This window comes from Variovorax rhizosphaerae, assembly GCF_037889975.1.
Lineage (GTDB): Bacteria > Pseudomonadota > Gammaproteobacteria > Burkholderiales > Burkholderiaceae_C > Variovorax > Variovorax rhizosphaerae.
In genome coordinates this window covers 55,764-111,619 of sequence record NZ_JBBKZT010000009.1, presented here as the reverse complement: position 1 = coordinate 111,619, position 55,856 = coordinate 55,764, and the positions used below count along the sequence as shown (strand labels likewise).

Below are 55,856 nucleotides of genomic sequence, written 5' to 3'. Positions count from 1 at the left end.
GCTGTCGGGCGACCTCAAATGGGGCGCCTTCTACGCCAGCGAAATGTTCTGCCTGCCGTCGCATCAAGAGAACTTTGGTGTCGCCGTGGCGGAGGCGTTGGCCTGCGGACGGCCGGCATTCATCTCGGACAAGGTCAATATCTGGCGCGAGATCGTTGCCGATGGCGCTGGCATGGTCGAGTCCGATACGCCAGAGGGGACCGAGCGTCTGCTGGCGCGATGGCTCGCGGCGTCGCCTACCGAAATCCAGCAGATGCGCGTACATGCGCGTCGTTGCTTCGAGCAACGTTTTCGCATCGAAACCGTGGCTGCCAATCTCGTGCGCATCGTCAGTTCCGGCGAAATTTCGTCGACGACGGAGAGCGGCGTCACTCAGACCCGACACGCTTGAAAATTCTTCTTTACGGCATCAATTTCGCACCTGAGCTGACGGGCATCGGCAAGTACACCGGCGAGATGGCAGCCTGGCTTGCCGCAGCCGGTCACGATGTGCGCGTCGTCACTGCACCGCCCTACTATCCCGACTGGGCCGTCTGGCAGGGCTACAGCGCGATGCGCTTTCAACGCGAGACCTGGCGCGGCGTGACAGTGTTCCGCACGCCGGTCTGGGTTCCCCGAAAGGTATCGGGCGTGACGCGGCTACTGCATCTGGGCAGCTTTGCATTAGCCAGCCTTCCCAGCCTTTTCGCACAATGGCGCTGGCGTCCCGATGTTGTATGGATGACCGAGCCGCCGCTGGTTTGCGCACCTGCCGCATTGCTGTTCGCTCGCCTGCGCGGCGCACGTGCGTGGCTTCACATCCAGGATTTTGAAATCGATGCTGCGTTTGACCTCGGCCTCTTGCGCGGCGACCGCCTGCGAGATTGGGTAACAGGCGTCGAGCGCTGGCTGCTGCGTCGATTTGACCGAATATCCACCATTTCGCAGCGCATGCTGCAACGTGCGGCAAGCAAAGGTGTGGATCCCGAACGACTGGTGTCGTTGCCCAATTGGGCTGACGTTTCGTCGATCCGACCGCTCGCGTCAGCCAGCCCGTATCGCAGTGAGCTTGGCATTCCGGCCGATGCCGTGGTGGCGCTCTATTCAGGAAACATGGGCGGCAAGCAAGGTCTCGAAATCCTCGCGGACGTGGCGCTGATGCTAAAGAGCAACACGGCAATCCAGTTCGTGTTCTGCGGTTTCGGCCCAGGCCGGGCTGTGCTCGAAGAGCGTTGCAAGGACTTGCCCAATGTGCGTTTTCTGGACTTGCAACCGGTGGAGCGCTTGGGCGACCTGCTTGGCCTTGCCGACATTCACCTGTTGCCACAACGCGCGGATGCGGCCGATCTGGTCATGCCATCCAAGTTGACGGGCATGCTCAGCAGCGGTCGCCCTGTGGTAGCGACTGCGCACAAGGACACCGAACTCGGTCGAGTAGTGCTCAACTGCGGGCTGGTGGTTGAGCCCGAGAAGCCGGAACCATTGGCCGCAGCCATCGAATCGCTTGCCAGCAATCCACGCTTGCGCTTTGAATTCGGCGCCAACGCCCGCGCTTTCGCTGAGCGTCACATCGCGCAAGATGCCGTACTCAAGCAGTTCGAACGTGACGTTGTGGGCTGCCTCCGGCCGTCCTGAGCCCCGATGGCCACCCCAAACGGCTCCACTTATGGCCAGTCAATCGGCTCCAGGCAAGACGGGTCGAATGATGACGATTCGGGCGTGATGACGATGCGCGCTGCACCCGCCTTGAGCAGGTAGCTCTTGCCCACGACCTCCAGCATCGCGCAGCGATGCTGGAGCCGATCCAGGATGGTGGTGGCCATGGCGGCGTCTGCCAGGTATTTGCCCCAGTCCTGCAGCATCCGAGGCGATGAAAGTAAAGCCGCTAAGCTTTTAGCGCTGGTGCACGATGGCCCGATGGTCTGCAGCAACGCGGCACTGACATCGCCAATCTACCAATCTTCTGGGGGCCAAGTAGAGGTCATCGAGGACCAACAGATCCGACTCTGATCAGAGGCCAAGAGGTTGTCGCTTGCCGGCAAGAGTGTCTTTGCGGCTGATGGGTGGACCTTCGTATGCCCGGCTTCGGCCTTCGAGTTCACGCGCTCGCGTCCCAACGGCTACGTGCAGGCGACGGCCAGCGCGATGGCGCTCCGGGAGATGGGCTTGCTGCTGGCTTCCAGGCCCTGTGTCGAGCGCGACCGGGTGCTGGCGATGATCGCCCGCGCGCATCGTCGAGCCGCATGCCATTGGCGACGTCGCGCTGGTGGCACTTGACCAGATTGCCGAGGACTTCGGCGTCCCTTATGCCACCGAGGATGGCCTGTACGCCGCGATGGCCTGGCTGCCCGTGCGCCGGGACGCGGTGCAGAAGAAGCTTCCTTCGCGCCCTCTGCCAAGGGCGGCCTGGGCTTGCAACACCCGTCCTCCCAGCTACTTCGCGGCAGCTCCAGTCCGCTGGCCCGGCGCGGCTACAACCGCGATGGCAAGAGCAGCAAGCTGCAAGTGAGCTACGGGCTGTTCACCAATCCACGGGGCGCCGTGGCGACAAAAAAGAAAAGGGTTGGCACGCGTTAACGTGCCAACCCTTACAAGAGTGGTGCGGCTGGCAGGAATTGAACCCACGACCCCTTGGTTCGTAGCCAAGTACTCTATCCAACTGAGCTACAGCCGCACAGCTTGCGATTATAGCATGTACTTTTCATGACGCTCCCGAGAGGGTGAAATGATTTCGTAAATGCCATCCTGCGCAGCCCCCGCAAGGTAGGACTGGTAGGCCGTGTTGGACTTGAACCAACGACCAAAGGATTATGAGTCCTCTGCTCTAACCAACTGAGCTAACGGCCCGCGCGGCCGGATTCTAGTCGGCGCCCTCATGCACCCTTGTTTAGCGCATCTCTTACTTGCGCCCACTCAGCGCATTGCTCACCAACCGCGAGGTGATGTCGACAATCTGGATCATGCGTTCATAGGGCATGCGCGTCGGCCCGATCACGCCGAGCGTGCCGACCACTTGCCCATCGACTTCATAGTTGGCACTGACCACGGAAAGCTCTTCGACAGGCACGAGCTGGCTCTCGCCGCCAATGAAGATGCGCACCCCTTCGGCCTTGCTCGACACATCCAGCAGTCGCATCAGTTGCGCCTTCTGCTCGAACATGTCGAACGCGCGGCGCAACTGCCCCATGTCGCTGGAGAAGTCACTGACCGACAGCAGGTTGCGCTCGCCCGCCACCACGACCTCATCTTGCGCCTCGGTCAGCACCTCGCTGCTCACGACCACGGCCGCCTGCATCAGCGCTGCGATCTCGCCGCGAAGCTTTTCCATCTCAGATTGAAGGCGGTCGCGCACCTGCTCGATCGACAAGCCGGCGAAGTGGGTGTTGATGTAGTTGGACGCCTCGACCAGTTGCGATGGCGTGTAGTCGGTCTCCGGAAAGATCACTCGGTTCTGCACGTCACCATCGGGCGACACGATGATCACCAGCAGGCGCCGGTCCGAAAGTCGCATGAATTCAAGATGCCTGAACACCGATGGCCGCCGTGGGGCCATCACAACGCCCACGAAATGCGAGAGGTTCGACAGCATGTGCGCCGCGTTTGCAATCACCTTCTGCGGCTGGTCCGGCGACAGCGGGGGTGTCGTGAAAGGTTCACGCCGGCTGGTCAACATGGTGTCGACGAAGAGGCGATAGCCGCGCGCCGTCGGGATGCGTCCTGCCGAGGTGTGCGGGCTGGCGATAAGGCCCAGTTCCTCGAGGTCGGACATCACGTTGCGGATGGTCGCCGGCGAGAGTTCCAGGCCCGCCGTTCGCGACAACGTGCGCGAGCCCACGGGTTGACCGTCCGCGATATAGCGTTCAACCAGAGTCTTCAGCAGTAGCCTGGCGCGGTCATCCAACATCTGGCAATTTTAATGTTGTAATTTGGACATGACCCCTCGCTTCCGGCACGTCGCCCTCATTGGCAAATACCAGGCGTCCGGCGCACGCGCGCAGGCCGATGCGGCCGACAGCGTAACGTGCGAGATCGCCACCTTCCTTGAGAGCCAAGGCTGCGAAGTGATCGTCGAGCAGTCGGCCGACGCAGTACCCGGCTCGGGGCGCTACCGTGCCCTCACGCTGGACCAGATCGGCGAGCAATGCGACCTGGGCCTCGTGGTGGGTGGAGACGGCACGATGCTGGGCGTCGGGCGCCAACTGGCCCGCCACGGCCTGCCGCTGATCGGCATCAACCGCGGCCGGCTCGGCTTCATCACCGACATCCCGTTTGACAGCTACCAGGCCACGCTCATCCCGATGCTTGCGGGCGAATTCGAGGAAGACCATCGCAGCCTGATGCATGCCCAGGTGATCCGCAACGAGAAAGTCGTCTTCACCGCGTACGCGATGAACGACGTGGTGCTGAATCGCGGTGCCACCTCTGGCATGGTGGAGTTGAGCGTGTCGGTGGGCCGGCACTTCGTGGCCAACCAGCGCGCGGACGGCTTGATCATCGCGACAGCCACCGGCTCGACCGCCTATGCGCTCTCGGCCGGCGGGCCTCTGCTTCATCCGGCGATCCAGGGTTGGGTGCTGGTACCGATCGCGCCGCACACCTTGTCGAATCGGCCCATCCTGTTGCCCGACGCAGAAGAGGTGACCATCGAACTCGTGGCCGGCCGCGATGCGAGCGCCAATTTCGACATGCAGTCGCTGGCCTCGCTACAGCACGGCGACCGCATCGTGGTGCGCCGCTCCGACTACCGCGTGCGCTTCCTCCATCCCAGGGGCTGGAGCTATTTCGACACGCTGCGCAAGAAACTGCATTGGAACGAAGGTGGATCATGAGCCCCCTCGCATTCCGGGAGACCTGACTTGGCTTTGAGACGCATCGCCCTGCGCGATTTCGTGATCGTGCGTGAACTCGAACTCGACCTGTCGAGCGGGTTCACGGTATTGACCGGTGAAACCGGCGCAGGCAAATCCATCCTCATCGACGCCTTGCAACTGGCGCTGGGCAACCGGGCCGATGCCGGGTCGGTGCGCGAGGGGGCCGAGCGGCTCGATGTGTCTGCGGAATTCGATGCCGACGCGGCGTTGGACGGCTGGCTTGACGAAGGCGGCTTCGAGGCCAGCGATTCGCTGTTGCTTCGTCGCACCGTGGACCTGCAAGGGCGCAGCCGCGGCTGGATCAACGGCAGTCCTGCCACGGCGACGCAACTGCGCGAACTCGGCGACCACCTGCTCGATATTCACGGCCAGCATGCTTGGCAGAGCCTGACGCGGCCTGAGGCGGTGCGCGGCCTGCTCGATGCCTACGCCGGCGTGCGCACGGAGGCGCTGGATGCGAGCTGGCACGCGTGGCGGCAATCGCTGTCGGCACTCGAGACGGCGCGCTCCGCGCAGGATTCGCTGCAGCGCGACCGTGAGCGCCTGCAGTGGCAGGTCGGTGAAGTCATGAAGCTCGCGCCCGGCGCGGACGAGTGGGAACAGTTGTCGGCCAACCATGCGCGTGCATCGAACGCGCAGACGCTGATCGAAGCGGCCGAAGGCGCACGCGAGGCCCTGGACGGCGACGATGGCGGTGCACTGAGCACCCTCACCCGCGCCGCGACCCTGCTGCAAGGCTGCGAACACATCGAGCCCGAATTCAAGGCGATCGGTGAAGTGCTCGCATCGACCGTCGCGCAGGCTTCTGATGCGGTGCATACGCTGCATGGCTACCTGCGCCACGCGGACACCGATCCGCAGACCCTGGCCGAACTCGACGAACGCATGGGCCTCTGGATGTCGCTTGCCAGGCGCTACAAGCGCGGCCCGGCCGACCTGCCCGGCCTGCTCGCGGGCTGGCAGGATGAACTCAAGGCCCTCGACGCGGCCAGCGACCTCGAAGCACTGGAGCGCGTCGAACAGGCCGCGCAACAAGCCTTCATGAAGGAAGCCGGCGCCGTTGGCAAGGTTCGCAAGCAGGCGGCGCCGAAGCTCGCGAAGGCGGTCACGCTCGCCATGCAGGGCCTCGGCATGCAGGGCGGCAGCTTCGAGGTGAAGGTGCAGGCGCTCGCGCAACCCGGCCGCGCGGGACTGGAGGACATCAGCTTCCTCGTCAGCGGCCATCCCGGCAGCACGCCGCGCCCGATTGGCAAGGTGGCGTCAGGCGGCGAGTTGTCCCGCATCGCGCTTGCCATTGCCGTCACGACCAGCGAACTCGGTGCCGCGCAGACCCTGATCTTCGACGAGGTGGACGCGGGTGTCGGCGGTGCGGTCGCCGAAACCGTCGGCCGCCTGATGAACCAGTTGGGCCGCGACCGCCAAGTGCTCGCCGTGACCCACCTGCCGCAGGTTGCCGCGTGTGCCGACCATCACCTGGTCGTCGCCAAGCGCCAGGTCGCCGGCCGCACCGAAAGCGGCGTCACGCCACTCGAGGGACCGGCGCGCGAGAAGGAAGTGGCGCGCATGCTGGGCGGCGAAAAGGTATCTCAGACCTCGCTGGCACATGCGCGCGAGATGCTTGGCAAGACTTCAACGGAAGCACGAGCATGAGCGTCACCCGGCCGCCCAAAGACGCTCGTACCGTAGCGCGCAGCGCGGAGGTTTCCCAAATCCCAGCGCCGAACCGCCCTAAGCAAGCTTGCGCCCCCTCGGTGGGCAGCGAGGACGCGAAGTGCCGAGCGTGGGGGCTGCCATGAGCCTTGATCTGGTACTCATCACCGGCATGTCGGGCTCCGGCAAATCGGTCGCGCTGCATGCGCTGGAAGACGCGGGCTACTACTGCGTCGACAACCTGCCGCCCGAACTCCTGATGCCCTTCATCGCGCTGCAGCACGAGCAGCAGGCCGAGCGCGTGGCGATTGCGATGGATGTGCGAAGCGGCGTGTCCCTGCCGCTGGTGCCGCTGCAGCTTGAAACGCTGCGCCGCGATGGCGTTTCGCTGCGCTCACTCTTCCTCGACTCCACCACCGACGCACTGGTACGCCGCTATTCGGAGACACGGCGACGCCATCCGCTCTCGCGCCAGGAGAGCCGCAATGACGTGCCGGAGACCCAGCGTGTACTGATTCAAGCGATCGAACTCGAACGCGAACTGCTGGCCGAGTTGCGCGACGGCGCCGACGTGATCGACACCAGCATCATCCGCCCGGCGCAACTGCAGAGCTATGTGAAGCTGCTGATCTCGGCGCCCCAAAGCGCGTTGACGCTGGTGTTCGAATCCTTTGCCTTCAAGCGCGGTGTCCCGCTCGACGCGGACTATGTGTTCGACGTGCGCATGCTGCCGAATCCGCACTACGTCCCCGCGCTACGTCCGTTGACCGGCCGCGATGAGCCGGTCATCGACTGGCTGCGCCGGCACGACGACGTGGCGCGCATGTATGGCGACATCGAACAGTTCCTCACCCGCTGGCTCGACGCACTCGCGCGCGACCATCGCAGCTATGTGACGGTGGCCATCGGCTGCACTGGCGGCCAACATCGCTCGGTGTTCCTGGTGGAGCAATTGGCCCGTGGCTTCGGCGCGCGCTGGGCCGCGCTCAAGCGGCATCGGGAGTTGGATGGGATCTAGCCTCCAGCAGCTTGCGCACTGGCGCAGGCAGGCCCAGGCCTTCCCACTCATGCAGCGCAAGCCATTGGCCCTCGCCCGGCATCGCAGCCGTTGAGTCACTTTCCACCTGCACAGGATGCAGATGCAAGTCCTTGTGGGTCAGCACGTGCAGGAAGGGCGCGCCGTCACGCGCAATGGCGCGCAGTGACGGGGACAATGCCTCCAGCAAAGCCGCATGGCTGTCGAAGACCGGCAGGCAGTACAGACCCGCCCATACCCCTCGCGCTGGGCGCTTCTCGAGCCAGCTTCGGCCTGCTTCGTCGTTCGCCTGCAGCAGCCAGAGCGACTGCGAACTGCGCTTGAGCTTGCGCGTCTTGACCGGATAGGCCTCGGGCGCGCCTTCTCGCCTGGCCACGCAGATGTCATTCACCGGGCACAGGAGGCAGTTCGGCTTGCGCGGCGTGCAGACGGTGGCGCCCAGATCCATCAATCCTTGCGTGTAGCTTTCGATCGCGCCGCGCTCCGAGGCGGCTGGCAGCAGTTCCGTCGCCATGCCCCAGAGCGCCCGCTCGCTGGCGCTGGAAGAAAGATCCGCGCCAAAACCCAACACCCGCGTCAGCACGCGCTTCACGTTCCCATCCAGGATTGCGACGCGCTCGCCAAAGCAGAACGCCGCAATGGCCGCCGCCGTCGAGCGACCGATGCCGGGCAGCGACTCCAGGTCTTCCGATCGCCGCGGAAACGCGCCGCCAAAGCGCACCATGACTTCCTGCGCGCAACGATGCATGTTGCGCGCACGGCTGTAGTACCCCAGGCCGCTCCACAACCCGAAGACCTCGTCCTCTCCCGCCGCGGCCAGTTCGGCAACAGTTGGAAAGCGCAAAAGGAACCGGTCGAAGTAGCCAAGCACCGTCGACACCTGCGTCTGCTGCAACATCACTTCCGACAGCCACACGCGGTACGGGTCGCGCGTGTTCTGCCAAGGCAGTTCGCTGCGCCCATGAGTACGTTGCCAGCGAACCACGCTGGCGGCAAACACGGGTGCGATCAGCGTGGATGGCGCCGCGGCCACTGGCGCCGCCACGGGCTCACGCAGCACGAAGCTCGTTGTTCTGCGCGGCAGATGTGCTGGGCGGCTCGTTGCTGGTCAGAAGGGATGTCAACTCACGCAGACGACGCTGCAACTCGACAAGACCGGCTTCCTGCGCGCTCAGTTCGACCAGACGCTCGTCGAGGTTCCCGGCCGCTTGCTGGATCCGGTCGACGGCTTCGATGCGCTTGCCGAAATTGCGGCGGCGTTCCTTCAGCTGCGCATCGAGCTGGGCGCCGGCACCCTTGCTCCAGCGCTCGACTTCGCTCATGGCCGCTTCGTTCACCACGCGCAGTCGACTGGACAGCGCGCGCACCAGCTTGTCGCAGAACTCGGGTTGCGCCAGCTTGAGGATGTTGCCGACGCCGAGATACTGCGTGTGGCTTTGCTCGATCTGGCTCATCTGCTCCTGGAACTCTTTCAGGTTTGGCTCGGCAGGCGCGAGCAGCGTGAAGCCGTGCTCCGCGTTGAGCTGGCGGAAAGTGGCATGCAGCATCTGCTGGATCTCGGCGCTGGTGGCCTGCACTTCCCGCAAGTTGTTGCGCAGCGCGTCGAAGGTTTCTGCGTAAGTCTTGCGAACATTGAACTTGATCCCGGGCTTCTTGAGCGCGGCGGCCAGCTTGCCCATGTCGGACTTGAGCGCCGTGCTGCCCAGCACCGCATACACCTCGCGCAGCAGCTTGCCCTGCACCGAACGCAGCGCCAGGATGCGCGCGTTGCTGCCTTCGAATTCGCTTTGTTCCTGCTCGATGCGCGTGCGCATGTGCCGGATGACGGACACGTTCTTGCCGCGCAAGCCCTGCAGTTCCAGCGCCTGTTCGGACAGGTCGCGCTGTCGCACGTTGAGGATACGGGCGGCTTCGGTACGCAGTGCCGCAATGCCGTTGTCCACGGCGCCACGCAGCATCATTTCGCGCTTGCCCAGCAGTCCCTCGCCCAGCACCGACTCGAGCGCCGGCAGGCGGCTGGCCTGCAGCAGCGGGCCATCGCGGCGAATCTTGGCTTGCAGGCCCTTCTGCGCGGACACCGGCAGCACCTGACGCAGCGGCACGCCGAGCAACTCGGCCGCGCCCTTGCGCTGCCGATCGATCTGGGCATCGATCTGGGCTGGCGTGCTCAGGATGTCCCACATGGTGTCGATCTTGTTGAGCACCACGATGCGCGCCTCGCCGGGATCGCCTTCGGTGATCAGGTGCTCGCGCCAGATCGAGAGGTCGGATCGCGTCACGCCGGTATCGGCGCCCAGGATGAAGACCACGGCGTGCGCCTGCGGGATCAGGCTCACCGTCAGTTCGGGTTCCGCGCCGATGGCGTTCAGACCGGGCGTGTCGAGGATGACCAGGCCCTGCTCCAGCAGCGGATGCGGCATGTTCAGCACCGCATGCCGCCAGCGCGGGATTTCGACGCGGCCATCGGCGTCGGGCACCGGGTTGTCTTCGGGATTCTCGTCGCTCCAGAAGCCCAGGGCGCGCGCTTCGTCCAGCGAGACCCAGTTGACCTCGGCCACCTTGTGCATGGTTTCCGCGAGCTGATCTGCATCGTTCACGTCGATGGGCAATTCAGTCCAGCGCGCGGCTTCGTCGCGCCAATGCGTCAGCGAATGCGGTTCGAGCCGGGTCTCGATGGGCAGCAGGCGCAGGCTCGGCGGCACGCCCGCGTCATAGCCCAGTTCGGTGGGACACATCGTCGTGCGGCCGGCGCTCGCCGGCATGATGCGCCGGCCGTAGCCAGCGAAGAAGATCGCGTTGATCAACTCCGACTTGCCACGCGAGAACTCGGCCACGAACGCCACCATCACCTTGCTGGTGCGCATCTGGGACTCCAGGTCACGCAGGCGCTCAGCCACGGATTGGTCAAGCAGCTCGTTCTCATCGAGCCAGCCGGACAGCCACTTGAGCCGGTGCGCGAAGTTGCGTCGCCAGGTACCGTGCTGGTCGAATTGCTGATTGAAGGAGCGGCTCAAAATAAAATGTAAGATTCAGTTTACAAAATAGTACCACTGGCGGCCTGTCAGATCACTTCGCATTGCGCGCGCCAAATGGGAATTTGCTCTCACTTTTGACATGTGGGACAAAAAAACGTCGAACGTTGGCCCTGTCTGATTTGCCGAATCGTCGCCGAACAGACCCTGCACGGCTCGCCGGCCCGCCCATAGACCGTCGCCTCGAGCTGGAAATAGCCGCTTTGCCCGTCCGTGTTGGTGAAGTCACGAAGCGTACTGCCTCCGCGTGCCACCGCGCGGGCCAAGACGTCCCGCACGGCCGCATGCAGGCACAAGGCGCGCGGCCGGCTGATGCGCAACGCCGGCAGCGTCGGCCGGATGCCTGCCAGGAACAATGCCTCGGACGCATAGATGTTGCCGACGCCCACCACGAGCTCGCCTGCCAGCAGCACCTGCTTGATTGGCGCCTTGTGCTTCTTCAGGCCTGCAAGGAATGCGTCGAAACCAAAGCCGTCACCCAGCGGTTCCACGCCCAGCTTGCCGAGCAGCTTGACGGCCAACGGCGCGTCCTCGCTCTGCGCGTAGACCACCGCACCGAAGCGGCGCGGGTCGTTGAGGCGCAGCGAACCCTGGTGGGTGACCATGTCGAAATGGTCGTGCGGGCCAGGCGGCGGCAGCGCCGTACGGCTGAATCGGAGGCTTCCCGACATCCCCAGGTGGAGCAACAACATCCCCTCGTCCAGGTCGACCAGAAGGTATTTGCCGCGCCGACGCACCGCCTGCACCGTGCGGCCCACCAGCGCCGACGGCTCGACGGCCAGCGCCCAGCGCAGCGGCTTGCCCATGCGCACAGCTTCGATCCGGGCGCCCGCGATGCGCTCGGCAAAGCCCAGACGTGTGACTTCTACTTCAGGGAGCTCGGGCATGGTTGACAATTCACGTCAGATTCCGCTGGAACCTCAAGTCCCTTGCGGCGGTCACACAAAAGCCTTGGATTATCATGGTTGCAATGACCCCTCCGCCCCGCCGACTCCGCCTTGCGGCGGCCGCTTGCCTTGTCTTGCTCGCCCTCGCAGCGCACGCACAGCAGACCGATCCACCTCCCGATTCGCCCAGGAATCCCGCTGCGCCGATGAGCCCGGCGCCCATCGTCGAACCACCCAGTGCGCCTGTTGCGGCCAACCCGCCGAAGGACGAGGGCGCGCCGGACGCAAGGCCTTCCGCACTCACCGGCGAATTGTTCTTCGACGTGCTCGTCGGCGAGATGAGCGCCCGCTCGGGTTCGCCCGCAGAAGGAGCGGCGCTCATGCTCGAAGCCGCGCGCCGCACGCGCGATCCGAAGCTTTACCAACGGGCCGTGGAATTCGCATGGCAAACACGCTCCGGCGATGCCACGCTGGCCGCTGTGCGTGCCTGGAAGCAGGCCTACCCCGATTCGCGTGAGGCGCGTCTGCTCGAGTTGCGGATCCTGATCGAGATGAACCGGCTGTCTGCCACCGTCGAACCGCTGCGCGCCGAACTCGCAGCCGCCCCGGTCGTCGAGCATCCCTTCCTGCTGACGCTGATAGCGCGGACCTTCGCCCGCGCTGCCGACAAGAAGGTCGCAGCGCAGGTGGTGGAAAGCGCGCTGGTCGACGAAATCAAGAAGCCGTCAACAGCCGGCTTGGCATGGGCCACGATCGGCCGCATGCGCCTGCTGGCCGGGGACGCCTCCGGCGCGATGGACGCCGCGCTCAAAGGCCAGGCCGCTGATCCCAAATCCGACGGCCCCGCCATGCTGGCGCTTGACCTCATCGAGCCAGGCCAGCCCCTGGCCGAGCCGATCGTCACGCGCTACCTTGCGACGCCGAATGCACAGCCCGAGATCCGCATGGCCTACGCGCGCGTGCTGGTCGAAGGCCGCCGCTTCGAGGAGGCCGCCGCCCAACTCACCAAGCTGACAACCGAGCGACCCGATCTGCCCGAACCCTGGGTGCTGCTCGGCTCGCTGCAAGCCCAAGCCCGGCAGGACACCGCCGCGGAAGCCTCGCTCAAGCGCTATGTCGACCTCGCGAATGGCCAGGCCGATGCCGACGACCGCAAGCGCGGCCTGACCCAGGCCTACCTGCTGCTGGCCCAGTTGTCCGAGCGGCGCAAGAACTACGCCGCCGCCGAGGACTGGCTCGCCAAGATCGACAGCAGCGAAGACCTGGTCGGGGCGCAGGCACGCCGGGCGTCCTTGCTGGCCCGCCAGGGCAAGCTGCAACAGGCGCGCGAACTGGTGCGCTCGCTGCCCGAGACCTCCCCCGACGACAAGAAGCAGAAGTTCCTGGCCGAGGTGCAACTGTTGCGCGACGCCAAGCAATACCAGCAGGCCTACGACATGCTCGCCAAGGCCAGCGCGGCGGCGCCGGACGACGGCGACCTGCTCTATGACCAGGCCATGCTGGCTGAAAAGCTCAACCGCATGGACGACATGGAGCGCCTTCTGCGCCGCCTCATCGAACTCAAGCCGGACAACCAGAATGCCTACAACGCACTCGGCTACTCCTTCGCCGATCGCAAGGTCCGACTGCACGAGGCCCGCGAACTGATCAGGAAGGCCGTCCAGTTGGCGCCGGACGATCCGTTTATCGCCGACAGCCTCGGTTGGGTGGAATACCGGCTGGGCAACATGGATGAGGCCTCGCGCATCCTGGAAGCCGCGTACAAGAAGCGCCCGGATGCCGAAATCGGCGCCCACCTGGGTGAAGTGCTGTGGGCCATCGGCAATCGCGATCGCGCTGTGGCGATCTGGAAGGAAGCCTCGCTGGCAGATGCCGACAACGAGACCTTGCAGGAAACGCTCAAGCGCCTGCGCGTCAAGTTGTGAGGCGTCGGGCGGCATTGCTGGCAGGCGCGGCTGCTGCTGCGCTTTTCATGGCGGGGTGCACCACGCCGCAGGGCACGGGAGGCCGGAATAGGCAGGCCAATGACGCGTGGAACGGCCGGCTGGCGCTTCGCGTCGAAGGGGATGAGAAGCAAAGTTTCTCGGCCCTGTTCGACCTGCGTGGCTCGCCAAGCGCCGGCGAACTCGCGCTGACGACACCCATCGGCAACACCTTGGCCGTGTTGCAGTGGTCGCCCGGCGAAGCACTGCTGAAGAACGGTAACCAGACGCGGCGCTATGACTCCGTCGATGCCTTGATCGAAGCCGCCACGGGCTCGGCGATCCCGGTCAATGCGCTGTTCGGCTGGCTGGCGGGCCGCGATGAACCGGTGCCGGGATGGAAGGCCGACCTGTCTCAATATGGCAACGGCCGTCTGCAGGCATTGCGCTATTCGCCACAACCCGCCGCCGATCTGCGCATCGTTTTCGAGCGCCAATGAAGGCCCTGTACGACCTGCCGGCGCCGGCCAAGCTCAATCTTTTCCTGCACATCACCGGGCGCCGTGACGACGGCTATCACCTGCTGCAGTCGGTCTTCATGCTGATCGACTGGTGCGACACGCTGCACATCGAGCGGCGCAACGACGGCCAGTTGTCGCGCGAAGACCTCACGACGCCGCTGCCGGCGGATGACCTGGTTCTGCGCGCGGCCCGCGCCCTGCAGGCGTTTGCGAGGCCTGGCCAGGGCGCGCACATCGGCGTCGCCAAGCGGGTACCGGCCCAGGCGGGCATGGGCGGCGGCTCGTCGGATGCGGCCACCTGCCTGCTGGCGCTGAATCGCCTTTGGGGGCTTGATTTGCCGCTCGGCAAGCTTGAACAGATCGGGTTGGCGCTCGGCGCAGACGTGCCCTTCTTTTTGCGCGGACGCAACGCCTGGGTCGAAGGCATCGGCGAGAAAATCACCCCGATCGACCTGGCGCCGGGGCGCTTCTGCGTGGTCAAGCCACCCGAAGGAATCGATACGCGCGGAATTTTTGCTGCACCAGACCTTGAGCGGGAAACTCCTAGTGCTATAATCGCAGGCTTCGCTGCAAAGCATGGGGCAAACGAGAACGACAAGTTCGAATTTGGCCACAACGACTTGCAGCCGGTTGCCCAAAGGCTTTGCCCCGCGGTCACCCAGGCCATCGAATGGCTCGGGTCGCAGGGTTTGAAAGGCAGGATGACCGGCTCAGGGAGTGCCGTGTTCGCAGCGATGCCGCAGGAAACGCATCTGGCAGTAGCCCCCGAGGGCTGGTCGGTACGACAATGCGGCAACATGGCTGTTCATCCCCTGGCCGGGTGGGCATCCAGCGACATTTCATAGGTAGGCGGCCTGTCTCCAAAAGAGACGAGCCTTCGACCCGTGTAGGGGAGTCGCCAAGCTGGTTAAGGCACTGGATTTTGATTCCAGCATGCGAAGGTTCGAATCCTTCTTCCCCTGCCAAACACAACTCCCTGCAGCCGGCGGGCTGCGGGGACTTCAAGTCTCCACGTAGCCCTCTTCGGAGGGCTTTTTCGAATTGCCGGAACGTTCTCATGCAGGCTCACCATCCTGACTTCATGGTTTTCACCGGCAACGCCAATCCGGGCCTTGCAGCAGAAATCGCTCACCACCTCGGTACCACCGTCGGCGCCGCCCGCGTGGGGCGCTTCTCCGACGGCGAAGTCACGGTAGAAATCAACCAGAACGTCCGGGCGCGCGATGTCTTCGTGGTGCAGTCGACCTGCGCGCCGACCAACGAGAGCCTGATGGAATTGCTGATCATGGTCGACGCGCTCAAGCGCGCCTCGGCCGAGCGGATCAGCGCCGTCATCCCGTACTTCGGCTATGCCCGCCAGGATCGCCGCCCGCGTTCGAGCCGGGTGCCGATCTCGGCCAAGGTGGTGGCCAACCTGCTGGAAACCGTGGGCGTGGCCCGCGTGCTGACCATGGACCTGCACGCCGACCAGATCCAGGGCTTCTTCGACATCCCGGTCGACAACATCTATGCGTCGCCAGTGCTGCTGGGCGACCTGCGGCTGAAGAATTACGAAGACCTGATCGTGGTGTCGCCGGACGTCGGCGGCGTGGTTCGTGCCCGTGCGCTGGCAAAGCAATTGAACTGCGACCTGGCCATCATCGACAAGCGCCGTCCGCGCGCCAACGTGAGCGAGGTCATGCATGTGATCGGCGAGATCGAAGGCCGCAACTGCGTGATCATGGACGACATGATCGACACGGCCGGCACGCTGGTGAAGGCGGCCGAAGTGCTCAAGGAGCGCGGCGCCAAGAAGGTCTACGCCTATTGCACGCACCCGATCTTTTCGGGTCCCGCCATCGAGCGGATCACGCAGGGCTCTGCGCTGGACGAAGTGGTCGTGACCAACACGATCCCCCTGTCCGACGGCGCATTGACCAGCGGAAAAATTCGCCAACTGTCCGTGGCACCGCTGATCGCCGAGACGATCCAGCGCATTGCCAAGGGCGAGTCGGTCATGAGTTTGTTCTCGGATCAGGACAACCTGTTCTGAAAAAGGAGAGCAGATTTCGTAGCGAGCGCGCCGAGTTCGGGTCGAGGAGCGGAGCCGTACACCCGTACGGGGAGCACCGCAGGCCCGAGATCGGTGGGCGCAGTAGAAAGATGCTCACCCCTTGAGCAAAAAGCGGGCTTCCTTCGGGCAGCCCTTTTCAACCGGAGTCGCACTGGTCGCGGTGGACTCTCACAGGAGTTAGTTATGAAATTTGTCGCTTTTGAGCGCGCCAAGCAGGGCACGGGTGCGAGCCGCCGTCTCCGCATCTCGGGCAAGACGCCCGGTATCGTCTACGGTGGTGGCACCGAGCCCCAGCTGATCGAGGTCGACCACAACGCACTGTGGCACGCCCTGAAGAAGGAAGCGTTCCACGCCTCCATCCTCGAAATGGAACTGGGCGGCAACGTCAGCAAGGTCCTGCTGCGCGACGTGCAGTACCACCCGTTCCGCCAGCTGGTCCAGCACATCGACTTCCAACGCGTCGATGCCAAGACGCGCATGACCATGCGCGTGCCGCTTCACTTCAAGGGTGAAGAAGAGTCCGACGCCGTCAAGCTCGAGCACAACCTGGTCAACCACGTGATGACCGAACTCGAAGTGAACTGCCTGCCCGCAGAACTGCCGGAATTCATCGAAGTGGACCTGTCGGGCCTGAAGAACAACGGCACCATCACGCTGAAGGACATCAAGCTGCCGCGCGGCGTGAAGTGGGTCAGCCACGGCAAGGTGAACGCAGTGCTGGCTTCGGCCACCGCTCCGGCCGCCGAGGAAGAAGAAGTCAAGGCCGAAGGCGCCGAGGCCGCTGCAGCCGCACCGGCTGGCAAGGGCGGCAAGCCCGCTGCCAAGACTCCGGCTGCGAAGACGCCCGCTGCCAAGACCGCCAAGAAGTAATCCACTTCCTGCTGTCTGCAGATCGACGGCCCGCCTTGTGCGGGCCGTTTTCAATTTGGCGACGGGATAATCGAAACCATGATCAAGTTGTTCGTCGGCCTCGGCAATCCGGGCCCGGAATATGAAGCGACGCGGCACAACGCGGGCTTCTGGTGGGTGGAGGCGCTGGCGCGGGACTGGAAGCTGTCGCTGGTGCCTGAGCGCAGCTACCACGGGCTGGTAGCGCGGGCCAACGTCAATGGGCAGAGCGTCTGGCTACTGGAGCCGCAGACCTTCATGAACCTGTCCGGCAAGTCGGTCGGCGCGCTGGCGCGCTTCTTCAAGATCCAGCCCGACGAGATCCTGGTGGTGCATGACGAACTCGACGTGACGCCCGGGCAGGCCAAGCTCAAGTTCGGCGGCAGCCATGCGGGCCACAACGGGTTGCGCGACATCCATGCGCAACTGGGCACGGGTGACTATTGGCGGCTACGGCTGGGCATCGGGCATCCGGGCGTCAAGAGCGAAGTGATCCACTGGGTGCTGAAGAAGCCGCTGAAAGAGCAGCGCGAGGCGATCGAGGATGCCATCGCGCGCACGCTGCACGCGGTGCCCGCCTTGGTGGCGGGCGAGATGGACAAGGCCACGATGCAGATCCACACCAGCAAGCCGCCTCGGCCCAAGCCCCCGCGGCGCGATCCCGAAGAGGGTGGTGGAAACGCTGGCGGCACGGCGCCCGCAGCGAGTTAGCATCGGCGCAACAAGACAACGGACAGGGAGACATTACAAGATGGCACAGCCACTTTTTAGATCCATCGCGATCGTTTCGCTGGCGCTCTGCGCCTCACTCGCAAACCTTGCCGCGACGCCGCCACACGGCGTCTGGCGCTGCGGCTCGACCTACACCGACCAGCCCTGCAAGGACGGCCAGCCGGTGAACGTCGAGGACAGCCGCAGCGAAGCCGACCGACGCGCTGCCGACAGCGCCACGCGCCGCAACCAGGCCGACGCCGAACGGATGGAGCGCACCCGGCTGCGCCATGACAAGGAGGCCCTCGACCGCGACCGCAAGGCGGCTGCCGAAGCGCGCCGATTCGCGCTGGCGGAGCGCCGTGCTGCAGCGGCCGAGCGCGTGCAGCAGGCACGCATCCGCAAGCTTGAACGCGAGCCGCGGAAATCGACGATGAAATTCAAGGGGCCCGAGACACGGACGCTGTGACGGCTGCCTTCGCAGCCGTGAGCCGCTGGAACTTCTCGAACAAGGTTTCCCGCGTCTCGACATGCGCGGGATTCACCGGGATGCAGGCCACCGGGCAGATCTGCACGCATTGCGGCTCATCGAAATGGCCGACGCATTCGGTGCACTTGTGCGGATCGATCTCGTAGATCTCGACGCCCATGTAGATCGCGTCGTTCGGGCACTCGGGCTCGCACACGTCGCAATTGATGCATTCGTCAGTGATCATCAAGGCCATGTCGCGATTATCCGTCGCGGGCAAAAGCCCCTGGAACAGTCATTGCATCCTCGGGTTATGCTGCGCCCCGCCCCATGAGCCTGTTTCTCTTCAAGCGCGTCCTGACCCTGATCGCCACGCTGATCGGGGCTTCGATCATTGTCTTTGGGGTGCTGGAGATCCTGCCGGGCAATGCCGCCCAGTTGCTCATGGGTCCGGATGCGGCGCCGGAAGCCGTTGCCGCGCTGGCGCACAAGCTGGGCATCGACCAGCCCGCCTGGGTGCGCTACTGGCACTGGATCGGCGGGATGCTGCGGGGCGACCTCGGCGACAGCTATGCCTACAGCTCGCCGGTGCTGGAACTGATCCTGGAGCGACTCACACTGACCGTGCCTCTGGCGCTGATGGCGATGGTTTTCACCACCGTGCTGGCCCTGCTGGTGGGCGTCACGGCGGCGGCGCGGCACAACAAGCTGGGCGACGTCGGGCTCATGGGGCTGACGCAGGTGGGCATCGCGATTCCGAATTTCTGGTTCGCGATCCTGCTGATCCTGGTGTTCGCGAAGTCGCTGCAATGGTTTTCCGCCGGCGGCTTCGATGGATGGGACGACGGCCTGCTGCCTGGCCTCAAAGCGTTGTTGCTGCCTGCCATCTCGCTCGGGGTGGTGCAGGCCGCGATCCTTGCGCGCATCACGCGCTCGTCGGTGCTCGAGGTGATGCGCGAGGACTTCGTGCGGACAGCGCGGGCCAAGGGCGTGTCGCAACGCGCCGTGCTCTGGGGGCATGTGCTGCGCAACGCGATGATTCCGGTCGTGACGGTGATGGGGCTGCAGTTCTCGGAGTTGCTGGCCGGCACCATCGTGATCGAGAACGTGTTCTACCTGCCCGGGCTGGGCCGCCTGATCTTCCAGGCCATCAGCAACCGCGACCTGATCGTGGTGCGCAATTGCGTGATGCTGCTCGCGGCCATCGTCGTCATCGTGAACTTCGTGGTCGACGTGCTGTATGCGGTGATTGATCCGCGGATCAAGGCCTCCGATATATGAACACGGTTGTCGTTCCTAGCGCGGCGGCGCTCACCGTGCCGGGGTTCTGGCGCCGCGCACTGCACCATCGCAGCTTTGCGATCGGCGCCGTGCTGAGCCTGATGCTGCTGCTTGCCGCGGGCATCTCCTTCGTCTGGACGCCATGGTCGCCCTACGAGATGGACATCGCGAACAAGCTGCAGGATCCCTCCGCCGCGCATTGGCTGGGCACCGATGCCTATGGGCGCGACGTGGCCTCGCTGCTGCTGGTGGGCGCGCGGGCGTCGATCCTTGTCGGCGTGATCGCGGTGAGCATCGGGCTGGTCGTCGGTACCGCCTTGGGCCTGCTCGCGGCGGCGCGGCGCGGCTGGGTCGAAGAAGCGATCATGCGGCTGACCGACTTCTCGCTGGCCTTCCCGGCGATCCTGTCGGCCATCATGCTGACGGCGGTGTTCGGCGCCGGCATCGTGAACGCGATCATCGCCATCGGCATCTACAACATCCCGACCTTCGCGCGCATCACGCGCGCCTCGGCCAATGCGATCTGGTCGCGCGAGTACGTGTCCGCGGCGCGCGCCTGCGGCAAGGGCAGCTTCGCGATCACGATGCAGCACGTGCTGCCCAACATCTCGGCGGTACTGATCGTGCAGATCACGATTCGCTTCGCCATCGCGATCCTGGCCGAAGCCGCCCTCTCCTACCTCGGCCTGGGCACGCAGCCGCCGCAACCCTCGTGGGGTCGCATGCTGACCGAGGCGCAGACCCTGATGTACCAGGCGCCGCTGCTCGCCGTCTGGCCCGGCATGGCGATCGTGCTGGCGGTGCTGGGCCTGAACCTGCTGGGCGACGGCTTGCGCGACCTGCTCGATCCTCGGCTGGCGAGGGCACGCTGACATGCCCCTGCTCGAAGTCGACAACCTCCACATCGGCCTGCAGACACAGCGCGGTCCCGCCGAGGCCGTGCGCGGCATCGGCTTCACGCTGGAACGCGGCGAGACGATGGGCATCGTGGGCGAGTCGGGCTGCGGCAAGTCGATCACGGTGCAGTCCCTGATGGGGTTGCTGCCGTCGAACGCCAAGGTCACGGGCAGCATCCGCTTCGAAGGAAAGGAACTGGTGGGCCTGGACGAACGCGCGATGTGCGATATCCGCGGCGATCGCATCGGCATGATCTTCCAGGAGCCGATGACGGCGCTGAATCCGGTGCACACGATCGTGCGACAGGTCGGCGAGCCGCTGCGCCTGCATCGCGGGTTGTCGTCCGCCGATGCGCGCAAGGAGGTGCTGGCGCTGCTGGAGCGCGTGGGCATTCCGGACGCGGCATCGCGGCTGGACGCCTATCCGCACCAGTTCTCGGGCGGGCAGCGGCAACGCATCGGCATCGCGATGGCGCTGGCCTGCGGGCCGGACCTGTTGATTGCCGACGAGCCGACGACCGCCCTGGACGTGACCATCCAGAAGCAGATCCTCGATCTCATCAAGGGGCTGGTGGCGGAGCGCGGGATGGCCTTGATCCTGATCTCGCACGACCTCGGCGTGATCGCGCAAAGCGTGTCGAAGATGCTGGTGATGTACGGCGGCAGCATCGTCGAAAGCGGGCCGACGGCGACCGTGTTCGCCGAGCGCGCGCATCCCTACACCCAGGGCCTGTTCGCGGCGCGGCCGGCGCTGGGTGCGCCGCGTGGGGCGCGACTGGCAACGATCCCGGGCAGCGTGCCCGAACTGGTCGATCTGCCGGTGGGATGCCCCTTCGCGGGTCGTTGCAGCTTCACGGTCGATGCCTGCCACACGACACGGCCACCGGCGATGCAGATGCGGCACGCGCATGAAGTGCGCTGCATTCGGCTCGACGACGTGATCGCGGCCACGGCGGTGCAGGCATGACGGCAGAAACGCCGCTGCTGGAGGTTACCGACCTGGTGCGTCACTACGACCTGCCGCGCGAGAAGCTCTTCGGCCCACCACCGACTGTCAAGGCGCTCAACGGCGTGAGCTTCAGCGTGCAACCCGGGCGCAGCATGGGCATCGTGGGTGAATCCGGCTCGGGCAAGTCGACCATCGCGCGGCTGGTGATGGCGCTGGACCGACCCACATCCGGCCGCGTCAGGCTGGAAGGGCGCGACCTGCATGCGCTGCCGCGCCAGGAACTGCGCGCGGCGCGGCGCGATGTGCAGATGGTGTTCCAGGACCCCTACGGCTCGCTCGACCCTCGCCAGACCGTCGCGCGCATCGTGGCCGAGCCGCTCGAAGCCCTGGCCGAGACCAGCCGCGCCGAGCAACGCCAGCGCGCCAGCGAGTCGCTCGCGGCGGTCGGCCTGCGCACCAGCGACCTCGACAAGTACCCCCATGAGTTCTCCGGCGGCCAGCGCCAGCGCATCGCCATCGCCCGCGCGCTGATCACGCGGCCCAAGCTCATCGTGGCCGACGAGCCGGTGAGCGCGCTCGACGTGTCGGTGCAGGCCCAGGTGCTGAACCTGATGCAGGACCTGCAGCAGCAGTTCGGCATCAGCTACCTGCTCATCAGCCACGACCTCGCAGTGGTCAACCACCTGTGCGACGAGGTCTGCGTGCTGCACCGCGGCCTGGTGGTGGAACGCGGTACTCCGCAGCACCTGTTCGCCCATGCCGAACACCCCTACACGCAGGCCCTGCTTGCCGCGGTGCCGCGCGCCGAGCCGCCGATCGTGAGTTGATGTAACGTATTCTTTCCTTGCAATCTTTCTTCTTCTCCTGGAGTTGCCGACCATGCTGAATCGCCGCACCGTTCTCACGTCCACCGCCATGGCCGCGCTGGCCACTGCAGCGCCGCAGCTTGCGCTGGCGCAGGGCCGAAAGGACTCGATGGTCATCGGCATGGCGCTGGAACCGACGGGCCTGGACCCGACCGCTGCTGCCGCGACCGCGATCGCCGAAGTGGTGCAGTTCAACATCCTGGAGACGCTGACCCGGATCAATCCCGATGGCAAGGTCACGCCGCTGCTGGCCGAGAGCTGGGAGATCTCGCCCGACCTGAAGACCTACACCTTCAAGCTGCGCCGCGGCGTCAAGTTCCAGAACGGCGAGCCCTTCAATGCGCAGATGGTCAAGTTCTCCTTTGACCGCGCGGGTGGCGATAAGAGCACCAACAAGGACAAACGCGTCTTCGCCAACCTGAGCACGCAGGTGGTGGACGACAACACCGTGGTGCTGATCAACAAGGAAATCGACCCCGACCTGCCCTTCGTGCTGGGTCAGGCCACGGCCGTGATCGTCGAGCCCAAGAGCGCCGACACCAACGCCACCAAGCCCGTCGGCACCGGCCCCTACAGGCTCGAGAGCTGGGCCAAAGGTTCGTCGCTGGTGTTGACGAAGTGGGACGGCTTTCGCAACCCGGCCGATGCCAAGCTCAAGAAGGTCACCTTCCGCTTCATTTCCGACTCGGCTGCGCAGGCCGCGGCGCTGCTGGCGGGCGACGTCGACGCCTTCCCGCGCATCGGTTCTCGCACCGTCGCGCAGTTCAAGGCCAACCCGCAGTTCCAGGTGATCCTCGCCCCAGGCCTGGCCAAGACCATCCTCACCATGAACAACAAGCGCAAGCCGCTCGACGACGTGCGCGTACGCCGCGCGATCTCGGCCGCCGTCGATCGCAAGGCCTTCATCGAAGGTTCCGTGGACGGCTTGGGCGTGCCCATCGGCAGCCATTACGTGTCCGGCCTGCCCGGTTTCATCGACACCACGGCCATCAACCCCTTCGATCCGGAGAAGGCGAAGAAGCTGCTGGCGGAGGCTGGCGTGAAGACGCCGCTCGAACTCACGATGACGCTGCCCCCCACGCCCTATGCACGCCAGGGTGGCGAGGTGATCGTGGCGCAACTGGCCAAGATCGGCATCACGGTGAAGGTGCAGAACGTCGAGTGGGCGCAATGGCTGGGCAACACCTACGGCGGCGCGCACGACTTCGACCTGAGCATCATTTCGCATGCCGAGCCGCTCGACCTCGGCAACTACGCCAAGGCGGACTACTACTGGGGCTATGAATCGAAGGCGTTCAACACGCTGTACGACAAGATCAAGAGCACCGGCAATGTCGCCGAGCGCAACAAGCTGCTGGGCGATGCACAGAAGATGATTGCGACGGACGCGGTCAATGGATTCCTGTTCCAGCCGCTGTGGCCGACCGCGGCCAAGAAGGGCGTGAAGGGTCTCTGGAAGGAGATGCCGATCTTCGCCAACGACCTGGCGGCGCTGAGCTGGTAGGACCTGACTCGCCGGGGCGATACCGGCTTGTTGCTCGCCCCCGGGGCTCTGGCTCCGCGCAATCCGTGAGCTCCCTCAACTCCCATCACCAGCGACCCGGCAATGCCGGCACCGCGGTGTCCCACGACAACACCCTGATCGCTGCTGAATGAACAACGCATTGCATGCCGCTTCGGCGGTTGAATTGGTGGCGGCGTATCGCGACGGCAAGCTGTCACCCGTCGAAGTCACGCAGGACGTGCTGGCACAGGTCGCGCGCTGGGAGCCGCACTTGCAGGCCACTTACCTGCTGCGCCCCGAAGCTGCGTTGGAACAAGCGCGGGCCTCCGAAGCGCGCTGGCGCAGCAGCGCGCCGCTCGGCCCACTCGATGGCGTGCCGGTCACGATCAAGGAAAACATCGCGACGCGTGGCGATCCGCTGCCCGCGGGCACCGCCGCCGTGGACCTGAAGCCGGCCGCGCTCGATGCCCCTCCGGCCGCGCGCCTGCGCGAAACCGGCGCGGTGATCTTCAGCAAGACCACCATGCCCGACTACGGCATGTTGTCCTCGGGCTTGTCGAGCTTCCACACGTTGGCGCGCAATCCTTGGGACCTGACGCGCACACCGGGCGGCTCCAGCGCGGGCGCGGGTGCGGCGGCCGCGGCCGGTTATGGGCCGCTGCATGTCGGCACCGACATCGGCGGATCGCTGCGATTGCCGGCCGGTTGGTGCGGCATATTCACGCTCAAGCCGACCCTGGGGCGCATCCCGATCGATCCGCCCTACATGGGCCGTGCGGCCGGCCCGATGACGCGCACCGTCGGCGACAGCGCGCTGATGATGCAGGTGCTGTCGCGCCCCGACGCGCGCGACAGCATGAACCTGCCGCCGAACGACATCGACTGGGCTGCTTTCGACGTCGGCGCCGACCACCTGAAGGGCCTGCGCATCGGCTTGCTGCTCGACGCGGGCTGTGGCTTGCCGGTCGATCCGGAGATTCACGCGGCGGTGGAGCATGCCGCCCGCCTGTTCGAAGCGGCCGGCGCCATCGTGGAGCCGATGCGGCCCTTCATGACGCAGGCGATGCTCGACGGCATGGACCACCTCTGGCGCATGCGCTCGAACGTCGACATGAAGGCGCTGCGGCCGGACCAGCGCGCCAGGGTGCTGCCCTACATCCGCGTTTGGGCCGAGAGTTCGGCCGGCTTCAGCGGCGAGCATGTGTTCCGCGCCTTCAGCCAGTTCCACACCACGCGGGTGGCCGCGGTCGCGGCTTGCGCGAAGTTCGACTACGTGATCTCGCCCGTGGCCCCCAACATGCCGGCCGCCGCCGAAGACCCGTCGCCCACCAACGACCCGTTGCGTCCGCTGGAACACATCGGCTTCACCGTGCCCTTCAACATGTCGGAGCAGCCCGCGGCGTCGATCAACTGCGGCTACAGCGCGGCCGTCCTGCCGATCGGCCTGCAGATCGCGGGACAGCGCTTCGACGACCTGGGCGTGCTGCGCGTCGCACGGGCCTTCGAGCAGATCCGCGAAGCACAACGCCCCTGGCCGGAACCGCCCGGTGCCTGAGCACGCGTCCGAACCGAGCATCCTGGAAGCCACGGAGGAAGAGGTCCGATCGGGCTATGTCGGCCGCCAGTTGCGCGAGTTCAACTACGGCTTCGTCGGCGAGTATCCGGAGCAGCGGTCGATTCGCCTGAACGCCAAGGACGGCGGCGGCAAGGTGGTGGGCGGCGTGCGTGCCTATGTATTCCTGTACTGGCTGCAGATCGACGTGTTGTGGGTCGCGGAGGGCGCGCGGGGCCAGGGCTTGGGCACGCGGCTCCTGTCTCAGGCCGAGGCCCGCGCCATGGAACTGGGCGCGCGCAACGTCAAGCTGGAAACCTTCGAATGGCAGGCGCGCGACTTCTACCTGAAGCAGGGCTATGAGGAGTTCGCGCGGATCGACCATTACGCGAGCGATTACTACCTGGCTTTCATGAAGAAGACCTTGCGTTGACGCCTGCGGTGGGCGCCGGACCACCTCACCGCCAGCCGCCTTGCACTTCTCGATACCCTGCACCAGGAAGCACCGGAGCCGCTCGCCCCCTTTTGCTGCCACAGGCCATCCCGCTACGCGAGTCGTGCAGTCGATTTGTACGCGATTTCGTTGCGCGACCTTGCTGTCCCTGGCATGGCGGCGCAAGATCCACCGGCTAAGATTCGCCTCTCGCCCATGCCTGCCGCCCCGTTCCTCCGCTCGCGCCCGCCGCGCCACCTTGCGTGGCTGCTGTGGCTCGTGCTGTTGCTGCCGGTCGCGCAGGTGGCCGCGACCTCGCACCTGCTGTCCCACGCAGGCGAGGCGATCACGGCGGCGGTCGACCACAAGGCCGCGAATCATGCGCTGCATTGCGACCTCTGCGTCACGGCCGGCGCCATTGCCGGTGGCGCCCTGGCCGCCGACCTGCCCACCCTGGCCCCGCCACCGGCGGCTCCCTCCGAAGCGCCTCGGCTGGCCTTCGACAACCTGCGTGACAACATCCCCACGCTGGCCTACCAAGGCCGCGCTCCCCCTGCCTCCCTGCGTTGACTTTTTCTCCAAGTAGCGCCCAAAACCGCCTGAATTGCGGCCGGGTGCTTTCGACGTAATTGCCGGGAGCGTTTTTTCATGCCCAAGTTCTTGCCGGCGAGCCTCGCGCTCGCCATGTCCCTTCCGATCGGCGCAATGGCCGACACCACCTCCGACGTGCGCGCGCTGCAAAAAGAAATGAAGGCGATGCGCGCCGACTACGAAGCCCGGCTGAAAGCGCTGGAGCAGCGCGTCAAGTCGGCCGAAGCCGCCGCGTCGGCGCCGACCACGGCGACCGCCAGTGCGACCGCGCCGCCCGCTGCCGCCAGCGCAACCGCTGCGGTAGCCGGCCCGACCGGCGCCGGCACCTGGTCACCGACGACCACGGTGGCCCAACCTGCTCCTCAAGCCGCGCCAGCCGCTCCCGTCGCGGTCGCATCAGGCGGCGGCGCCAGTTCCTTCAACCCCGCGATGTCGCTGATCCTGTCGGGCGGCTACACCCGCACGTCGCGCGACCCGGCGGACTACCGCATCACCGGCTTCCCCTTGCCGCCCGACTCGGAGATCGGTCCCGGCACGCGCGGGTTCAACCTGGGCGAAACCGAGCTCGGTTTCTCTGCCAGCATCGACCCGTGGTTCCGCGGCGCCGCGAACATCGCAGTGGCGTCCGACAACTCGGTGTCGATCGAGGAAGCCTTCGTCGAGACGACCGCGCTGGGCAAGGGCTTCACGCTCAAGGGCGGACGCTTCTTCTCGGGCGTGGGCTACCTGAACCCGCAGCATGCCCACACCTGGGACTTCGCCGACGCGCCGCTGGCCTACCAGGCCATGCTCGGCACGCAGTACGGCGACGACGGGGTGCAACTGAAGTGGATCGCGCCCATCGACCAGTACCTCGAACTCGGCGCCGAACTGGGCCGCGGCCGCACCTTCCCGGGCAGCGACAAGAACGCCAACGGCGCCGGCATGTACGCGCTCTACGCCCACACCGGCGGCGACATCGGCGCGAGCAACTCCTGGCGCGCCGGCATCTCGATGCTCCATGCAAAGGCCAGCGACCAGACCCTGGCGGGCTTCGATGCCACGGACATGCCGTTTGCCAACCAGTTCACCGGCAACTCCCGCGTATGGGTGCTCGACGGCGTCTGGAAGTGGGCGCCGAACGGCAACGCGACGCGCACCAACTTCAAGCTGCAGGGCGAGTACTTGCGCAGCGAGCGCGATGGCAGCATGGTCGCGACATTCGACGGCTCCGCGCTGCCGAGTCCCTACAGCGTGACGCAGTCCGGCTGGTACCTGCAAGGCGTCTACCAGTTCCTGCCCAACTGGCGCATCGGCCTGCGCACCGAACGGCTGGACCCGGGCACGCCGTCCTTTGGCCTCGATGGCGGCCTGGCGACCACGGGCTATCGGCCGAAGAAGAATTCCATCATGCTGGACTACCGGCCCAGCGAGTTCTCCCGCATCCGCCTGCAGTTTGCGCAGGACCGCTCGCGCGAGGGCAAGTCCGACAACCAGATCTCGGTGCAATACCAGATGAGCCTGGGCGCGCACGGCGCGCACGGCTATTGAGGCACCCCTTGGAGAACATCATGAAACTGAATCGTTCGATCCTCCTGGCGACGCTGGCAGCGCCGCTGCTCCTGCTCGCCGCGCCCGCCAGCGCGGCCGTGCGCGTGCTCGCGTGCGAGCCCGAATGGGGCGCGCTCGCGCAGGAACTCGGCGGCAGCAACGTGGACGTGTCGGTGGCGACCAATGCCTTGCAGGACCCGCACCAGATCCAGGCCAAGCCGAGCCTGATCGCTCGCGCACGCAGCGCCGACCTGATCGTCTGCACCGGCGCCGAACTGGAAGTAGGCTGGCTGCCCATCCTGCTGCAGCAATCCGGCAATCCGAAGATCCAGCCAGGGCAACCCGGCAACTTCGCGGCCGCCGACTTCGTGCGCAAGCTCGAAGTGCCGACCTCGGTCGACCGCTCGCAAGGCGACGTGCATGCGGCCGGCAACCCGCACATCCAGACTGACCCGCGCAACATCGCGGCGGTGGCGACGGCACTCGGTGCGCGGTTGCAGCAGGTGGACGCGGCGCATGCCGCCGACTATGCAAAGGCGACCGCTGACTTCTCGCAGCGCTGGCAGAAGGCGATGGCGGGCTGGTCGGCCAAGGCCGCGCCGCTCAAGGGCGTGTCGGTGGTGTCGCAGCACAGCGCCTTCGCGTATCTCTACGACTGGCTCGGCCTGAAGCAGGTGGCGGTGCTGGAGCCGAAGCCCGGCGTGGAGCCGACCGCCTCGCACCTGCAGGGTGTCCAGGCCGCCATCAAGGACGCGCCGGTGCGCATGGTCATCTATGGCGCCTACCAGGACTCGCGCCCGTCGGACTGGCTCAGCAAGAACGCCGGCATCCCCGCGGTGAAGCTGCCCTTCACGGTGGGCGGCACCGATGGCGCCAAGGACCTGTTCGGACTCTTTGACGACACGGTGGCGCGCCTGCTCGCCGCCGGGGCCAAGCCTTGAACTGGAGCGCGCTGGACTGGGGCATCCTGGGGCCCGCGCTGGTCGCGGGGCTGCTGGTGCTGGCGACGCACGTGCCGCTCGGCGTGCAGGTGCTGGACCGGGGCATCGTCTTCATCGACTTGGCCATCGCGCAGATTGCAGGGCTCGGCGTGATCGCGGCCGACGCGCTGGGTCTGCCTGAAGGCGGCATCGCGGTGCAGGCCGCCGCAGTGAGCGCCGCGCTGCTCGGCGCCTGGCTGCTGACCTGGACCGAGCGCCGCGCGCCGAAGCAGCAGGAGGCACTGATCGGCGTCATGTTCATCCTCGCCGCCTGCGCGGGCATCGTGCTGCTGGCGAGCAATCCGCATGGCGGGGAGCATCTGAAGGACTTGCTCGTGGGGCAGATCCTGTGGGTCAACACGACGCAGCTGATGTGGCTGGCCGGCGTGTCGGCGGTGCTGCTGGCGGCGCTGCGCCTGGGCTGGGTGGCGCGGCTCGGGCGCTTCGGGTTCTATGGGGTGTTTGCGCTGGCTGTGACCGCATCGGTGCAACTGGTGGGGGTGTACCTCGTGTTCTCCAGCCTGATCATCCCGGCGCTCGGGACACTGGGGCACGCGGGCACCAAACGCTTCGTGCTGGCCTACGGCATCGGCGCGGCGGGCTACGGCCTGGGGTTGGCGCTGTCGGCCTTGCTCGACCTTCCGTCCGGCGCAGTGATTGTCTGGACCCTCGCGGCTTGCGGGCTGGTGGGGTCGATGGTGTTCAAGCCCGGTCGATTGCAGGCCGGCAACTGAGCGAGCCCCGGCCCTGCGCGCCGGGCAGCCCGCCAAAGGCCGCGGACGGATGCCCATCGGCAGGCTCGCACCGAGCGCGGCGGCACAATGCGCCGATGCACACCGACAGCCTCGGCAACCCCGTCAGCGTGAGCGACGCCGCAAGCGTGCGGGCGGTCGACGATTTCGTCATGGGCTTCATCTCCTGCGAGGCGCGGGCAGTCAACGTGTTGTCGGTTGCGCAGGACACCAGTCCAATCGTGCAGGCGTACTGCGCGGCGCTGCACATGTTCGCCGAGTCGCGCGATGCCGTGGGCCATGCGCGGCCCTTCATCGCGCGCGCGCAGTCCGGCGTCACTCGGGCCACGCCGCGTGAACGGCGCTTCATCGCGGCGGTGGCCGCGTGGGTGGCGGGCGACATTGCGCAGGCAATACGGCTGCACGAGGAACAGGCACGCGAGTTTCCGCGCGACCTGGCCTCGCTCAAGCTGGGCCAGTACCACTGCTTCAATGTCGGCGACTGCCCGGGCATGCTGCGCATCGCATTGGCCACCTTGCAGTCATCCGCCGACGTGCCGTACGTGCACGGCATGGCCGCGTTCGGCTACGAACAATGCCACCTGATGCGCGAGGCCGAAGCCAGCGCCCGCCGCGCCATCGCGCTGTGCCGCAAGGAGCCGTGGGCCCATCACGCGCTGGGCCATGTGATGCTGACCGAAGGCCGGCTTTCTGAAGGCCTGGGCTTCATGCATGACGTCAGCGACAGCTGGACCGGCCTGAACTCCTTCATGGTCACGCACAACTGGTGGCATATCGCGCTGTTCCTCATCGACCTGGGGCGAGATACCGAGGCGCTGGCCGTGTATGACGAGCAGGTCTGGGGCGTGGTCAAGGCCTATTCGCAGGACCAGATCGGCGCGGCCTCGCTGCTGGCGCGCTTCGAACTGGCCGGCATCGACGTCGGGGATCGCTGGCAAGACCTGGCCGATCACCTGTTGCTGCGCACCGGGGATCACGTCCTGCCCTTTCTCGACCTGCAATACCTCTATGGCCTCGCGCGCGCGGGACGGCCCGAGGCCGACACGTTGCTGCACAACATCGACGCCTATGCCACGCGCGCGCCAAGCTCGACCCGCGCCGCATGGGAGCGTGTGTGCGTGCCGGCCGCGCACGGGCTGCGTGCTCATGCGCGCGGCGACCATGAGGGCGCCCTCGAAGGGCTGGGGCTCGCCCTGCCCCGGTTGATCGAGATCGGCGGCAGCCATGCCCAGCGCGACCTGTTCGAGCAGGTGTACCTCGACGCACTGGTGCGCAGCGGCACCGAAGTGGCGTTGACCGGTGCCCAAGGCGTGCTGCAACGGCAACTGAACGGGCAGCCGGAATCGCTGCGCCTGCGTCGGCAGGCCGATGCGGTCTACAAGGCCTTGGGCCTGTCCGGCGTCAGTGCAGGCTGACGACCCTTGAAGCGTTCCGCCGAGGCGCCGTCCTTGTGAACGGACGCAGGCTGGGCCTCCACTATCAGGAGACCGCCATGACCGCCAGCGAATCATCACGCACCAAGCCGGGCGACAACGAAGAACCGGAACTCACCCAGGAGGAATCGATCCCCTCCGACGGCAAGGACGTCGAAGGCGAAGAGATGATGAAGCAGGTGCGCAACAAGAAGCTCGCACAGCCGGACGAACCTGCCGACAAGGCGGGCTGACCGCCTCGTCCGGCACCCGCCTGCTCCGCGACGTCAATGCGCCGCCGCAGCGTTCCTCTTCTTCGAGCCCACCGCCGCGACAAGCAGCGAGCCGCAAACGAAATAGACGCACATCACGACATACATGCTGGCATTGGGACTGCCCGTCGACTTCACGATGGCCGCGTTGATCGAGGGGAAGACAGCCGGGCCCAGTGCGCCCAGGCTGCTGATGAAGGCAATGCCGCCGGCCGCCGCGGACTTCGGCAGGTACTCGGTCACTGCCGTCCAGAACAACGGCGTGGCGCTGGTCATGCCGGCCGTCGCAATCGAGAGCGCCGCAAGCGAGGCCCAGATGCTGCCCGTGGTGAGGGTCGTGATGCCCAGGCCCATGGCGATCACGATGCAGCACGCCATGTAGTGCATGCGACGTTCGCGCGTCCGGTCCGAGTGGCGACCGACCACGACCATGGCGATCACGCCGAAGAAGTTCGGGATGGCCGCCAGCAGGCCGACCACGAACAGGTCCTTCACACCCCAGCTCTGGATCAGCGTCGGCAGCCAGAAGACGATCGTGTAGGCGCTGCCCAGCAGCATGAAGTACGAGGCGGCAAAGACATAGACGCGCGGGTCGCGCAGCACCGCGCCCAGCGAATGACCGGCATTGGCGCTCTTGTCCGTGTCGGTCTCCAGGTTGTAGCGCAGCAGGTTCTTCTCGGCGCCGGTCAGCCACTTGGCCTGCTCCGGCTTGTCGTCGAGCCACCAGTACAAGGCGATGCCCAGGAACGCGGCCGGCAAGCCCTGGACCAGGAACATCCATTGCCAGCCGTGCCAGCCATTGAGGCCGTCCATGTACTTGAGCGTCGCGCCGGAGATCGGCCCGGCCACCACGCTGATGAGCGCCGTCGCGGACATGAAGATCGCGATCACCTGCCCTCGCCGCACCGACGGATACCAGAAGGTGAAGTACAGGATCACGCCCGGGAAGAAGCCCGCTTCGCATGCACCGAGGACGAAGCGGATGATGTAGAACTCGATCGGCGTGGTGACGAACATCATGCCCGCCGCCGCCAGTCCCCAGAGCACCATGATGCGAAGCATCGTCTTGCGCGCCCCGATCTTCACGAGGATCAGGTTGCTGGGCACCTCGAAGATCAGGTAGCCGAAGAAGAACATCCCCGCGCCCAGCGCGTAGACCTCGTTGCTCCAGGGCAGCGTCTCCTTCATGCCCAGTTGGGCATAGCCGACGTTGACCCGGTCGAGGTACGCGATCATGTAGGAGACCAGCAGGATCGGCAGCAATCGCCATCCCACCTTCTTGTACACAGCCTCCACTCTTCCAAGCTCGGCCGCCGTTGGGGGGCTCGCCGGTGCCACTGTCGCACTTGAGTTCACTCGATGTCTCCTTGAGTTTGTGCCGCCCCTCGGCGGTCGTTTCATGAGGACGCCGAAAGGCGCCCGGGATTGGTGTTGCTGGTGGGCCGCGGGATGGCGGCCGCCGCTCATGCGCGGGCGCAGGGCAGCCCAGGTCGCTCGTTGGCGAGCGACCGAGGCGACTCCATCAACGGAGTCCGGAATGCGTGGGGAAGGGAATCGCGCCTATGCCAGCGGGGCACGTCGCCCTTGCGGCGACCTGGCGGATCCCAATGGACAACAGGGGAACAGGCTGTGGGCCTGGGGTTTGTTCATGGCCCCGATGGAGGCCGAACACGGGTTGCGATGCTCAGCATGGATGCGGACTGCGCGGCCTTGTGGCAAGACTCGCAGTCCCCGTGACGCATCGCCCACGAATTGCACGTACATGTCTGTCTCCCAGTCTTGTTCTTGTTCTGACCGAGCCATCGCGCGACCGCACGACGGTTGGCAGGGATCCGCGTGGCCTCGCGCAAACCTGGACGCGTGCGTGGCATGCGCGAGGCCGGCAAGGGCCCTGGGGGCTGCCCAGGGCCATCGCATCAGCTGAAGATCACCTGGCCGTCGGTGTATTCCTTCATACCGTCTTCCGTGAACTCGAAGCCCAGGCCCGACAGCTTGTGGCCGCCGAAGGGCGCGTTGGGCTGGATGGCGCCGTGCTTGTTGATCCACACCGAGCCGGTTTCCATGCGCAGCGCGATGCGCTTGGCATGCTCGATGTCGCTCGACCACACGGAGCCGCCGAGGCCGTTCTGGCTGTCGTTGGCGGCGCGCACGGCCTCGTTGACGTCGGAGTAGCGGATGACGGGCAGTGCGGGACCGAACTGCTCGGTGTCGACCAGCGAATCGCCGTTCTTGAGACCGGCAATGATCGTTGCCGGGAAGAACAGTCCATCGCCCGGCTCGCCGCCGATCAGGACTTCGCCCTTCTTCTTCGCATCGGCCACCAGGCGCGAGACGATGTCGAACTGCGGGCGGTTCTGGACCGGGCCCAGCATGCTGGTCTCGTCCATGCCGTCGCCCATCTTCACGTTCTTCGCGTAGGCCACCAGGTGCTCGCAGACGTCGTCATGAATGCTGTCGTGCACATACAGGCGCTTCATCGCGGCGCAGGTCTGGCCGTTGTTGATGAAGCCGCCCCAGAACAGGCCTTCCGCAATGGCCTTGGGGTTCGCGTCAGGCAACACGATGCCGGCATCGTTGCCGCCCAGTTCCAGCGTGAGGCGCTTGAGCGTTTCCGCGGCCGATGCCATGACGCGCTTGCCGGTGTTGGTGGAGCCGGTGAAGACGATCTTGCGGATCAGCGGGTGCGACGACATCTGGGCGCCGAGGTTGGACGTCTTGTCATCGCAGCTCACGCAGTTGAGCACGCCCGGCGGCAGCACTTCGTTGAGCAACTCGACCATGCGCAGCGTGGCCAGCGGCGTGTAGGGCGAGGGCTTCATGACCACCGTGTTGCCGGTGCGCAGCGCGGGCAGCACATGCCACACGGCGATCATCACCGGGTAGTTCCACGGCGTGATGGACCCGACCACACCCAGTGGCTTGCGATGCAGTTCGACGCGGCCTTGCTCGTTGTCCTGCAGCACCTTCACCGGCAGCGTCAGGCCGGCGGTGTAGCCGGCCCACATGCCGGCACCGCCGAGCTCGAAGCGCGAACCCATGCCGTTCAGCGGCTTGCCCTGCTCTTGCGTGAGCAGCGTGGCCAGTTCCTCGGCGTGCGCGCTGAGCTTGTTGGTGACCGCGACGCAGGCCTCGGCCAGTTCGGCGTCGGATTTTTGCGACCAGCTCTGGAAGGCGGCATGCGCGGCGTTGACGGCGGCTTCCAGGTCGGCGGTGGTGCCGTTGGGTGCGGTGCCGACCACCTGGCCGGTCGAAGGGTTGAGGATCTCGAAAGTGCCGGAGCCGGTGACAGCGCGGCCGTTGATGGTCATATGGGCTTGATGCATGAATGTCTCTCTATCAATATTTGTGAATGAAATGCCTGACGCTGGGAGAACCCCCCATTCAACCCAGCAGCGGACTGCGCCGTGAGGTGTAGCCGCTCGCTTGATCATACGCATGCCCGACCTGCAGCACGGCGAGGTCGGCCTGCGCGCGGCCCATGACTTGCAGGCCCATGGGCAGTCCGTTCGCACCGAAGCCCGCGGGCACGTTGAGCACCGGAAGACCCGCGAGCGTGCCGCCCACCACCACTTCCATCCAGCGGTTGTAGGTGTCCATGGGCTTGCCGTTGATGCTCTTGGGCCAGTCCAGCTTGGCGTCGAAAGGGAACACCTGCGCAGAAGGCAGCACGAGGTAGTCGTAGGTCTTGAACAGGTTGTTCAGGGCCTGGTACCAGGCGGAGCGATCGACGCTCGCCTTGAACACGTCCGCCCCTGAAAGCTTCAGGCCGTTCTCGACTTCCCACACGGCCTCGGGCTTCATCATGGCGCGCAGCTTGGGGTCAACATACAAGCCGCCGGCCACGCCCGCGATGACGAAGCCGCGCATCGCGAGCCAGGTGTTCCAGAGCTTCTCCATCGAGAACTCGGGTTGCACCGCCTCGACCTTGCAGCCGATGGCCTCGAAGTTCTTCAGCGCCTTGGTGCAGATGTCCATGACGCCGGCCTCCATCGGCAGGTAGCCGTTGAAGTCGCCGAGCCAGCCGATGCGCGCGCCCTTGAAGTCCTTCTGCAAGGGCTTGGCGAACACCGCCGGGTCTTCGTCGATGGACAGCGGCGTGCGCGCATCGAAGCCTGCTTGTACCGACAGCATCATGGCCAGGTCGGCCACGTTGCGCGCCATCGGCCCTTCATAGCCCAGTTGTTGCAGGAAGACTTCGCTGGTCGGACCGAAGGGCACGCGGCCGAAAGACGGACGGAAGCCGTAGACGTTGTTCCATGCGGCCGGATTGCGCAGCGAACCCATCATGTCGCTGCCATCGGCCACGGGCAGCATGTTCAATGCGAGCGCCACCGCCGCGCCGCCGCTGCTGCCGCCGGCACTCTTCGTGGTGTCGTAGGCATTGAGCGTGGTGCCGAACACCGTGTTGTAGGTGTGCGAACCGAGGCCGAACTCCGGCGTGTTGGTCTTGCCGATCAGCACGGCGCCGGCCTTGCGGGCCCGCTCCACGATGATCGAGTCGGCCTTGGGCACGTTGTTCTTCAGGATCGGCGAGCCTTGCGTCGTGGTGATGCCAGCCGTGTTGGTCAGGTCCTTCGGCGCTTGCGGGAAGCCATGCATCCAGCCGACCTTCTGGCCGGCCTTGGTGGCGCTGGCCAGTTGCGCATCGCGCTCGGTGGCCTGCGCCAGCAGGCCATCGCGTGCCTGCAGCGAAACGATCGCGTTGACCTTCGGATTGAAGCGATCGATCTGCGACAGGTAGGCCGTCATGACCTCCACGCACGACACGCTGCGCGACTGGATGGCCTGCGACAGCTGGATCGCCGTCCATCCGGTGATCTCGCCGGCACCCTTGGCCGCGGCGTGCGCGGATTGCGCCATCATGCTCAAGGGTGCGGCAAGGGCGGCCGCTCCCAGCTTGAGAAAGTCGCGGCGCTGGGTGCCGCCGGTGGTTGAGCTGCTACGGCACTTTGCGTGCTCTGTATGGTCTTGCATCCTTGGGTCCTCGTAGGTTTACTTGGCCTTGGCCGCGGGCGCGTTCAGCCCCAGCGTCGGCGTCTCATCGAAGAAGTTCCACGGCTTGAGCAGCACGTTGACCCACTCCGTCGGCATGATCGGCCACTCCTCGGCACGTGCCACGTGGGTGGTGCCGGTGGTCAGCCAGACCACGTTGTCTGTGTTCTCGATGGGCTGGTCGTCGGCGACGAATGCACCCAGGCCGGTGTCCTTGTTGGAACGGTTGGGGTACTTGCCTTCAGGGAACAATTCATCGGCGTTGTAGCGGGTGACCCAGAGCTGGCGGTCCATGAAGCTCAGGCGGTGGTTGATCCACTCGTCCTTCGCAAAGTTGGCACCCTTGGCGATCGGGTGCGTGCCGCCGGCATAGGGGATCAGCTGGTAGGACACGGGGTTGCCCACCTTGTTGCTGCGCGAGGGATTGCTCAGCAGGCGGATCGTCGCCGCATCGAACTTCTGCGCCGCCTTCTGCTCGGTCGCCACCGTGCGCGTGACCGTCTCCATGGCGCTGGTGCGCGGGCCGCCACGCACGTTCGGAACGACCACCGGGTCGACTTCGGTCAGCGAGTTCTTCTCGCCGTCGACGTCCATGTCGAGCCGGAAGTTGTAGATGTGCTGGTGCGTGGTGCCGACGATGTTGTGGTCGAGCAAGGTGCCGTAGCGCGTGTCTTCCGCCGCCGTCGCGTCCTGCATGGTGCGCGACTTCACGCCCTTGACCGCCTCGATGCCGGTGGCGCCGGCATTGATGCCGATGGTGCCGTTCTCGGCGAAGACCCAGTCGAAGATGTAGTCGTAGTTGCCGACCGTGCTGATCCAGCGCACCACCAGCTCGCGACGCTCGGTGCTGATGTTGTACTTGCCCATCTCGTTGTGCTTGTACTCGGGGCCGGCGTAGCGCTCGAACACGGCCATCGCGTTCGGGATCTTGTAGGGCTTGCCGGTGAAGTCGGCCAGCGTGGCATCGAGCAGCACGGCGTTCATCGGCGCGTCCTTGCCGGCCACGATGGACGAGGTCAGCGTGCCCATGCCGTACTCGCCCGAGTCGAGGTAGGCCTTGAAGTACCAGCCGGTATCAGGATCGCCGTAGGGCACGATCATCCCGCCCAGCGAGCCCTCGTACATGATCTTGCGTTTGGTGCCCTTGTCGTTGTAGGTCACGGTCTGCAGCGTCAGCCCCACGCGCGAGTCGAGCCGCATGTGGAAGTCCCAGTTGCGCCAGTGCAGCGTGTTGCCGGTGATCGTGTAGTTCTTGCCTTCGGGCTCGGTGATGTCCAGCGGCTTGGGTGCGGGCGTGAGGGTGCGATCACGGCCGTCATAGGGCGTGGCCTTCATCGGCACGGGCACCACGCCCGAATCCTCGATCTTGATGACCTTTTTCAGTTCCAGGTCGACCACCGCCACCAGGTTCTCGATGGGGTGGGCCCAGGTGTTGCCATCGCCGACGTCCGCATAGCTGACAACCTTCAGGAGACGGTCTTCCTGCTTCAGGCCATCCTTGCCGTCGAAGTAGCCGACGGTCAGCGGCGTGGCATAGACCTTCTTGACGTCGTTGATGCCGCGCTTGGCGAGCGCCTGCGCGTATTCGGTGCTGGACTCGATGATCTTCTGCACCGACTCGAAGTCGTCCAGCAGCACCATGGCATGCGCGCCTTCGATGGGCTTCCAGTTCGTGACGCTGCGCGCGGCCAGGTCCACCGTGGCTTCGATGACCTTCTTGCCGTCGACGATGACGACGTTGGACTGGCGCGGCGCCTGTACCGGCTGGCCACCGAGCGCGTAGGCCCAGACCTGGTCCTTGGGCGGCGTCTTCACGGTGATCTCGGTGAAGCGGTAGCCCGGCTGGTACTTGCCCGAGGCCTTCAGCACGTCGACGGTGGCGTTGATCTCGGCCTCGGTCAGCGGATTGAGCGGGCTGGCTTTGCGCTCGATGACGAAGGTCTTGTCCAGGTTCGACTGGAACACCTGGTTGATGAAGTCGCGCGACACGTAGGGCGCGCCCTTGCGCATCACCACCGGCACATCGAGTTGCATCGGCTGACCGTTGATCAGCGCCTCACGCGAGCCGGGCTTGACGCGCACCAGCGTGCCGTTGCGGTTGATGGTGTAGACGTTGGAGAAGCGGTCGAAGCGCACGCTGGCGCCGAAGTCTTCCAGCGTCTTGGTCATCGGAACCATGTGGGCCGCGCCGCCGTGGGCCATCGCGGGCGCGGACCACAAGGCGGCCGCGCCGATAGCGCAAGCGCCGAAGGCCAGGGCGAGTGCCCGTCCGATCGGCCGCAGCCGCGGGCCGGTCGTGCGCAGTGCGAATGAAGTGGATACGGTTTGCATGGTGGATTCCTGGTCGTCGTCGGTCGGAGTGACAGCGCGACGAAGGTTAGGGCCGCGGGGGGCCGCGGCGTTATCCACTTTTGGCAAGCCGGCCGGGAGGGATTACCCGTATCCGCCAGCCAGCAAAGCCGAGAAGGTGTGAAGATTTCGTAGCGAGGGCGCCTGCCGGGAGGCCGGTTCGCGGAGCGGAACCGCACTCGCGTGCGGTGACAACGAAGTTGCGGCAGGCTGACAATTGCGCGAAGCGCTTGTCATGCCGGAGCCAACACCGCAGGCCCGAGATCGGCGTCCGCAGTAGAAAGATTCGCACCTTCTCAGTGACGCCGCATGGACTCCGGCTGCACGTGCGATGTGAAGCGCATGCGGGTGGCGGACGGCAGTTCACCGAACAACTCGCGGTATTCCGCCGCAAAGCGCGACGGATGCCAGAAGCCCCAGCGTGCCGCCACGTCGCCGACCGTGTCGGCCTGCCGCGACTGGAGTTCGCTGCGCACCCGGTTGAGCCGCATCACGCGCAGGTAGGTCACGGGGCTCAGTTGCACCACGTTCTCGAAGGCGTACTGCAGGGCACGACGCGACGCGCCCGTGGCCAGGCACAGGTCCGGCACCGAGATGGGCTCGTCCGCATGGCTGCGCATGTACTCCCGCGCGGTCGCCACGATCTGCCGGCGCGCAGCGGCGCCGGGCAGCAGGCCCGACTCGATGCAATCCGGCGCGATGCTGTCGAGCACCGCGTCGGTGAGCGACTCGGCCAGCCGGTTGCGCACGGCCGCATCGGCCAGCGCCGCGGGCCGGTCGCGCACCAGCGACATGGCGCTGTCGACCAGCGACGACAAGGCGTCCCGATGGAAAGTCGACCGGGCGATCAGCGAAGGCCCCGGCAAGCTCAACGGCAGCTCCCGCCCATGCAGGATGGCCGCGCGCTTGACCAGTTCCGCCGTGTCGACGCAGACCCCTACCAGCGCCATGCCGGCGCCCGCGACAAGTTCGAATTCAAGTTCCGAGCTGATGGCAAAGACGCCGCCCCCACCGATCTGATGCCCGCAATACCAGCCTGCCACCTGGCTGGCCTCGGCCAGCGCCACGGAGACGGTGTTTGCCCGGGGACGCCCGCCCTGCAGCACGGCCTGGTTCGATTGCTCACGGAAGATCTGCACCGGTCCGATATGGAACTCCTCCAGGCAGCCCTCGTAGCGTCCGGCGGACAGCTGTTCGTAGTTCTGGTCCCAGGCGCTCAGGCTGGCGGCGTGCTCCCCGGCGTCGCGCGTCAAGGTCCTGTCATAGCGGATCGTGGCGGCTTGGGCCGGAGCATCGGCGGCATGCAATGGCTGCGCGGGCATTGTTCTCGTCTCCAGTTCTCTCTGGGGTGGATGCTAGGACACCCAAAGTACTCACACAACCCGCACCTGTGCATCACTTTCGACAGGATGGGATTCGATGCGGATGGAATCCGGATTGACCCTTGGTTCCCTGGAACACATGAATTTCCTTGACTGAAATCAAGGTTCTTGAAGTTGCCCTCGTCCAGCGTCTCAAACGAAATCATTCATCCTTAGGATCACGCCCGGTCACCGGAATGTCTGGTCGACCGTTCAATAAAACCAATATCAAGGAGCACAAGATGACTGTGATGTTCACCCGTATCGGCACCCCGCACGCTGGCCACCAGCAGGACGCCCTGGTCTACGCCAAGAAGCGCTGCGAAGCCGTCAACCAAGTCTATGCACTGCACGCACAGGTATACGCCCGCTTCGGCGGCCCCGCCGGCCAGGTGGTCATGCTGGAAACCTTCGAGAACATGGCAGCACTCGAAAAGCTGAAGATGGCCACGATGGACCCGGCCAACAACGCCAAGATTCCTGCCGCTCCGGAAGGCGTGTTCCAGTCGGTGGAAGAGCACATCTGGATCAAGCTGTGATCTGACCCGCTTTACCAAGAAGAACGAACCCTTCTCAAAAGGGTCTTCCGATCGGCAGTTCGATGATTCGACTGCCGATTATTTTTTGTCCGTCGCATGCTGGCTCAACCTGCGCACATCCAGGATGGTCACGCAATTGCCCTGCAGCTCGATCAGCCCCAGCTTGCAGAACTCCCGGAAGTAGCGCGACAGGGTCTCCGGCGTGAGGTTCAACTGCGCGGCCATCAGGTGCTTGTGCAACGACAGCTGGACGCGGCTCACCTCGCCGGCATCGGGCGGCACCAGCCGCAGCAGGTAGCTCGCGAGCCTCGCACCCGGCGGGTGCATGAAGAACTCCTCGATGTCCACCGCCGCCTGGTGCAATCGGCCCGCCAGGCTGCAAAGCAGGCGCAAGGTCAACTGCGGGTCGGCCTGCAGCAGCGCCAGCACAGTGGCCTTGGGCACGAAGATCAGCGCCGTGTCTTCGAGCGCGATGGTCGTGGTGTTGTGCGCCAGGTCCTTCAGCAGCGTGGCGTCGCCAAAGCCGCCACCCGTTTCGATCACCCGCAGCGGCTTCTCGACGCCCTGGCTCGAGAACAGCGACTGGCGCACGCGGCCATAGGCGATGACATAGCTGCCGCAGGAAGGCTCCCCCTTGCGGAAAATGACCTCCCGCTTCTGCACGCGGATCACGCGCGACTCGCGAGCCAGCCTGGTGAGCACCTCTTCATCCAGCCCCTGGAAGAAAGGCAGGTTCTGGATCAGGCGCGCGATCTGCGCAGTCTGCATGTTGGGAATCAAAGTGGGAAGTGCGCAACCGCAACCGCATCGGCATCGGCATCGGCATCGGCATCGGCATCGGCATCGGCATCGGACGCTCGCACGCTGCAGCGTGCGCTCGCTCGAATCGATGCGGGCCATCGCCGCGCGGGGAGCAGCGGGAGGAGGCAGCGATCAGGCCGGAAGAATGAATCGAGTCCGCGACTTGCAGACCGGGATGCGTGCCTGCCCAGTGCCCGGCTTCGAAGGACATGCGGACCAATCCGCGGCGATGGATACCCAGTTCATTCTTGTGCCTCCTTGATGGCTCGCCGCCTTGATGACGGTCGCTTGCGACCGCGCAATTTACCAACCATCGGGCGCACGATTCCTGCAAGTTGCGTGGCGCCCGCGTGCCATTGAAGGGTGACACGGGCGCGCGGAGGCACGCTGTTGCAGCAATCAGGCGCGCGGGCGGTTGTCTATCACGCGACGCGCCTTGCCGGTCGAGGTGCGTTCGATCGACTCGGGCGCCTGCACCGTCACGCGGGTGCTGATGCCGACCATGGTCTTGATGCGCTGCTGCAGCCAGCGGGCGGTGTCCGCCACTTCGCTGGACGGCATGTCGGCCGCACCCGGCTGCAGTTCGGCCAGCACCTCGACCTCGTCGAGCAAGCCCTGGCGCGTGACGATCATCTGGTAGAGCGAGGACAGCTTGCCGTGCTTGAGCACCAGTTCCTCGATCTGCGTCGGGAACACGTTCACGCCGCGGATGATGAGCATGTCGTCGGAGCGGCCGACGATCTTTCCGATGCGACGGAAGGCGCGCGAGGTCGGCGGCATCAGCCGTGTGAGATCGCGCGTGCGGTAGCGGATGACGGGGAAGGCTTCCTTGGTCAGCGAGGTGAAGACCAGTTCGCCCTCCTCGCCGTCGGCCACCACTTCGCCGGTCTCGGGGTTGATCACTTCGGGATAGAAATGATCTTCCCAGATGACCGGCCCGTCCTTCGACTCGACGCACTCGCTGGCCACGCCCGGGCCCATCACTTCGGAGAGCCCGTAGATGTCGACCGCATCGATGCCGGCCTGCGCCTCGATGTCGCTGCGCATGCTTTCGGTCCAGGGCTCGCCGCCGAAGATGCCGATCTTCAGCGAGGACTCGCGCGGGTCGATGCCCTGGCGCGCGAACTCCTCGAGGATCACCTGCATGTATGACGGCGTGACCATGATGATGCGCGGCTTGAAGTCCTGGATCAGCTGCACCTGCTTCTCGGTCTGGCCGCCGCCCATGGGGATGACGGTGCAACCCAACTTCTCGGCGCCGTAGTGCGCACCCAGTCCGCCGGTGAACAGGCCGTAGCCGTAGGAGATGTGCATCGCATCGCCCGCACGGCCGCCTGCGGCGCGGATGGACCGCGCCACCAGGGTGGCCCAGTTGTCGATGTCATTCTTCGTGTAGCCCACCACCGTGGGCTTACCGGTCGTGCCCGACGACGCGTGGATGCGCGAGACCTGGCTGCGCGGCACGGCGAAGAGGCCGAAGGGGTAGTTGTCGCGCAGGTCCTTCTTGGTGGTGAACGGAAACTTGGCCAGGTCGGCCAGCGTCTTCAGGTCATCGGGATGCACGCCCTTGGCATCGAAGGCCTGGCGATAGTGCGGCACGTTGTCGTAGACGTTCTGCAGCGTGGCCTTGAGGCGCTGGAGTTGCAGGGCGGCGATCTCGTCGCGGCTGGCGCGCTCGATGGGGTCGAGCAGATCGGTGGGGGTGGTGTGGACGGTCATTTTCTTGTCTCCTTGTCGAATGAATGTGTGGCAGCGTTTCGATTCAAATCAGTTGTTCACCAAGCAATCGCGTGAGTCGCGACGCATGAAACCAGGGCGGGTAGTGCCTCTTCGCGGGCACCCGCGGAACCGGCTCTGCCGGGCCGCTGGATGCGCCCCCTTGAGGGGCTGAGGACCGCGGCTCCAAGCCTGCCTGCGCAGGCTTGGACGGTCCGCAAGAGCAGCCGCCTCTGGCGGCCGTCCGTGGCACGAGTGGCGCTTCGGGGGTGGGCTCAGTTGTGCGCGTGCTCCTGGTCGAAGTCGATGACCAGCTTGTCGGTGACCGGATAGCTCTGGCAGCAGAGGACGAAGCCGCGCGCCACCTCGTAGTCTTCGAGCGCGAAGTTGATGTCCATGTCGACCTCGCCATGCAGCACCCTGGCGCGGCAGGTCGAGCACACGCCACCCTTGCACGAATACGGCATCTCCAGCCCGGCCTTGATGCCGGCGTCGACCAGGTTGTCGGTGTTCTTGCGCATGAAGAAGCTGCGCCGCGTGCCGTCGACGACGACTTCGACTTCGCACTGGTCGCTGCCTTCGGCGGGGGCACGCGTCACGCGGAGCTTGCCGTCCTTCGGCGCGGTGCCGAACAGTTCGACCTTGATGCGCGACTTGTCGACGCCATGGTCCTGCAGCGCTTGCGAGGTGGCCAGCATCATGTCTTCCGGACCGCAGATGAAGGCCGCGTCGATGCTGGCCGGGTCGATCCAATGCGTGAGCAGCTGGCTGCATTTCTCGTGATCGATGCGACCGTTGAACAGCGGGATGTCCTGCGACTCGCGGCTCATGATCCAGACCAGGTTGAAGCGGCCGAGGTAGGTGTCCTTCAGGTCCTCGAGTTCTTCCTTGAACATCACGCCGCTCGACGACCGGTTGCCGTAGACGAGCGTGACGCTGGTGTTCGGCTCGGCCAGCAAGGTGGTCTTGATGATCGACAGCACCGGCGTGATGCCGCTACCGGATGCGAAAGCCACGACATGGCGCTGCGCATCGGGTTGCAGTGCCATGTGGAACTGCCCCTGCGGCGGCATCACTTCGATGGCGCTGCCCGGGCGCAGGTTCTCCGCCGCCCAGTTCGAGAATGCGCCGCCGGACACGCGCTTGATCGCCACGCGCAGGCGCCGGTCCTGCACGGCCGAGCATATCGAATAGGAGCGACGCAGCTCTTCGCCATCAAGCAACGTGCGCAGCGTGAGGTACTGGCCCTGCACATACGAGAAGGTGTCGTCCAGGTGCTCGGGCACCGCGAAGGTCACCGCGACCGCGTCACGTGTCGCCTGCTCGACGTGGCTGACCTGAAGGGAATGGAATTGAGGTGCGGCCATGTTCAATGTGCCTTGAAGTAGTCGAAGGGTTCCAGGCAGTCGTTGCACTGGTAGAGCGCCTTGCAGGCGGTCGAGCCGAACTGCGACAGCAGACGTGTCTTGCGCGAGTTGCATTGCGGGCACGGCACCACGACGCGCTTGGCCAGTAAGGCAGTGATGTCGATGGCCTGCGTGCCATCCGACGCAGCGGCGCGATGCACCGGTGGCGCGATGCCATAAGCGCGCAATGCGTCGCGGCCCTTGGTGCTCATCCAGTCGGTGGTCCATGCGGGTGCGAGTTGCGTGCGGACCTTCACCTCATCGACGCCGTGCGACTGCACCGCATCGCGAATCGACTGCGCGATCACTTCGGTGGCCGGGCAGCCGGAGTAAGTCGGCGTCACCGTGACGACCAGCGCGTCGTCCGTCCACTCGACATCGCGGATCAGGCCGAGATCGACCACCGAGACCACGGGCACTTCCGGGTCCATCACTTCGCCCAGCCAGGCCAGCACGGTGTCACGCGACACCTGTGCGCTTGCAACGGCGCTCACCACTGCGCTCCCGGATAGGTGCGCTGCACGAACTGCAGATCGGTCAGCAGATGGCCGAGATGCTCCGTGTGTACGCCGCGCTTGCCGCCGCGCTGATGGCCGATGTAGCTCGGCATCTTCAGCGTGGCGCGGTCCAGCACGGCCTCGACACTGGCGCGCCACGGCGCAGCAAGCGAAGGCGCCGCAGGTGCCACGCCCGATGCCGCGCAGGCCTCGTCCACCGCATCCGACTCGAACCATTCGTTGGCATAAGGCCAGAGCAGTTCCACCGCGGCCTGCATGCGGGCATGGCTCTCCGGTGTGCCACGACCCAGCGCGACCATCAGCCCGGCGCTGCGCTCGAAGTGATAGCGCACCTCCTTCACCGACTTCTGCGCGATCTCGGCAATGCGCGCATCGCTAGACGTGCTCAGCCCGGCCAGCACATGCATGTGCCACGCATCGAACAGGAACTGACGGGCCACCGTGTTGCCGTAGTGGCCGTTGGGCTGCTCCACGATCAGCAGGTTGCGGAATTCGTTGCCGTCGCGGAAGTAGGCAAGCGCGTCTTCGTCGCGGCCCTTGCCTTCTTCCTCGCCCGCCAGCGTCAGCCACATGCGTGCCTGCCCCAGCAGGTCCAGCGCCACGTTGGTCAGCGCGAGGTCTTCCTCCAGTGCCGGCCCATGGCCGCACCAGGCCGCCAGTTGCTGCGACAGCACCAGGCAGTTGTCGCCCATGCGCAGCAGGTATTCGAGTTGGGTGTTCATGCGCCGCCAATCAAATGTGCTCGACGCCGTCAGGCATCGGGAAGAAGGTCGGGTGGCGGTATACCTTGCTCTGCGCCGCATCGAACAGCGCTTCCTTGTCGCCGGGGCTGCTGGCCAGCACGTCGGCCGCACGCACGACCCAGATGCTCACGCCTTCATTGCGCCGCGTGTAGACATCACGCGCATGCTGGACGGCGCTGGCGCCATCGACCGCATGCAAGCTGCCCACATGCTTGTGCGCGAGGCCGTGCTGGCTGCGAATGAAGATTTCCCACAGGGGCCATTCGCGTCGGGTCTTTTGTTCGGAGTTCATGTCATGCCGCCTTCAGTTCTTCGGTTTGTTCCTGCTGGTCCGCATAGGCCTGCATCGCCTCGCGGAACCATGCGCCTTCGTTCCATGCCTTGTTGCGCGCCGCCAGGCGCTCCTGGTTGCACGGGCCCTTGCCGCGCACCACGTTGAAGAAGTCTTCCCAGTCGATGGGGCCGTAGTCGTAGTGGCCGCGCTCCTCGTTCCACTTGAGGTCCGGGTCGGGGATCGTCAGGCCGAGGAACTCGGCTTGCGGCACGGTCTGGTCGATAAACTTCTGGCGCAGCGCATCGTTGGTCTGCGACTTGATCTTCCAGGCCATCGACTGCGCGCTGTTCACCGACTGGTCGTCGGCCGGGCCGTGCATCGCGATGGACGGCCACCACCAGCGGTTGAGCGCGTCCTGCGCCATCGCCTTCTGCGCCGCGGTACCGCGAGACAGCGTGTGCATGATCTCGAAGCCCTGGCGCTGGTGGAAGGATTCCTCCTTGCACACGCGCACCATCGCACGGGCATAGGGGCCATAGGAGCAGCGGCAGATCGGCACCTGGTTGACGATGGCCGAGCCATCTACCAGCCAGCCGATGGCGCCGATGTCGGCCCAGGTCAGCGTGGGGTAGTTGAAGATGCTCGAGTACTTGGCCTTGCCCGACAGCAGGTCGAGGTACGTATCGTCGCGCGTCACGCCGAGTGTCTCGACCGCGCTGTAGAGGTAGAGGCCGTGTCCCGCCTCGTCCTGCACCTTGGCCATCAGGATCGCCTTGCGTTGCAGCGTCGGTGCCCGCGAGATCCAGTTGGCCTCGGGCAGCATGCCGACGTATTCGGAATGCGCGTGCTGCGAGATCTGACGGATCAATGTCTTGCGATAACCCTCGGGCATCCAGTCCTTGGGTTCGACCTTGATGCTCGCGTTGATGCGCTCCTGAAACGCGCGCTCCTGCGGTGACATTTCATCCAGCGTCTTGACCGCCTGTGCACCCGTCTCGACGAGTTGTGCGTACATGCCTTTTGTCTCCATTCATCGTGTCGTCGAGGGTCGATCCCTCGAACTGAAACGAATGGTAGTGATACAAACGGACTCATACAATCGAAGCCTGTGTATCACTTCAGGAGCAAGACATGCCCGACGCAAAGCTCGAAGCACAGATTTCCCCTCGCGTCGCCAGGCTGCGCCGCGGGCTTGTCATGCGCTCCAACTCCGTGTTGATCACCATCTATGGCGATGCGATCGCGCCGCGCAAGCAGTCCGTCTGGCTGGGCAACCTGATCGACCTGGCGGAGCCTTTCGGCCTCTCGTCGCGGCTGGTGCGAACCAGTGCATTCCGCCTCACCGCGGACGACTGGTTCACCGCCACGCGCATCGGGCGGCGCAGCTACTACGGCCTGTCGGACATCGGCCTGCAGCGCGTGCGGCATGCGGACCGGCGCATCTACGAATTCAGCTTGCCCACGTGGGACGGCCGCTGGACGCTGGTGCTGCTGGAGAACGGCATGCGCGCCAGCATGCGCCAGCACCTGAAGCGCGAACTGCTGTGGGAGAGCTTCGGCCAGCTCTCGCCGGGCATCTTCGCGCACCCGCATGTGGACCATCAATCGCTGCAGGAAATCCTGCGGGCTGCCAAGGCGGAAGACCGCGTCGCCGTGCTGAGCGCGCAGAGCCTCGACGACTACGGCCGCAAGCCGCTCCAGGCCCTCATGCATGACACCTTCAAGCTCGCGAAAGTCGAACAGGCATGGCAGCAGTTCATCGCCCGCTTCGCGCCCGCCGAGGCGCTCCTGGAGTCATTGACCCAGGCCGAGGCCTTCTTCCTGCGCACCCTGCTGATCCACGAATACCGCCGCGTGCTGCTGCGCGACCCGAACCTGCCCGCCGCCCTGCTGCCCGTCGACTGGCCCGGCCTGCGCGCACGCGAACTGTGCGAGTTGCTCTACCGCGGACTGCTGGCCGGCAGCGAGCAGTTCCTGTGCGCCCAGCTGGAAACCACCGACGGCCCGCTGATCAGGACGCCGAAAGAGATCAGCCGGCGTTTGTCGAGGACTTGAGGCCAGGCACAGGCGCGAGGTGGCGCCGCTGGTCGTAGGTCGGCTGCGGCGGCAGGTCCTTCAGGTGCGCGGCATCGGCCCACTCGAGGATCTCGATGCGCGTCGGCTGCGACGCATCGGCCAGCCGGATGCGATTGACCCCGGCGTTCGGAATGTCGCTTTGCCGCGGCCCGCTCAGGCTCATCCCCTTGGCGGTACGCCAGACCATGTCCAGCACGCCGCCATGCGTCACGACCAGCACGTTCTGCCCAGCGTAGGTCGTCGCGATGCGGCCCAGCGCTGCCATGATCCGCGCATGGAACGCCAGCGCCGATTCGCCCTCAGGCATCGAGTTCTCCTCGCGGAATTCGAGCCACTGCTCCCAGGCACGCGGATGCAACGCGCGGATCTCGTCGGCGCGCAGCCCCTCGGCCACGCCGAAGTGTTGCTCGCGCAAGCCCACGGTGGTGACGATCGGTAGCTTGAGCTGCTGCGCCGCGGGCGTCGCCGTCTGCTGCGCGCGCATCAGGTCGCTGCTGATCACCTGCTGGATCGGCTCACCGGCCAGCCGCAGCCCGAGCCGGCGAGCTTGCTCGTGGCCCATGTCGTTGAGGGGCACGTCGACGTGCCCTTGAAAGCGCAGTTCGCGGTTCCAGTCGGTTTCGCCGTGACGGATCAGGATCAGGTTGGTAGAAATTTGCATAGTGGGTGCTCGCATTGTCCCATTCGCACGCTTCAATCTGGTGTCGATGCCAGAATCGTTGGCATCCTTGCAATGCCATTCCTCCCGACGCGCGCGCCATGCCTCAACTTGTCCTGCTTCCCGGCCTCGCGTGCGACGACCGCCTCTGGCAAGACCAGTGGCCAGCGATCCCCAGCCACATGGCACCCGCCGTGAGCGACGCCCACATGCGCCACCCGACGATCGAGGAGATGGCGCGCGACGTGCTGGAAGCGCACGAAGGCCCGCTGGTCCTTTGCGGCGCGTCGATGGGCGGCATGATCGCAATGGAAGCCGCGCGGCAGGCGCCTGAACGCATCCAGGGACTGGCGCTCCTGGGCACCAACCCGCGTCCGGAGACACCCGACATGCGCGCACTGCGAGAGTCCGCCATCGAACTGTTCCAGCGCGGCGACGTACGCAGCGTGATCGAGCCCAACGTGGTGTTCGCGTTCCACCCGACGCAGGCCGCCGACAAGGCGATGGTGGCCCGCTACCTGCGCATGATGCTCGACGCCGGCGCCGAGCAAATGATCAACCAGAACCGCGCCTTGATGCAGCGTCCCGATGCGCGCAGACAACTGCCCGGGCTGCGCTGCCCGGTGCTGGTGATGTGCGGCGACACCGACCGCCTGACCCCGCCGGAATGCTCACGAGAAATCGCGGCACTGGCGCCGGGCGCGGAACTGGTCTGGGTGCCGGACTGTGGCCACATGTTGACCATGGAAAAGCCGGCGCTGGTCAATGCATCGCTGCGCAGCTGGCTTGACCGACTCACCGGCTGAGTCGCGGGCCGAGTCGCCGTGCTGATGCTCCAGCCGGCGACCTCGAGTTTGCGCTGCGCGTCGCATGGGAGCGTGGCTGCACGGCGCGAGGTGGGCTCTTGGCTGGCGCCCCCCCGCTACGCAACCTTCACCCCCTGACGTGGCAGCCAGACGCAAAAAAGGCTCCCGAAGGAGCCCTTTTGTTCAAAGCAGCGAGTGCTTAGTAGCCACCGCGGCTGTTGCCGCCGCCGTAGCCACCGCCACCACCGCCGTAACCGCCGCCGCTACCACCACCGTAGCCGCCGCCACCACCGCTGCGGCCACCGCCGCCGCCGTAGCCGCCGCCACCACCGCTACGGCCGCCGCCGCCACCGAAACCGCCCGAAGGACGGGGTTCCATCGGACGAGCTTCGTTCACCGTCAGGCTACGGCCTTCGAGTGCGTGGCCGTTCATGCCTTCGATGGCTGCGAGCGCTTCAGCGTCGCTGCCCATTTCGACAAAACCGAAACCCTTGGAACGACCGGTGTCGCGTTCCATCATGACCTTGGCGCTGGCAACAGAGCCGTACTGGCCGAAGGCCTGTTCCAGGTCGTTGTCACGGATCGAATAGGCAAGATTGCCCACGTACAGTTTTTTGCCCATTTTTTGGACTCCTCAAATAACAAGAAACAAAAGCGATGGAGTCCCAGAATCACAACAAACAAAACCGCTGTGGCGCGAAACCGACCTATCACCGTTTGCCAACCCGCAGCAATTTGCGGGAAAGCTGCGGCATTATCTGCCAAAGCACGCGCTCGTGCCGGAAAAAGAAAAATAGTTCACTTTGTTTCAACATACGGCATGTATTTCAATGCCTTCGGCGCCCAGCTTTTCGCGGATGCTTTTGGCGAACTGCAGTGCGTGGGCGCCGTCGCCGTGCAGGCAGACGGTCTGGGCATTCACAGCCACGGAACTGCCATCGATGGCCCGAACCCTGTGGTCTCGCACCAACGAGATGGCTTGGGCGATGGCCTGTGCATCGTCCTCGATGAGCGCACCTGGCAGCTTGCGGCTGACCAGGCTGCCATCGGCGTTGTAGCTGCGATCGGCAAACACCTCTTCCACCGGCTGCAGGCCGGCTCGGCGCGCCGCGGTGATCATGCCGCTGCCCGCCAGCCCGAAGAAGCGGAGTGACGGATCGAAACGCCTGACTGCCTCGCACAGAGCATCCGCCAACACCGGGTCCTTCGCCGCCTGGTTGTAGAGCGCACCATGCGGCTTGACGTGCGCCAAGGCGCCGCCCTCCGCCTTGACGATGGCCGCAAGCGCGCCGATCTGGTACAGCGTGCCGGCGATGATTTCGTCGGCCGGCAGGCTCATCTCGCTGCGGCCGAAATTCTCGCGGTCCGGAAAGCTCGGATGCGCGCCGATGGCCACGCCATTCTTGAGTGCCCAGCGCACGCACTGGCGCATGGTCATCGCGTCGCCCGCATGCCAGCCGCAGGCAATGTTGGCCGAACTCACCAGCGCCATCAGCGCCTCGTCGTTCTCACAGCCTTCGCCGAGATCGGCGTTCAGATCGATGGACATTTGGTTCTCCCCGAAGTCGTTGCACACACGTGTCGCCTCGCTCCGCGGCACTCCGCGGCACTGCCATCGGCCCGGAAGACTTGTTCGCGACGCAAAGGCGTGAAGCTTTTTGCAGCGCGGCCACCTGCCAGGAGGCCGGTTCGCGGGCCTCGCCGTACACGGGTACGGTGAGGGGCCGCAGAGCAGAGATCGGTGGGCCTGCGCAGAAAGACTCACACCGTTGCAGTCTACGTCTGCAAGGGCCAGTTGGCCGCCTGCAGCCCTTGCGCGACTTGCCGCAGGTAGAGCTGTTGGGCGTCCCAAGCCGCCCGCGCGGCAGCGGCATCGACCTCGAGCAGCCGCAAGCGCCCATTGAGCGGCGCCTGGGCCAGCTTCCAGAGGTCGGCACGAATGACCACGCCAATGCGCGGATAGCCGCCCGTGGTCTGCGCATCGCCCATGAGGATGATCGGCTGCCCGGAGGGTGGCACCTGGATCGTGCCGGGGATGACGGCGGACGACAGCATGTCGGCATGGCGCCGGCGCTTCAGTTCCGTGCCAGCGAGCCGGCTGCCCATCCGGTTGCTGTGGGTCGTGATGCGCCACGCGTCGCTCCACAATGCCGCGCGGGCCGCCACCAGGAACTGCTCGTACTCCGGGCCCTGCATGACACGCAGCGAGATCGGCTCCGCGCTGCCCTCGCCCGCCGCCCACGCAGGCTGGCGCAGGCCGAACGGGCGACGTGTTCGCTGCGCCTCATCAAGCGCGGAAGCGCCCACGGCAAGGGAATCGTTCTTGCGCAGCACTCGCCCCTCGCAACCGCCGAACCCGGCCTTCAGGTCGGTGCTGCGCGACCCCAGCACCGGCGGTACGTCGATACCGCCCGCCACCGCGAACCAAGTGCGCAGGCCGGGCTTGCGGCCCGTTTCGTTCGCGCCGCCCAGCCTGAGCGTCTGCCCGGCCTCGACCGCCACGCTCCAGCAAGGCCACAACCGCCGGCCATCCAGGCGCGCGGAAAAATCGTCGCCGGCCAGCGCGATGCGCGTGGCGGTTTCAAAGCGCAGTTCGCAGTTGCCCATGGTGATTTCGAGCCCGGCGGCACCGTCCGGATTGCCGACCAGCCGATTCGCCAGGGTGAGCGCCAGCGTGTCCAACGCGCCGCCGGGGCAGATGCCGAGTTGTCGGTGACCATGCCGGCCCAAGTCCTGGACCGAGGCCAGGATGCCAGGGCGCAGGACGGTGATCACGTGTGCACGCTTTCCGCGACGAAGCGCACACGGTCACCATGGCGCAGCAACGTCGGTTCCGCTGCACTCGGATCGAACATCTCGAGGGACGTGCGTCCGATGAGGTTCCACCCCCCGGGCGAGGCCACGGGATAGATGCCGGTTTGCTCGCCGCCTATGCCGACCGATCGGGCGGGCACCGTCGTACGGGGTTCGGCACGGCGCGGCGCTGCCAGTTCGGGCGCGAGGCCACCCATGAACGCAAAGCCCGGAAGGAATCCGAGCAGGTAGACGACGTACTCGCCGGCGCAATGGCGTCGCACCACTTCCTCGGGCGACAGGCCGGTGTGCGCTGCGACATCGCCGAGGTCCGGCCCCTCGTCGCCACCATAGGCGACCGGGATTTGCACCTCCCGCCCGGCAATGGTGCCGACCTTGAGCTTTGGCCAGAGCGCCAGCACGCGCGCCCCGAGAGCCTCCGCATCCGCGAGCGAGGGGTCGAACATCAAGGTGAGGTTGTTCATGCCCGGCAGCGCTTCACCGACGCCGGGCCACCGCACCGCTTCCGCCGCAAGCGCCCAGATCCTTTGCTGCACCGCCAGTTGCGCAGGTGCCGGCAGTTCGCACAGCAGGGCGGCATCGCCGAGCGCGTGGAGCCGGGGGGGGGCGAGTTCGCTCATGCCGCAAATGGGCGCATCATTCGCGCCCCAGGGCACGGACCTTGGCCGCCAGCTTCTTGCGCACTCCCGGCGACACGAACTTGTCGATCTCGCCGCCCAGCGTCGCGATCTCGCGCACGAAGGTGCTGGAGATGAACTGGTACTTGTCGCTGGGCGTCAGGAACACCGTCTCGACGTTCGGCATGAGCGTGCGGTTCATGCCGGCCAGCTGGAATTCATAGTCGAAGTCGGTGACGGCACGCAGGCCGCGCACCATCGCCTTGCCGTTGCGCGCGACCACGAAGTCGCGCAGCAGGCCGGAGAAGCTCTCGACCGTCACCAGTTCCTTGAAGGGCTCGACCACTTCGCGCACCATGCCCATGCGCTCCTCGAGCGAGAACAGCGCCTTCTTGTGATGGCCCGCAGCTACGGCAACGATGACGTGCGAAAACAGTTGCGTGGCACGCCGCACCACGTCTTCGTGACCGAGGGTCATGGGATCGAAGGTCCCGGGGTACACGGCAATCACGCTGGACATCTCTTGGTTCTCCTCCGCCGCCGGACTGTTCGATTTGGGGTCGGGCGGATTATGCAGCCGCAACGGTCGATCGGCGCAGCAGATGCGCATGCACCGCGCCGGCCTTCAGGTAGCGGAAGCCGACCAGGCCCAGCGGGGCGAGTTCGTCATCGGTCCAGCGCCGCGGCGCCTCGAGGTACACGGCGCCATCGGCATGCAGCGCGCGTGCAGCGGCACGCAGCGCGGGTTCGTAGAGCGCGGCCTGCTCGAAGGGGGGATCGAGGAACACCGCATGCAGGCTGCACGCGGGCGCGCGTTCGACGGCGGTCACGCCGTTGCCGCGCTCGACACGCAAGGCCGGGGCATCGAGCTTGCCCTTGATGGCCTGCAGTTGTGCGACCAGGTCGGCGTCCTGCTCGCAGAGGATGACGCTGACGGCACCGCGCGAGGCCGCTTCGAGGCCCAAGGCGCCGGTGCCGGCGAAGGCATCGATGCAATGCCAGCCGGGCAATTCGCCGCCACCCGCGCCGGCCAGGCTGGCGAGCCAGTTGAACAGCGTCTCGCGTACACGATCGGGGGTGGGGCGCAGGCCAGGCTTGTCGGCCACCGCCAGGCGGGTACGCTTCCATTGGCCGCCGATGATGCGGATCTGGCGTGGCAGGGGCGACTTGTGGCGCGGGGTCTTTGCTGCGGGCTTGCCTGGCTTGGCTGCCGGCTTGACGCTGGCCTTGGGTGCGGTTTCTTTCCTCATCGGGCCGAGCTTAACCGCGGCCATGCACCCCGGCGCGTCGTCATTCCTTGCCGCCGAGGATGACGGTCACCATCCGGTCCGGATGCAGCTTGCGCTGGAGCGCGCCCTTGACGTCGGCGACTGTGATGGCGTTCATGCGTGTCGTCCAGGTGTCGAGGTAGTCCAGCGGCAGGCCGTACCAGGCGATGTTGGCGACGTTGCCGAGCAGCTTGCGATTGCTGTCGAGCAGCAGCGGAAAGCCGCCGATCAGGTTGTCCTTCGCGGCCTTCAATTCAGCCTCGGTCGGGCCATCGGCCACGTACTTGGCCAGCACCTCGCGCGACAGCTTCGTCGCCTCGGCGGCCTGGTCGGGCCGGGTCTGGAAGCCGATGCGGAAGGCGCCCGCATGCAGGCCTGGCGCAAAGCCGCTGTAGATGCTGTAGGCCAGGCCGCGCTTCTCGCGCACCTGCTCGGTAAGGCGCGACACGAAGCCGCCGCCGCCCAGGATGTAGTTGCCGAGGTTCAGCGCGAAATGGTCCGGGTCGCTGCGCGGATAGCCCGGCTCGCCGATGTAGACATGCGCCTGCGCGGAGGCGAACGGAATGCGCTCTTCCTTCGCGGCGGCGAGCGGCAGCACCTCCGGCACCGGCGGCAGCGCGGCGCATCCTGCAGATTGCGCGGGCAGGCGCGACAGCAGCGTCATCGCGATCGATTCCGCCTGCGGCCGCGTGACGGCGCCGACGATGCTCAGCTTGGCGCGGCACGGCACGATGAGTTGTTCATAGCGCGTGCGCATCGCCGCGGTATCGATGCGCGCGAGCGACTCCTCGGTCACCTCCGCGCCGAAAGGATGGCTGCCATAGACCGCCTGCGAAAAGGTGCGCGATGCGATCGTGTCGGGCTTGGTGTTGGCTTCCTTGATCGCAGCGCCGATGCGTTCGCGCTCGCGTTTCCAGATGTCTTCCGGGAACGAAGGCTCGCCGATCTCGCGTGCAGCCAGCGCCACGGCCTTGTCGAGCAGCGGCGGATCGGACAGCGTGCGCAGGCTGAAGCTGGTGCGCTCGGGGCCGGCGCCCGCATCGAAGCTGGCGCCCAGGTCGGCCCAGGCCTCGCCGAGCGCGTTCTGGTCCATCGCCTGCGGATACGGGCCGGAGCCCGGCGCCGCGCGAACACCCTTCTCGACCATGCCGGCCGAGACGCTGGCCAGCCCGGCCTGCGCCGCCGGGTCGCGCCGGCTGCCGGCGTCGAAGTCGAGCTGCAGGTCGACGATCGGCAGCGAGTCGACGCTCGCGAGCCAGACCTGCGCGCCGTTGGGCAAGGTCCAGTGCTGGATCGGCACGGCCGCCTGTGAATGGGTTGCGAACAGTGCCCCGACGCAGACCAGCAAGGCGCCCGCAGTGAATCTTTGGAAAGCAAACATGGTGCTTGGCATCTTTCAGCGCAGTTCGCCCGGGGGCGCGGGGCGCGGGCGGCGATTCTTGTCGAGGGGCAGCGGCCGAAGCGTGGCCACCGTGAGCTGGTCGTCGCCGAAGTACTTGCCGGCGACCGCCTGCACCTGCTCGGCCGTGACCGCCTGCAGCTTGGCGATCATCTTGCTGCTCGCATCCAGCGGCAGGCCCTGGATCCAGTTGCTGCCCAGTTCGCGCGCCTGCGCCATGACCGAGTCGAGCTTGTAGGTCTCGCTCGCCACCCATTGGGTCTTGACGCGTGCGAGCTCGGCTGCGCCGACGCCATCCTTGGCGACGCGGGCCACTTCCGCACGCAACGCGGCCTCCACCTGCTCGGGCGTCTTGCCTGGGGCAGGCACGCCTTCGAGCCCGAACAGCTGCGGCCCCCTGCCGATGAAGCCCGCGTACGAACCGGCGGAGTCGGCGACGCGATCCGGGCCTTGCGTCAGCGCGCGATCCAGCCGGGCGCCGG

The 55,856-nt window shown here is 65.9% G+C and carries 56 protein-coding genes and 3 tRNA genes (2 of these 59 cut by a window edge); 30 read left to right on the top strand and 29 right to left on the bottom strand.

Annotation, left to right across the window (positions count from 1 at the left end):
* Positions 1–391 carry the end of a glycosyltransferase gene (locus tag WKW82_RS20070; RefSeq protein WP_340344097.1) on the top strand. 809 nt of this gene lie to the left of the window's left edge, so the window shows 391 of its 1,200 coding nt (coding positions 810–1,200); its start codon lies beyond the left edge, outside the window; it ends in the stop codon at positions 389–391.
* A complete protein-coding gene (locus WKW82_RS20065; RefSeq protein ID WP_340344096.1) occupies positions 388–1,614 on the top strand; it encodes a glycosyltransferase WbuB in 1,227 nt (408 codons plus the stop codon). Before WKW82_RS20070 ends, WKW82_RS20065 begins: the two co-directional genes overlap by 4 nt.
* 29 nt (positions 1,615–1,643) lie before the next feature.
* On the opposite strand, the gene WKW82_RS20060 is transcribed toward WKW82_RS20065, so the two are convergent.
* The 4 genes from WKW82_RS20060 to hrcA all read right to left on the bottom strand — a co-directional run bounded on the left by WKW82_RS20060 (position 1,644) and on the right by hrcA (position 3,883).
* On the bottom strand, positions 1,644–1,841 hold the full coding sequence (locus WKW82_RS20060; protein ID WP_340344095.1) for an ATP-binding protein: 198 nt from the start codon (positions 1,839–1,841) through the stop codon (positions 1,644–1,646).
* 735 nt (positions 1,842–2,576) lie between these two features.
* Positions 2,577–2,653, bottom strand: a tRNA-Arg gene (locus WKW82_RS20055).
* A gap of 96 nt (positions 2,654–2,749) precedes the next feature.
* Positions 2,750–2,826, bottom strand: a tRNA-Ile gene (locus tag WKW82_RS20050).
* Positions 2,827–2,878: 52 nt separating this feature from the next.
* Positions 2,879–3,883: a heat-inducible transcriptional repressor HrcA gene (gene hrcA / locus WKW82_RS20045; protein ID WP_340344094.1), complete on the bottom strand. Its 1,005-nt coding sequence runs from the start codon at positions 3,881–3,883 to the stop codon at positions 2,879–2,881.
* Positions 3,884–3,911: 28 nt separating this feature from the next.
* On the opposite strand from hrcA, the gene WKW82_RS20040 reads away from it, so the two are divergent.
* The 3 genes from WKW82_RS20040 to rapZ all read left to right on the top strand — a co-directional run bounded on the left by WKW82_RS20040 (position 3,912) and on the right by rapZ (position 7,518).
* Positions 3,912–4,808, top strand: coding sequence for an NAD kinase (locus WKW82_RS20040; RefSeq protein WP_340344093.1), 897 nt, complete (start codon positions 3,912–3,914; stop codon positions 4,806–4,808).
* A 27-nt stretch (positions 4,809–4,835) separates the two neighbouring features.
* A complete protein-coding gene (gene recN / locus WKW82_RS20035; protein WP_340344092.1) occupies positions 4,836–6,500 on the top strand; it encodes a DNA repair protein RecN in 1,665 nt (554 codons plus the stop codon).
* 142 nt (positions 6,501–6,642) lie between these two features.
* Entirely contained in the window at positions 6,643–7,518 is an 876-nt protein-coding gene (gene rapZ / locus WKW82_RS20030; protein WP_340344091.1) for an RNase adapter RapZ, read from the top strand.
* On the opposite strand, the gene mutY is transcribed toward rapZ, so the two are convergent.
* The 3 genes from mutY to mutM all read right to left on the bottom strand — a co-directional run bounded on the left by mutY (position 7,487) and on the right by mutM (position 11,455).
* Positions 7,487–8,593, bottom strand: a complete 1,107-nt coding sequence (gene mutY, locus WKW82_RS20025; protein WP_422823540.1) for an A/G-specific adenine glycosylase — start codon at positions 8,591–8,593, stop codon at positions 7,487–7,489. The two genes, rapZ and mutY, sit on opposite strands and share 32 nt — an antisense overlap.
* Positions 8,586–10,550: a dynamin family protein gene (locus WKW82_RS20020; protein ID WP_340344090.1), complete on the bottom strand. Its 1,965-nt coding sequence runs from the start codon at positions 10,548–10,550 to the stop codon at positions 8,586–8,588. The genes mutY and WKW82_RS20020 overlap by 8 nt, the downstream gene beginning before the upstream one ends.
* An 89-nt stretch (positions 10,551–10,639) precedes the next feature.
* Positions 10,640–11,455, bottom strand: coding sequence for a bifunctional DNA-formamidopyrimidine glycosylase/DNA-(apurinic or apyrimidinic site) lyase (mutM, locus tag WKW82_RS20015; protein WP_340344089.1), 816 nt, complete (start codon positions 11,453–11,455; stop codon positions 10,640–10,642).
* A gap of 83 nt (positions 11,456–11,538) precedes the next feature.
* Between mutM and WKW82_RS20010 the strand changes: the two genes are divergently transcribed.
* The 8 genes from WKW82_RS20010 (at position 11,539) to WKW82_RS19975 (ending at position 18,019) form a co-directional block, all read left to right on the top strand.
* Positions 11,539–13,380 carry a tetratricopeptide repeat protein gene (locus tag WKW82_RS20010; RefSeq protein ID WP_422823529.1) on the top strand — a complete coding sequence of 614 codons (1,842 nt, stop codon included), beginning with the start codon at positions 11,539–11,541 and terminating at the stop codon, positions 13,378–13,380.
* Positions 13,381–13,427: 47 nt separating this feature from the next.
* Positions 13,428–13,877, top strand: a complete 450-nt coding sequence (locus tag WKW82_RS20005) for an outer membrane lipoprotein LolB (protein ID WP_340344087.1) — start codon at positions 13,428–13,430, stop codon at positions 13,875–13,877.
* On the top strand, positions 13,874–14,743 hold the full coding sequence (gene ispE / locus WKW82_RS20000; protein WP_340344086.1) for a 4-(cytidine 5'-diphospho)-2-C-methyl-D-erythritol kinase: 870 nt from the start codon (positions 13,874–13,876) through the stop codon (positions 14,741–14,743). Before WKW82_RS20005 ends, ispE begins: the two co-directional genes overlap by 4 nt.
* Positions 14,744–14,786: 43 nt before the next feature.
* Positions 14,787–14,863: transfer RNA gene (locus WKW82_RS19995), tRNA-Gln, on the top strand.
* A gap of 92 nt (positions 14,864–14,955) precedes the next feature.
* Complete coding sequence (locus tag WKW82_RS19990; protein ID WP_340344085.1) at positions 14,956–15,930, top strand: ribose-phosphate pyrophosphokinase; 975 nt, start codon at positions 14,956–14,958, stop codon at positions 15,928–15,930.
* Positions 15,931–16,134: 204 nt separating this feature from the next.
* A complete protein-coding gene (locus WKW82_RS19985; protein WP_340344084.1) occupies positions 16,135–16,821 on the top strand; it encodes a 50S ribosomal protein L25/general stress protein Ctc in 687 nt (228 codons plus the stop codon).
* A 78-nt stretch (positions 16,822–16,899) separates the two neighbouring features.
* Positions 16,900–17,550, top strand: a complete 651-nt coding sequence (gene pth / locus WKW82_RS19980; protein WP_340344083.1) for an aminoacyl-tRNA hydrolase — start codon at positions 16,900–16,902, stop codon at positions 17,548–17,550.
* Positions 17,551–17,590: 40 nt separating this feature from the next.
* On the top strand, positions 17,591–18,019 hold the full coding sequence (locus WKW82_RS19975) for a hypothetical protein (RefSeq protein WP_340344082.1): 429 nt from the start codon (positions 17,591–17,593) through the stop codon (positions 18,017–18,019).
* Here the strand turns inward: WKW82_RS19975 and WKW82_RS19970 are convergent.
* Entirely contained in the window at positions 17,991–18,275 is a 285-nt protein-coding gene (locus WKW82_RS19970) for a YfhL family 4Fe-4S dicluster ferredoxin (RefSeq protein WP_340344081.1), read from the bottom strand. The two genes, WKW82_RS19975 and WKW82_RS19970, sit on opposite strands and share 29 nt — an antisense overlap.
* A 74-nt stretch (positions 18,276–18,349) precedes the next feature.
* Between WKW82_RS19970 and WKW82_RS19965 the strand changes: the two genes are divergently transcribed.
* From WKW82_RS19965 to WKW82_RS19905, 13 genes are all read left to right on the top strand, one after another.
* Positions 18,350–19,300 carry an ABC transporter permease gene (locus tag WKW82_RS19965; protein WP_340344080.1) on the top strand — a complete coding sequence of 317 codons (951 nt, stop codon included), beginning with the start codon at positions 18,350–18,352 and terminating at the stop codon, positions 19,298–19,300.
* Positions 19,297–20,172 carry an ABC transporter permease gene (locus WKW82_RS19960; RefSeq protein WP_340344079.1) on the top strand — a complete coding sequence of 292 codons (876 nt, stop codon included), beginning with the start codon at positions 19,297–19,299 and terminating at the stop codon, positions 20,170–20,172. Before WKW82_RS19965 ends, WKW82_RS19960 begins: the two co-directional genes overlap by 4 nt.
* Before the next feature lies 1 nt (position 20,173).
* Positions 20,174–21,163, top strand: a complete 990-nt coding sequence (locus WKW82_RS19955; protein ID WP_340344078.1) for an ABC transporter ATP-binding protein — start codon at positions 20,174–20,176, stop codon at positions 21,161–21,163.
* The gene (locus tag WKW82_RS19950) at positions 21,160–21,972 is read left to right on the top strand and encodes an ATP-binding cassette domain-containing protein (RefSeq protein WP_340344077.1); all 813 of its coding nucleotides are present in this window, start codon (positions 21,160–21,162) and stop codon (positions 21,970–21,972) included. Before WKW82_RS19955 ends, WKW82_RS19950 begins: the two co-directional genes overlap by 4 nt.
* A 52-nt stretch (positions 21,973–22,024) precedes the next feature.
* A complete protein-coding gene (locus WKW82_RS19945) occupies positions 22,025–23,515 on the top strand; it encodes an ABC transporter substrate-binding protein (RefSeq protein ID WP_340344076.1) in 1,491 nt (496 codons plus the stop codon).
* Positions 23,516–23,663: 148 nt separating this feature from the next.
* Positions 23,664–25,070, top strand: a complete 1,407-nt coding sequence (locus tag WKW82_RS19940) for an amidase (RefSeq protein WP_340344075.1) — start codon at positions 23,664–23,666, stop codon at positions 25,068–25,070.
* Positions 25,063–25,500: a GNAT family N-acetyltransferase gene (locus WKW82_RS19935; RefSeq protein ID WP_340344074.1), complete on the top strand. Its 438-nt coding sequence runs from the start codon at positions 25,063–25,065 to the stop codon at positions 25,498–25,500. Before WKW82_RS19940 ends, WKW82_RS19935 begins: the two co-directional genes overlap by 8 nt.
* 216 nt (positions 25,501–25,716) lie before the next feature.
* Positions 25,717–26,070: a hypothetical protein gene (locus tag WKW82_RS19930; RefSeq protein ID WP_340344073.1), complete on the top strand. Its 354-nt coding sequence runs from the start codon at positions 25,717–25,719 to the stop codon at positions 26,068–26,070.
* Positions 26,071–26,148: 78 nt separating this feature from the next.
* Positions 26,149–27,621 (top strand): porin family protein, encoded by a 1,473-nt coding sequence (locus WKW82_RS19925; protein WP_340344072.1) that lies wholly within the window; start codon positions 26,149–26,151, stop codon positions 27,619–27,621.
* Between the two features lie 20 nt (positions 27,622–27,641).
* Positions 27,642–28,562: a metal ABC transporter substrate-binding protein gene (locus tag WKW82_RS19920; RefSeq protein ID WP_340344071.1), complete on the top strand. Its 921-nt coding sequence runs from the start codon at positions 27,642–27,644 to the stop codon at positions 28,560–28,562.
* Positions 28,559–29,335, top strand: coding sequence for a metal ABC transporter permease (locus tag WKW82_RS19915; RefSeq protein WP_340344070.1), 777 nt, complete (start codon positions 28,559–28,561; stop codon positions 29,333–29,335). Before WKW82_RS19920 ends, WKW82_RS19915 begins: the two co-directional genes overlap by 4 nt.
* A gap of 95 nt (positions 29,336–29,430) precedes the next feature.
* Positions 29,431–30,768: a tetratricopeptide repeat protein gene (locus WKW82_RS19910; RefSeq protein WP_340344069.1), complete on the top strand. Its 1,338-nt coding sequence runs from the start codon at positions 29,431–29,433 to the stop codon at positions 30,766–30,768.
* A 77-nt stretch (positions 30,769–30,845) separates the two neighbouring features.
* On the top strand, positions 30,846–31,019 hold the full coding sequence (locus WKW82_RS19905; RefSeq protein ID WP_340344068.1) for a hypothetical protein: 174 nt from the start codon (positions 30,846–30,848) through the stop codon (positions 31,017–31,019).
* Between the two features lie 33 nt (positions 31,020–31,052).
* On the opposite strand, the gene WKW82_RS19900 is transcribed toward WKW82_RS19905, so the two are convergent.
* The 5 genes from WKW82_RS19900 to WKW82_RS19880 all read right to left on the bottom strand — a co-directional run bounded on the left by WKW82_RS19900 (position 31,053) and on the right by WKW82_RS19880 (position 39,700).
* Positions 31,053–32,324, bottom strand: a complete 1,272-nt coding sequence (locus WKW82_RS19900; RefSeq protein WP_340344067.1) for an MFS transporter — start codon at positions 32,322–32,324, stop codon at positions 31,053–31,055.
* A 629-nt stretch (positions 32,325–32,953) separates the two neighbouring features.
* A complete protein-coding gene (locus WKW82_RS19895; RefSeq protein ID WP_340344066.1) occupies positions 32,954–34,360 on the bottom strand; it encodes an aldehyde dehydrogenase family protein in 1,407 nt (468 codons plus the stop codon).
* A gap of 58 nt (positions 34,361–34,418) precedes the next feature.
* Positions 34,419–35,900: an amidase gene (locus WKW82_RS19890; RefSeq protein WP_422823539.1), complete on the bottom strand. Its 1,482-nt coding sequence runs from the start codon at positions 35,898–35,900 to the stop codon at positions 34,419–34,421.
* Positions 35,901–36,029: 129 nt separating this feature from the next.
* On the bottom strand, positions 36,030–38,360 hold the full coding sequence (gene tynA, locus WKW82_RS19885) for a primary-amine oxidase (protein ID WP_340344065.1): 2,331 nt from the start codon (positions 38,358–38,360) through the stop codon (positions 36,030–36,032).
* A gap of 314 nt (positions 38,361–38,674) precedes the next feature.
* Positions 38,675–39,700, bottom strand: coding sequence for a helix-turn-helix domain-containing protein (locus WKW82_RS19880; RefSeq protein ID WP_340344064.1), 1,026 nt, complete (start codon positions 39,698–39,700; stop codon positions 38,675–38,677).
* A 149-nt stretch (positions 39,701–39,849) separates the two neighbouring features.
* Here WKW82_RS19880 and WKW82_RS19875 point away from each other — a divergent pair, with 149 nt between their 5' ends.
* Positions 39,850–40,278: a hypothetical protein gene (locus WKW82_RS19875; protein WP_340344063.1), complete on the top strand. Its 429-nt coding sequence runs from the start codon at positions 39,850–39,852 to the stop codon at positions 40,276–40,278.
* Between the two features lie 78 nt (positions 40,279–40,356).
* Here WKW82_RS19875 and WKW82_RS19870 read toward each other — a convergent pair whose 3' ends face one another.
* Positions 40,357–41,046 (bottom strand): Crp/Fnr family transcriptional regulator, encoded by a 690-nt coding sequence (locus tag WKW82_RS19870; protein ID WP_340344062.1) that lies wholly within the window; start codon positions 41,044–41,046, stop codon positions 40,357–40,359.
* A 20-nt stretch (positions 41,047–41,066) separates the two neighbouring features.
* Between WKW82_RS19870 and WKW82_RS19865 the strand changes: the two genes are divergently transcribed.
* Positions 41,067–41,228 (top strand): hypothetical protein, encoded by a 162-nt coding sequence (locus tag WKW82_RS19865; protein ID WP_340344061.1) that lies wholly within the window; start codon positions 41,067–41,069, stop codon positions 41,226–41,228.
* A gap of 250 nt (positions 41,229–41,478) precedes the next feature.
* Here the strand turns inward: WKW82_RS19865 and paaK are convergent, their stop codons facing one another.
* From paaK to paaA, 6 genes are all read right to left on the bottom strand, one after another.
* Positions 41,479–42,798, bottom strand: a complete 1,320-nt coding sequence (paaK, locus tag WKW82_RS19860) for a phenylacetate--CoA ligase PaaK (RefSeq protein WP_340344060.1) — start codon at positions 42,796–42,798, stop codon at positions 41,479–41,481.
* 272 nt (positions 42,799–43,070) lie between these two features.
* Positions 43,071–44,162, bottom strand: a complete 1,092-nt coding sequence (gene paaE, locus WKW82_RS19855) for a 1,2-phenylacetyl-CoA epoxidase subunit PaaE (RefSeq protein WP_340344059.1) — start codon at positions 44,160–44,162, stop codon at positions 43,071–43,073.
* Positions 44,163–44,164: 2 nt separating this feature from the next.
* The gene (gene paaD / locus WKW82_RS19850; protein ID WP_340344058.1) at positions 44,165–44,695 is read right to left on the bottom strand and encodes a 1,2-phenylacetyl-CoA epoxidase subunit PaaD; all 531 of its coding nucleotides are present in this window, start codon (positions 44,693–44,695) and stop codon (positions 44,165–44,167) included.
* On the bottom strand, positions 44,692–45,441 hold the full coding sequence (paaC, locus tag WKW82_RS19845; RefSeq protein ID WP_340344057.1) for a 1,2-phenylacetyl-CoA epoxidase subunit PaaC: 750 nt from the start codon (positions 45,439–45,441) through the stop codon (positions 44,692–44,694). Before paaC ends, paaD begins: the two co-directional genes overlap by 4 nt.
* 10 nt (positions 45,442–45,451) lie before the next feature.
* Positions 45,452–45,754, bottom strand: coding sequence for a 1,2-phenylacetyl-CoA epoxidase subunit PaaB (gene paaB / locus WKW82_RS19840; protein WP_218510330.1), 303 nt, complete (start codon positions 45,752–45,754; stop codon positions 45,452–45,454).
* A 1-nt stretch (position 45,755) separates the two neighbouring features.
* Positions 45,756–46,751 (bottom strand): 1,2-phenylacetyl-CoA epoxidase subunit PaaA, encoded by a 996-nt coding sequence (paaA, locus tag WKW82_RS19835; protein ID WP_340344056.1) that lies wholly within the window; start codon positions 46,749–46,751, stop codon positions 45,756–45,758.
* Between the two features lie 116 nt (positions 46,752–46,867).
* On the opposite strand from paaA, the gene paaX reads away from it, so the two are divergent.
* The gene (gene paaX, locus WKW82_RS19830) at positions 46,868–47,791 is read left to right on the top strand and encodes a phenylacetic acid degradation operon negative regulatory protein PaaX (protein WP_340344055.1); all 924 of its coding nucleotides are present in this window, start codon (positions 46,868–46,870) and stop codon (positions 47,789–47,791) included.
* Here paaX and WKW82_RS19825 read toward each other — a convergent pair.
* A complete protein-coding gene (locus WKW82_RS19825) occupies positions 47,766–48,473 on the bottom strand; it encodes a histidine phosphatase family protein (RefSeq protein WP_340344054.1) in 708 nt (235 codons plus the stop codon). The two genes, paaX and WKW82_RS19825, sit on opposite strands and share 26 nt — an antisense overlap.
* A gap of 98 nt (positions 48,474–48,571) precedes the next feature.
* Between WKW82_RS19825 and WKW82_RS19820 the strand changes: the two genes are divergently transcribed.
* Complete coding sequence (locus WKW82_RS19820; RefSeq protein ID WP_340344053.1) at positions 48,572–49,276, top strand: alpha/beta fold hydrolase; 705 nt, start codon at positions 48,572–48,574, stop codon at positions 49,274–49,276.
* A 199-nt stretch (positions 49,277–49,475) separates the two neighbouring features.
* Here WKW82_RS19820 and WKW82_RS19815 read toward each other — a convergent pair whose 3' ends face one another.
* The 8 genes from WKW82_RS19815 to WKW82_RS19780 all read right to left on the bottom strand — a co-directional run.
* Positions 49,476–49,898, bottom strand: a complete 423-nt coding sequence (locus tag WKW82_RS19815) for an RNA recognition motif domain-containing protein (RefSeq protein ID WP_340344052.1) — start codon at positions 49,896–49,898, stop codon at positions 49,476–49,478.
* A 186-nt stretch (positions 49,899–50,084) separates the two neighbouring features.
* Positions 50,085–50,825, bottom strand: a complete 741-nt coding sequence (gene pxpA, locus WKW82_RS19810) for a 5-oxoprolinase subunit PxpA (RefSeq protein ID WP_340344051.1) — start codon at positions 50,823–50,825, stop codon at positions 50,085–50,087.
* 227 nt (positions 50,826–51,052) lie between these two features.
* Entirely contained in the window at positions 51,053–52,051 is a 999-nt protein-coding gene (locus WKW82_RS19805; protein ID WP_340344050.1) for a 5-oxoprolinase subunit C family protein, read from the bottom strand.
* Complete coding sequence (pxpB, locus tag WKW82_RS19800; protein WP_340344049.1) at positions 52,048–52,710, bottom strand: 5-oxoprolinase subunit PxpB; 663 nt, start codon at positions 52,708–52,710, stop codon at positions 52,048–52,050. The genes WKW82_RS19805 and pxpB overlap by 4 nt, the downstream gene beginning before the upstream one ends.
* Positions 52,711–52,726: 16 nt before the next feature.
* Complete coding sequence (gene coaD / locus WKW82_RS19795) at positions 52,727–53,227, bottom strand: pantetheine-phosphate adenylyltransferase (RefSeq protein ID WP_340344048.1); 501 nt, start codon at positions 53,225–53,227, stop codon at positions 52,727–52,729.
* Between the two features lie 49 nt (positions 53,228–53,276).
* On the bottom strand, positions 53,277–53,957 hold the full coding sequence (locus WKW82_RS19790; protein WP_340344047.1) for an RsmD family RNA methyltransferase: 681 nt from the start codon (positions 53,955–53,957) through the stop codon (positions 53,277–53,279).
* A 40-nt stretch (positions 53,958–53,997) separates the two neighbouring features.
* A complete protein-coding gene (locus tag WKW82_RS19785; RefSeq protein WP_340344046.1) occupies positions 53,998–55,356 on the bottom strand; it encodes a M16 family metallopeptidase in 1,359 nt (452 codons plus the stop codon).
* A 15-nt stretch (positions 55,357–55,371) separates the two neighbouring features.
* Positions 55,372–55,856, bottom strand: the final stretch of a protein-coding gene (locus WKW82_RS19780; protein ID WP_340344045.1) for a M16 family metallopeptidase. Its footprint extends 946 nt past the window's final position; 485 of the gene's 1,431 nt are visible here — the last part of the coding sequence; its start codon lies beyond the right edge, outside the window; its stop codon occupies positions 55,372–55,374.

Coding starts and splice junctions, on each gene's coding strand:
- WKW82_RS20060 (WP_340344095.1), bottom strand. CDS start 1,841: ATGCTGCAGGACTGGGGCAAATACCTGGCAGACGCCGCCATGGCCACC.
- hrcA (WP_340344094.1), bottom strand. CDS start 3,883: ATGTTGGATGACCGCGCCAGGCTACTGCTGAAGACTCTGGTTGAACGC.
- WKW82_RS20040 (WP_340344093.1), top strand. CDS start 3,912: ATGACCCCTCGCTTCCGGCACGTCGCCCTCATTGGCAAATACCAGGCG.
- rapZ (WP_340344091.1), top strand. CDS start 6,643: ATGAGCCTTGATCTGGTACTCATCACCGGCATGTCGGGCTCCGGCAAA.
- mutM (WP_340344089.1), bottom strand. CDS start 11,455: ATGCCCGAGCTCCCTGAAGTAGAAGTCACACGTCTGGGCTTTGCCGAG.
- WKW82_RS20010 (WP_422823529.1), top strand. CDS start 11,539: ATGACCCCTCCGCCCCGCCGACTCCGCCTTGCGGCGGCCGCTTGCCTT.
- WKW82_RS20005 (WP_340344087.1), top strand. CDS start 13,428: ATGGCGGGGTGCACCACGCCGCAGGGCACGGGAGGCCGGAATAGGCAG.
- ispE (WP_340344086.1), top strand. CDS start 13,874: ATGAAGGCCCTGTACGACCTGCCGGCGCCGGCCAAGCTCAATCTTTTC.
- WKW82_RS19990 (WP_340344085.1), top strand. CDS start 14,956: ATGCAGGCTCACCATCCTGACTTCATGGTTTTCACCGGCAACGCCAAT.
- WKW82_RS19985 (WP_340344084.1), top strand. CDS start 16,135: ATGAAATTTGTCGCTTTTGAGCGCGCCAAGCAGGGCACGGGTGCGAGC.
- pth (WP_340344083.1), top strand. CDS start 16,900: ATGATCAAGTTGTTCGTCGGCCTCGGCAATCCGGGCCCGGAATATGAA.
- WKW82_RS19975 (WP_340344082.1), top strand. CDS start 17,591: ATGGCACAGCCACTTTTTAGATCCATCGCGATCGTTTCGCTGGCGCTC.
- WKW82_RS19970 (WP_340344081.1), bottom strand. CDS start 18,275: ATGGCCTTGATGATCACTGACGAATGCATCAATTGCGACGTGTGCGAG.
- WKW82_RS19965 (WP_340344080.1), top strand. CDS start 18,350: ATGAGCCTGTTTCTCTTCAAGCGCGTCCTGACCCTGATCGCCACGCTG.
- WKW82_RS19960 (WP_340344079.1), top strand. CDS start 19,297: ATGAACACGGTTGTCGTTCCTAGCGCGGCGGCGCTCACCGTGCCGGGG.
- WKW82_RS19955 (WP_340344078.1), top strand. CDS start 20,174: ATGCCCCTGCTCGAAGTCGACAACCTCCACATCGGCCTGCAGACACAG.
- WKW82_RS19950 (WP_340344077.1), top strand. CDS start 21,160: ATGACGGCAGAAACGCCGCTGCTGGAGGTTACCGACCTGGTGCGTCAC.
- WKW82_RS19945 (WP_340344076.1), top strand. CDS start 22,025: ATGCTGAATCGCCGCACCGTTCTCACGTCCACCGCCATGGCCGCGCTG.
- WKW82_RS19940 (WP_340344075.1), top strand. CDS start 23,664: ATGAACAACGCATTGCATGCCGCTTCGGCGGTTGAATTGGTGGCGGCG.
- WKW82_RS19930 (WP_340344073.1), top strand. CDS start 25,717: ATGCCTGCCGCCCCGTTCCTCCGCTCGCGCCCGCCGCGCCACCTTGCG.
- WKW82_RS19925 (WP_340344072.1), top strand. CDS start 26,149: ATGCCCAAGTTCTTGCCGGCGAGCCTCGCGCTCGCCATGTCCCTTCCG.
- WKW82_RS19920 (WP_340344071.1), top strand. CDS start 27,642: ATGAAACTGAATCGTTCGATCCTCCTGGCGACGCTGGCAGCGCCGCTG.
- WKW82_RS19910 (WP_340344069.1), top strand. CDS start 29,431: ATGCACACCGACAGCCTCGGCAACCCCGTCAGCGTGAGCGACGCCGCA.
- WKW82_RS19905 (WP_340344068.1), top strand. CDS start 30,846: ATGACCGCCAGCGAATCATCACGCACCAAGCCGGGCGACAACGAAGAA.
- WKW82_RS19895 (WP_340344066.1), bottom strand. CDS start 34,360: ATGCATCAAGCCCATATGACCATCAACGGCCGCGCTGTCACCGGCTCC.
- WKW82_RS19890 (WP_422823539.1), bottom strand. CDS start 35,900: ATGATGGCGCAATCCGCGCACGCCGCGGCCAAGGGTGCCGGCGAGATC.
- tynA (WP_340344065.1), bottom strand. CDS start 38,360: ATGCAAACCGTATCCACTTCATTCGCACTGCGCACGACCGGCCCGCGG.
- WKW82_RS19880 (WP_340344064.1), bottom strand. CDS start 39,700: ATGCCCGCGCAGCCATTGCATGCCGCCGATGCTCCGGCCCAAGCCGCC.
- WKW82_RS19870 (WP_340344062.1), bottom strand. CDS start 41,046: ATGCAGACTGCGCAGATCGCGCGCCTGATCCAGAACCTGCCTTTCTTC.
- paaK (WP_340344060.1), bottom strand. CDS start 42,798: ATGACCGTCCACACCACCCCCACCGATCTGCTCGACCCCATCGAGCGC.
- paaE (WP_340344059.1), bottom strand. CDS start 44,162: ATGGCCGCACCTCAATTCCATTCCCTTCAGGTCAGCCACGTCGAGCAG.
- paaC (WP_340344057.1), bottom strand. CDS start 45,441: ATGAACACCCAACTCGAATACCTGCTGCGCATGGGCGACAACTGCCTG.
- paaB (WP_218510330.1), bottom strand. CDS start 45,754: ATGAACTCCGAACAAAAGACCCGACGCGAATGGCCCCTGTGGGAAATC.
- paaA (WP_340344056.1), bottom strand. CDS start 46,751: ATGTACGCACAACTCGTCGAGACGGGTGCACAGGCGGTCAAGACGCTG.
- paaX (WP_340344055.1), top strand. CDS start 46,868: ATGCCCGACGCAAAGCTCGAAGCACAGATTTCCCCTCGCGTCGCCAGG.
- WKW82_RS19825 (WP_340344054.1), bottom strand. CDS start 48,473: ATGCAAATTTCTACCAACCTGATCCTGATCCGTCACGGCGAAACCGAC.
- WKW82_RS19820 (WP_340344053.1), top strand. CDS start 48,572: ATGCCTCAACTTGTCCTGCTTCCCGGCCTCGCGTGCGACGACCGCCTC.
- WKW82_RS19815 (WP_340344052.1), bottom strand. CDS start 49,898: ATGGGCAAAAAACTGTACGTGGGCAATCTTGCCTATTCGATCCGTGAC.
- pxpA (WP_340344051.1), bottom strand. CDS start 50,825: ATGTCCATCGATCTGAACGCCGATCTCGGCGAAGGCTGTGAGAACGAC.
- pxpB (WP_340344049.1), bottom strand. CDS start 52,710: ATGAGCGAACTCGCCCCCCCCCGGCTCCACGCGCTCGGCGATGCCGCC.
- coaD (WP_340344048.1), bottom strand. CDS start 53,227: ATGTCCAGCGTGATTGCCGTGTACCCCGGGACCTTCGATCCCATGACC.
- WKW82_RS19790 (WP_340344047.1), bottom strand. CDS start 53,957: ATGAGGAAAGAAACCGCACCCAAGGCCAGCGTCAAGCCGGCAGCCAAG.
- WKW82_RS19785 (WP_340344046.1), bottom strand. CDS start 55,356: ATGTTTGCTTTCCAAAGATTCACTGCGGGCGCCTTGCTGGTCTGCGTC.